This window comes from Nocardia sp. NPDC046473 (assembly GCF_040645995.1).
GTDB lineage: Bacteria > Actinomycetota > Actinomycetes > Mycobacteriales > Mycobacteriaceae > Nocardia.
On sequence record NZ_JBEYZJ010000009.1, the window covers coordinates 113,721 to 170,432 of the forward strand.

Genomic DNA, 56,712 nt, shown 5'->3' on the forward strand with positions numbered 1-56,712 from the left:
CGCGCCAGAGCTCGGCTTCGGTGCTGAGGCGGCGATGACGGATGAGCGTGACACGATCGGAATCGATCCAGTCGAACAATCGTGGCCATGCTGTCAGCAGCTTCTCGTGAGTGAGCTGCACACCGGCGTCCGACACGGTGAGAAGACGTTCGGCGGCGAATCGGTCGATGACGCTGTTGACTGTGGCCGGGCTGGTACCTGGCCATGCCAGCTCGTCGGCAGAAGCACGGCGGCGTGCGCTGGTTTCCTCGGTGACCACCACACACCGGGTGATCACTTTTCGTGCGATCTGTTTCTCCTCGTCGTCGAGGTCGTCGTAGACGCGGTCGGCGGTACGTTCGACGACCTTGGAGATGCCGCCGGTATTGCGGTAGTCCTCGTAGGTGAACCGCTGCCCGCTGAATGTCGAGCTGTCCCAGGCTTGTTGCAGGGCGTAGGACAGCAACGGCAACGCGCCGCCATCGGAACCGCGATCGTTGACCTTCAGCTCTTCGAGAAGCTTGTCGACCAACGCCGGCTCGACGGTGATCTCGCGCCGAGCCGCAGGTCCCTCGACGACCTCGAGCAGCTGGGCACGATTCATCGGTGTCACCGTGATTTGACGGCCATCGCGCAGTCCCTGTTGCAGGAAGGCGTCTGCGGCAACATATTTGAAGTGGTCGTCTCGTATTCCGACCACAACTACTGTTCCGCGCTGTCCGGCCCATCCGGCCAGCGCATCCAGAAATTCCGTGCGTTCACCGTCCCAGGCCAGCGACAGCTCATCCTCAACGCTGTCAGCGAGCACCGACAACGGCTGTAGTGTCCACAGCTCTTCGCACTGGTCGACGATGATCACCAGGTCTTCCCCTGGCGAGGAGGATGCGTCCTCCAGTGCGGCGTGCAATGCGCTGAGCGGTCGAGGCCCTGGTGTCAGCACGGCTACGTGAGCGAAATTCGGTTCCAGTCCCGCCAGCAGCAGCGACGACTTTCCCAAACCGGACTCGCCGATCACGATCACGAGGCCGGGGGAGGTCTCCTCGAGGCCTGCCCGGACCGCCTCGTACAGCCACTCAATGAGATCGCGGCGCCCGAAGTAGTCGTCCATCGAAGACGCGTTGTAGGGGGCCAGTCCCGGGTACGGTGCGGGCAGCGACCGGATGAGCTCGTCGGTCGCCGACCGACGAGCACGGTCAGCGGCATCCTTCCACGCCTGGATGTCTTCTGCCGCAACGCCACAAACACCCAGCACCGGCGCGAAGTACGGTGTATCGACCCCCGGAACGGCAAGACCGGAAAACCATCCGAGGATCGTGCTCTCGGGAGCCCCCGCCAGGCGTGCGATCTCCCGGCGGCTCCGCCCTCCCCTGATCGCCTCCAGGGCTTCGCTGAATTGCTGTCGTGTCTGGATTTCCGTCGGGTCCACATCCCCCTCGCCGCGTGGCATACGGCATTGTGGCACAACCGGATCGAGACCAACATAGGTCCGGAAAACCAGTCTGAACAGCATGTTCTTCCATAAAAAACTATCGGCGACACGCCGGACACGGCCCTCTGGTTGTGATCGTCGTGATCGGAGTGTTCGGTGTGTCCGCCCGTGCAGCGGTGTCGTTGGAGGGTGCACCCCGACCAGCGGCAGTGCTCTCACAGAAGGACCAGACACCATGCCCCGTATCCAATCCCGACTTGCCGGCTTCGGCACGGTCGCTGCCGCCGCCGCGGCGGCTCTCGCGTTCGCTGCCACGCCCGTCGCGCACGCCGATGCGCAATACCCGGTCGCCTGGACCAAGATTGGTATCTACCCGCAAAGCGCACCGTCGATGGGGGCGGGCCAAGTCGGCAAGGCGCTGTCCGACGGCACGATGGTGACTATCGTGTGTGAACAGCAAGGACAGCCAGTGTTCAACGGCGACAAGACCATCGACGTCTGGGAGCGCCTCGACTCCGGCGCATGGCTGCCCAACGCCTTCATCAAGACCAGCGCCGACGGATGGACTCCTGGTATCCCGAAGTGCTCGGACTACCTGGCCAAGGTCGCTCCGGGTGCTCAAGACCCGCACGCGGATCCAAAGAAGGTCGAGGAGAAGACCAAGCTCCCCTGCCCCAGCTTCATCGCCTCCGCCACCTGGATGGACCGCGGTGAGAACGAGCTGAAGTCGCTGCACATCGTGCCCACCGACTGCGGGCTGCAGAAGGCGACCGTCGACAAGCAAGCCGCCTTCGACGAGCTCTACCACAAGCTCAACGCGAACTGGGGTGGCGACCTGTACTGGAGCATGCACAACCAATTCGACTGCCATGCCGACTGGTGGGGTTGGGTCAACAAGCGCGAGTGGAACCTCGAACCCGCCCGGCCGAACATCGGCTACTGGCCAACGGTGATGGCGTTTTGCAATCCCAAGCCCCGGTGATCGGCGCACCGGGCGTGTCGTGATCGGCGTGATCGAAGTTCTCGAAGTGCCCCTGGGTTCAGCGTGACCGTGGTATCACCCGCTTCCACCGGGATGCGGGTGATACCGGAAGGTCAGAGACGAATGCTCGATCTACGCGCCATCGTGCTGATAGCGATTTCACTGCTGGTGAGCATTGCGGCTGGCTGGCTGACTGTCCAATCCGGACATCCGCTCGCCGCAGGAGTTCTCGCCGGGGGCGGTGCGTTCACCGCCACAATGCTGTTCCTCGACAAAATGGTGAGATAAACGGACAGAAGACCCCGTCTCCCGACGGGGTCTTCTGTGGCTCACCACCAGTGCAGAAGGAGCCAAACTGTTGGAGGCCCTCACGTGACTGACTCGAAGTCATCACCTGGCGACCATCGCGACAGCACCTGTAGAAGGCGCGCTGTTTCGTCGTCGATGACCGCGAGCATCCGTTCGACCTGGTTGTGCTGGCCGGTGTCGGGGTCGGTCACCCGATAGAAGTTCTCCTGGACGCAGGTGTCACGCAGCCCGCGAAGTTTGTCGATGCCGTTCCTGGTGTCCAACACCCGGACACGTTTTCGGTCGGGGCTCCAAGCTCTCATGTATGACTGCGGCACGTAATGGTGTCGGCGAGATACACAATCGCGTGTGGATGCCGCGTCGGCCACGCGCTGCATGTATGCCTCGACAGATGGCACGACGCTCTGGCCGCCAGCGGTCAACGGCACCCTGCCCCACGGATTCGGCACGCTGTCCGCAACGGTCCGCCTCTACAGCTTCGCCATGGCCCGCCACGCCGAGATGTAGGTGATGGCCACCGGAACCCGGTCACATATGTAGCCGTGCCAGGTGCGGTCATCGAACAAATATCTCTTTCCGGCATGTAGCTCATCAGCGTAGACCTACAGTGTTGACACGCCGCTGTGGGCGGCGTCTACTTACAGGTACCCGGACATTCCGGTTCACTCCGGCAATGGCGCCGAGACCGGCGCCGCCAGCAACGGCGCGAGACGGGAATCCGAAACCGGGCCATCATCGCCGACGCGATCTGAGTCAGCTATTCGGACGCACGCCGGCCGGGTGACAAACCGCTTGGCAACCGACTCCGGTAGCCGGCCGATCTTGCCAGAGACGAGAACATCACGATGGGCATCAAGCAAAAGCTCGCTCACAGAACCGAATCCGCCAAGGGCACGGTCAAGAAATTGTTCGGCCGCGCCACCGGAAGCCGACGCATGCACGGCGAAGGACGCCGCGATCAGGCCGCCGGAAACGTCAAACAGGCAGGCGACAACCTCGGCGACGCCTTCAAACACTGACCCCACGACACCTCACACACTTCTCCACCGAAAGCCGGTACCACCCATGATCATTCTCGGAGTCATCCTTCTCATCGCTGGATTCCTACTCAGCATCCCGCTGCTCATCACCGCCGGAGTCATCGTCCTGATCATCGGTGTCGTGCTGATGGTCGCAGGCATGGCAGGCCACGCAGTCGGCGGTCGACGCCACTACTACTGATCACCAAACATGCACCCGCAGTGGGAAATCCGATCGCACGGAGATAGGAAATGAGAACATACGAAAACGACAGCAGAAGGATGCGTGGGGGTCGCCGTTCGCGAATGACCAGCGTTGTCATGGGACTGGTGTTCGTGTGGCTGATCATCGGCGTCATCGCCGGTGCGCAACGCCACTACTACAACACCGCACCCACCAACTGCGCAGGCGGCGGAACGATCGCTGTCACGATTGTCGCCGGCCCGCTCAATTACCTGGGCATGAACCCGAAGGTCGATAACTGCCAGGTCGATGTGCCGCAACCCAGCCAGTGACCGCCGGGTGGCCACCGGATCGTCGACGAACAGTCGGTGAGCAGGACCGACTTTCGGTAGCGAACGCGGTAGCCGCGCTGCCAGATCCGCAGCGCCGCATCATCGTGATCGTCTACTACCGCCGTCTGTCCTGCCCGGAGGCGGCCAACGCCGCCCGAGTGCCGGAATCTGTTGTCAAACAGCTACTTCACGATGGTCTGCACGCGATCAGAGCGCACCTGGCACGTGCACTCTGAACCGCTGCAGGCTATGAGCTGCTGGCCAAGGGGATAAGGGCCGTCCGCCGGAGACGCGAGAACGCGCCGTCGCGATCCTCGCTCCGAGCGTGCTCTCCAGACGCCGGAACAGACGCCGGAAACGCGGCACCCGCGGAAGTGCTTGCACCACAGCAAGATCGGGCATCAAACCCACTGGAACAAGCTCCCGATCCAGATCGAGCACCGACGGATCCAAAAAAGCACCTGGCGCAGCCAGCACACTCCAACGCCCACGCCCATCCGGATCATCCAGCCGCGAACCCGCAATACCCGGCAGATACACCACCACTTGACGAACCTGGACCACGGCCCCTCCTTCCGGAACCCGCTCAGTGCGCCCCACTCGCACGGCGGCGTACAGAGTTCGAGGTGAAGATGCGAAACCCGCCGATCGGAGAGGGCGGCAGCTCCTGAGCTCCAGCGTAGAGACGACAAACACCCCGCACAGTCGTTCAAACGACCCACACCACCACAACCAACCTGCACGCCAACCGAACCCGCACTCGCCGAGCCTCGACACCGTTGACATCCGGTATTCGGCTAGTGCCTCGTCTAGATAGGTTGCTGCGGTAGTCGGGTGTCGGCTTGCTCTGGCTGGCGGGTCGGGTGGTGCTGCCGGTGGAGGTGGTGTCGTGGCTCGGAAGCCGGATGTGTTTGTGCGCCCGTTGTTCCCGGAAGAGGGGCGGCGGGTGGCGCGGATCGCGAAGACCAGTAAGGTGCCGGTGCGCGCGAGGCGGGCGATCGTGGTGATGGCCTCGGCGCAGCGGCAGCCGGTGGGGTTGATCGCGAAGTTGATGCAGGTATCGGAACCCTATGTGCGGCAAGTGATTCACGATTTCAACGAGCACGGGTTCGGTGCTTTGGACCGAAATGGAGCGGGGGCAGGCCGAGCAAGACTGGTCCGAAGATGCGTGAGCGGATCTGTCGGATCGCCCGGTGCTGCCCCCTGAATTTGGGTTGGCAGTTCTCGACCTGGAGTTGGTCGAAACTGCGGGATGTGTTGGCTATCAACAATATTGCTGATATCAGTCGTGAAACCCTGCGTCAGATCTTGAAGGCCGGCGTGGTGTCGTGGCAGGCCACGAAAACCTGGAAGACCAGCAACGACCCCGATTTCGCAGCGAAGATGGCGCGGGTGCTCGATCTCCGAAAAGTAGCGCCTGGCAGCTCTTTTCAGCTCGAGGCCCCGCACCGGAGAGATCCGGGGCGGGGCCTCTTTCATTGCTGGAGGACGTCAGCTGGTAGGGGCGTTCTTGCTGCCGGTTGTGGGATGTGGATTCGGCCTGGGTGCCGCGTCGGGGGCTGCCGGGGCGGCGGTCGGGAGGTGGTCTGCCATGGCCATGTTGATCACCATGTTGCCGAAGCCCCGGGACATGAACTCCATCACGGCGAAATCATTGTTGCTGAGGTTGTCGCACCAGCGGAACGGGTTGTCGACGCAGCCGCCGTCGGTACCGGGGACCTTGCCCTCGAAGTTGCCGGTTGTCCCGCCGAACAGGGCGACGTCGGAATCCAATTTGCAGCAGTCCTGCCCGGTGAGTACGCCGCTTGCCGGGATACCGGCCTGGTTGAAGGTGAAGGCGTCGGTACCGACGGGCGAGAACAGGATGTTCTTCTTACCGATCGAGTTGAAGTAGTTGATACCCAGATCCCGGGCAACCTGGGACGGCTTGTAAACATTCGGCGGGAACTGCGTGGAGACGGTGCGGCCGAACAGGTCCACCCCGGCCGGGTCGAGCACGCCGACGTCGTAGTTGGGCGTCGAGGTCACGTCCGCGTCCAGGTCGTACCCGATCTTGGCCCGGTCGGCTGCGCTCAGGTTGTTGACGTAGAACGACGAACCCAGCAGGCCCAGCTCCTCGCCACCGAACCAGATGAACCGCAGCTTGTTGTGCGGCTTGACCTTGTGCAGCAGCTGGGCGATGTTCAGGATCGTCGTGGAACCGGAAGCATTGTCGAGCATGCCGGCGCCGTATATCGCGTCCAAATGCGCGTCGACGACGACGGTTTGGTTCGGGTCGCCGTACTTGGAGTCGGCGATGAGGTTGTAGTCATCGGCGTTCGGGTTGATAGTCGCCTGTACGTCGACGGTCATCGTCGGTACTGCGGACCCGCCCGCGTTGACCTGGTTGAGCAGGTCGCTGCCCGTCGCGAACGACGTGAACGCGACCGGGATCTTCGGCACGATCCGGTTGCCGTCGGCATCCACCAGGCTGCCGTTGACGACGCCGGTACGCCCCGGATTCCCTTCGTTGAAGACGATCACTGCGGCCGCGCCGGCCGCCTGGGCATTGAGAACCTTGACGCCGTAGGAGCAGCCGCCGCGCTGGATCAGCGCGATATGGCCCGGCACGAATCCGGTGAAATCGGTTGCGGCGCAGCCACTGCTCGAACTGGGTGTCGGGGTCGGCGGGATGACGATCCCGCCCGCAGCCTGCAAGGGTGCGGTAGCGGAACCCGCGGCTTGGCCGGGATTTCAGTCGGAGACAACGGTGTAATCATGCGGCGTCGGTGATACTTCGCTGAACTTCGGCACGCCCTTGAAGGCGAAGTAGAAGAACTTGTAGTCCTGGATCGTGACGTCGTAACCGTTCTCGCGCATGATCTTGGCTACGTAGTCCACCGAAGCCTTGTAACCCGGCTCGCCGGAGTTGCGCGACGGGTGGCCGTCGGGACCCGGATGGGCATCGGCGATCGCCTGGAAGGCCTGCATGTGCCGCTTCAGGTCCGCCTTCCGGATACAGGGCAGCAGCTTTTCCGCCGTTTGGTTCACGCGGTGGAAGCAGCTGGACGTGCTTGCGTCCGAGTCGGTCGTAGGCTCGGCGCTGGCCGGTGCCGTGGCCATGCCGGCCAGCAAAGCGGCTGCCGCAGAGAAAATCATTAGTCGGCGGATCAGCCGTCGAGAAGGTCGTAACATCGGCCATGCTCCCATCAAAACCATTGGAGCCGAGTGGATTACGTATAAGCGTGACACGTGCGGGCCAATGCGGAACTGGGGACAATTGGGGAACTGGCACTGCCTGGTACAGAACGTATTTCGGGGCTGACCGAGATGTTGTTGGATTGCGGGTGGGTGGGTCAGGTGGTGAGCATCGGCCGGAGTGGTCCGGTAGCCAGTTTCTTCGTCAGCGGGGTCGCGTATTTGCGCATAGCCAGAGCGGTTGCCGACCCGACGAGGACGCCCATCACGACAGCGGCCGCCACGTCGTGCGGGTAGTGGGCACCGACGTAGACGCGGGACAAGCCCATGATCGCTGCGGCCACGGTTGCGAGGATCCCGAGTCGTCGATTGATCAGGAATAGGGCCGCGGCCATTGCGGCGGTGACGACAACGTGATTGCTGGGGAAGGAGTAATCCGATGCTGCCGGGCACTTTTCGAGTAGGAACGCATCCGGATAGGCGAAGCAGGGACGTCGTTCGGCGACAAGCGATTTCACGCCGTCGTTGATCAGATAAGCAGCAACCGAGGCGACTGGCACCGCGAGGGCGGCGGTCATGGTGGCGGGGTCTGCGCGGCGGGCGATCCACCATCCGGCGATGATGAGGACGGCGAAGGCTGCGATGCCGAAGTTGCTGTAGGCAAGCATCGGCTCGTTGAGCCAGGGTGTATCGCGAGCGAAAACGGTTGTGTCGAGGAACCAGGACCCGTCGATCCCCGATCCGCTCAGTGCGTCAGTGTGGGTCAAGTCCTTCAGCTCTCTGTCGTGATCGTGGTGCGGCGGGGTGCCAGTGCGGCCGGGGCCGCTGCGACGAGTACGGCCAGGGCGGCGTAGCCGACGGTGAGCGTGGCCGCCGCCGCGACCCCGGACACCAGCAGCGGGCCGCCCGCGTCGCCGAGTTCGCGGCCGAGCTCGGCGGCGCCCATTGTTTGGCCCATCCGTTCCGCAGGGGTGCTGGCGGCCAGGGCCGCGAAGCCCAGCGGGGTGATCAGCCCGGTGCCGATCCCGATCCCGATCGCGGCGAGCAAGACTCCGGCCAGGCCCGGCAACATCGCGCACCCGAGCCCGGCCGCGGTGATCACCAAGCCGGTCGCGATACCGAGGCGCGCGCGCAAACGTCCGGCATCCAACGCCCGTCCCGCACGCGGCTGAACCAGTGCCGCGGTGGCGGCCAGGACCGACACCGCGGCTCCGGTGACCACCGGTCCCAAACCAGCGGCGGCACCGGACACCGGCAGAAATCCGACCCCCACGGAGAGTGCCGCAGTCGCGGCGGCCAAAGCCACGGTTGGGCGCAGGAACGATCCTTCCGACAGGCGCCGCACCAGATCCACGAGGGTCTGCCTGGCGCGAGGCAACGCAGGGACCGACGGAACGACCAGCGCCGCCCACACCGCGACCACGACCGCGAGGACCATCATGACCGCGAACAGCAGCGACAACCCGCCGACCCAGACGACGGCGCCACCGAGCAGTGGCCCCAGGGTGTAGCCGATACTCTTGTAGAACCCATAGCTACCGAATGCTCTGCCCTGCTTGGCTTTCGGATGCATCCGCGCGATCAGCGCGCTCGCGGTCGGCGAGAATGCCGATGCGCCAGCGCCCTGGCCGAGGCGCGCCGCCCACAGCCAGCTCGGGTCGTCGACCACCACGAACACCGCCGATGCGGCAGCGAAGACCACCAGGCCACCGACCAATACGGGTCGCGCACCGATCCGGTCCGCGATCGAGCCGAACACCGGTTTCAGCACGACCTCGGCACCGTCGTACAAGGCCAGCAGCAACCCCAGATACAGCAGCGAACCGCGCAGGTCCGTGGTCTGCGAGCCGAGGTTCGCGGCGATGCCGTGCGCACCGAACGCGGTGGTGAAGCCTGCCGCGTACAGCGGCCACATTCGCCACCGGGGCGGGAGTGTGCCGAGCTCGGCAGGGGACATCCTCACCGCATGCCACCCGCCGATGGGTCGGGGGCGTGCAGCGCGGCGAAGACCCGCTCGGTGTAGTCCTCGAGGCGTAATGTGCAGTGCTGCAATCGTTGCGTGGCCGCGACGGCGGTCGGTGCACCGAACACGTCGCGGGCTTTGAGGTCGCGATGCCAGCGCCGGAGGCGCTCGAGGCTTTGTTCTTCTTCCTCGAGCTCGGCGAGGGTGAACTTGGTGTTGCGGATCTCCTTGTCGAGTTCTGCTTCGTATTTGCCGCAATCGGCCAGGTATTCGGCCCACTCGTCTTCGCGCGCCGCGGTGAACATCGCCTCGAACCTGGCGGCATCGGCAGTGCTGGCACCGGCGGCATGCAACGAAATCGCCTCGCCGCCAGCCTGTTCGGTCAGCTCTAACGCACGAGCGACACCGGCGGTGAACACCGGCAGATCGGGCACCGCCCAGATGCCCTGCCCCAGCGACAGCGCACCGACCTTGCGCAGTTCGCGCCAAACGGCCACCCGGTGCCGGGTCGGCTCGGAAGGCAGTTTCACCAGCAGCACGATCCATCGAGCCCGGTCTGAACCGTCAGTCACAACGGCGAATGTATCACCGGTTACATCTACGAATGAAACTGCTATTGGTGGTTGGCGCATCCTGTACGCAAGTACGCCGACTCCCGCGCGAGCGTGAACCCGAGCATCAACGTGATCGCGATCGACCAGAACAACCCGGCCGCCGCGCCTGACACCTCGCGAATTCGCCTCGGTTACCTCATAATTGAGCCGGAGGACGATATGGGCATCAACAGCGGGAACGATGGCGACGCAACGAACGGTCGGCGCCTCGCTCCGATCCCCCGACAGCGACTCCCATACCTGGCCGTGGCTGCGCTGGCGGTCGCAGTTTCGATAAGCGCTTGCACGCCAACGAATTCCACGCCGCCCCCCGTACCCGAGCCGGGTCCCGCAGCGGAGGCGCCTGCCGCGGCGGGTATTCCGGTCGGCCCAGGTCCGACGAACTACACGGTACAGCCGCAGCCTGCACCGGGGAGTTGCCATGCTCGGTCGACATCGGCCGGGCAACCGCTGCCGGACCCCGCGTGTACACCGGGGGCGTTGAATCCGAAGGTGACGCAGTCGAATCTCGCGAACACGATCTGTAAATCCGGGTACACCAAGTCGATTCGCCCGTCCGAGGGGATCACCGACGCGGAGAAGAAAGCCAACGCCCAGTCCTACGGCTATACCGGAGATCCCCGCCAAGCCGAGTACGACCACCTGATTTCGCTGGAACTCGGTGGCGATCCCAACGACGCGCGCAACCTCTGGGTCGAGCCGCCCTCGCCCGGTCATCAGACCAAAGACGGCGTGAACAATCCGAAGGACCAGGTGGAGAACAGTTTGCACGCCCTGGTCTGCAGCGGGAAAGTGCCGCTCGCCCAGGCGCAAAGCACGATTGCGGGCGACTGGACCACCGCACTGGCAACGGTTGGCCATCCCACAGGTAAGTGATCAATTGCCGCGGGTTCAGGCGGACGGCGAATCCCTCTGACCGCGAAGAACGCAGTCACTGCGGCATAGGCACCGGGTCGGTGTTGGCATTGGGTACTGATGTGTGGGGTGCGGTGGTGATCGGGTGCAGGGTGGTCGAGGCCGCTGTCTCGCGGGCGAAGAAGGTGCCGATCTCGTTGATGGCGCTCATCAGCGGGGCCGGGAAGACGACGGTGGTGTTCTTGTCGACGCCCAGTTCGATGAGGGTTTGCAGGTTGCGGAGCTGCAGGGCCAGCGGGTGGGCCATCATGATGTCGGAGGCATCGCCCAGAGCTGCCGCGGCCATCGATTCGCCCTCGGCGGCAATGATTTTCGCGCGCTTCTCGCGCTCTGCCTCGGCTTGGCGGGCCATCGCGCGCTTCATGCTGTCGGGCAGTTGAATGTCTTTGAGCTCGACCAGGGTGACTTCGACGCCCCAGTCCAAGGTGGTGGTGTCGAGGATCTTGCGGATGTCGGCGTTGATGGTGTCGGTTTCGGCGAGGGCCTGGTCGAGGGTGTGCTGGCCGACGACCTTGCGGAGCGTGGTCTGGGCGATCTGGTTGATCGCGGACTGGACGTTTTCGATCGCGACGACGGATTTCTCCGCGTCGACGACGCGGAAGTAGGCGACCGCGGAGATGTCGACGCTGACGTTGTCGCGGGTGATGATGCCCTGTGACTGGATGGGCATGGTGATGATGCGCATCGATACTTTGCGCAGTTGATCGATGATCGGGATGATGAGCCGCAGGCCGGGCTCGCGGACCGCGATCACTCGGCCGAGGCGGAACAATACGCCCCGCTGATATTGGGTGACCACTCGAATCGACAAGGCCACCAGGACAAGTAGCACCACGGCCACTGCGATGACGGTTCCCAACAGGTTCACGGTTTTTCCTCACGACGCGGGAAATGTTTGCGGACCGGGATCGGCGCGCTGCACTCAGCATGAGTTGCGGCCAGCAGGCGTGCCCAGGGCCGAAAGGCGTGGCCGAGGGGGGTACTTCGGCGGTCGAGAGGGCTGAAATACCTTCGACGAACGTCGCTTCGGCCCTGGGCAGCGCAGGAGGCCGCTCATAGCGTGTATCCGGGCAGCCAACAGCAGGCTCTGGCGCGCGTCGGTGTCGGGCAGTCGACCAACGGCGTTCTGCGCGGGTCTTTCGGCTCTGTGGTGATCGGCGGCCGACAGGGGACCGTGGATTTGCCACACTTCAGAGGAGGACTCGATGCCCGTGCCGCCGCCGATTCTTACGGTGACTTTGAATCCGACCGTGGATATCAGTCTCGAAGTGGATCGACTCAACGATGAAGGCAAGAACCGGGCCAGGGTGCGGTCGGTGCAGGGTGGCGGCGGTGGCATCAATGTCGCCCGGTGCATCGGCAGGCTCGGTGGTTCAGCGTTCGCGCTGCACACCTACGGCAGGGAGGTCGGGCAGCGGCTGAATCGGCTGCTCGATGAAGAGGGCCTCGCGCATCGAGGCATCGAGATAGGCTCCGACACAAGGGAAGCCGTGGTTGTCGCCGAGACGCTCGCTTGGCACAGTTACCACCTGGTGCCGCCGGGCGCCGAGCTCACCGCAATCGAGCGGGATCGCTGCGCGGAGGAGATTATCGCTGCCGCGCAACAGGGTTCGTATCTGGTTTTGACCGGCAGTGTGCCGCCCGGCCTGCCGGAAGACTTCTGCGCCCGCATAGTGCGCGGGATCGACCCGTCCTCGACCCGGGTCGTGCTCGACATCGCAGGCGCCCAATTGCGAGCGGCGTTGAGCGAGAACTCTTTTGCGATTCGACTCGATCGCCGCGAAGCCGCAGGCTTGATCGGTCGGCCGGTCGAGTGTTTCGAGGATGCCCAGGCGGCGAATGACTTCCTGCTGGATATCGGCGCGACCGGCAACGCCATATCGACAGTAGGCGCGTTGGGTGCGGTGTACTCGAATGCTGTTTTCCACCACAGGCTTTCCGCGCCGTCGCCGCGGTCTCCGGCGCGTAGCGATGCGTGCGCGGGGGACAGCTTGGTCGGCGCGTTCACCTTTCAGCTTGCCGCGGGCGCCGATTGCCTGCACGCCTGCGAGTACGGGGTCGCGGCGGCCGCGGCCACCGTCATGCGACCGGGCACCGAGGTATTCGCGCCCGCGACCGTCGACGCGTTGCTCCCGGCGGTGCGCACGCATCGCGTCGAGCGAGAGATTACCGAACACCGCGCCGTGCAGGGCCTGACGGCGGCCGAAGGTCCTTGATACCGAGGGGCCTTCGGCTCGAGCCGGAGCCGTCTTGCTCTTATCCGCGACTAGGCACCGATGAGACGGTGGATCCACACAACACGGAGGAAATGACATGGACCACGGACTGCCCGACGATGACACCGTCAAGACGGCACTGGCGCTCGCGGTGCGGGCACCGTCGGTGCACAATTCCCAGCCGTGGCGCTGGCGGATCGGGAGCCGCTCGGTGCACCTGTATCTCGATCCGGCGCGTGCGCTGCCGGCCACCGACCCCGATCAGCGGGACATGGTGGTGAGTTGTGGTGCGGCGCTGCACCATCTGCGGGTGGCGTTCGCGGCGCTCGGCTGGTCGGCTGTGGTGCATCGGCTGCCCAATCCGGCGGACCCGAATCATCTGGCGTCGGTCGAACTGCTGCGGCACCGGCCGACCCAGGCGGAAGTCGAACTGAGCGCGGCGATTCTGCACCGGCAGACCGACCGCAGGCACTACACCTCGTGGGAGATCCCGTCCGGCTATCTCGGGCTCGCCGCGGAACGCGCGGCCGCCCTCGGCGCGATCGTCCGCCGGGCCTCGGACCGTTCGCGCGAACATGTGATCGCGGCGGCCCGCGCTGCCGCCGTCCAGCACGCGATGAACCCTGAGTATCGATTCGAGCTGGCGAACTGGAGCGGCAGGCACAGCGCGGTCGACGGTGTGCCCGCGCGCAACACCCCGACCCCTCGGCCGGAAGACGAGTTGCCCGCACGGACTTTCGTCGCCCCGCAGCTCGGCGACGCAGCACAGGAACCGGACTTCGCGGAACTGCTGGTGATCGGCACGTCCGCCGACGACCGGCTGTCGCGGCTGCGGGCCGGTGAGGCGCTGAGTGCGGTGTTGCTGACCGCTACCAATGTCGGCCTGGCCACCTGCGTGCTCACCGAACCACTCGAGATCCCGGACCTGCGTCGCGATATCCGCATCGGCGTACTCGACGACAGCTCCTACCCCCAGGCGATCGTCCGCATCGGCTGGATTCCGACCAGCGCCGAACCGCTGCCGCCGACGCCACGGCGAGTAATCGCCGACGTGCTCGATCCCTTCGAGCCCTCGAACGGCCGCTGACCCCGAATCAGCGCCGCATGGCCGGCCGCCGGGTGCAACCGATGCACCCGGCGGCCGGCGTTATGTGGGTCGACCCGGCTGCTACTCGGGGCAATCTCGAATGCGTCTGTACCGGTGAGTGATCAGGAGAGAACGCAGAATAGCCCGGGACCTCATGTCCCGGGCTATTGCAGTGTCTATTGCGTGGCGACGGCACGTTGTGCGACGGCGGAGAGGGCGGCGGCCAGGCGGGATCGGGCGTCTTGCGCGATCGGGTGCAGGCCGGGCTGGGTATCGGTGCGCAGCAGCTGGTCGGGATCGGCGGCCTCGATGATGGTGTCGTCGGCCTCCGTGCGGATCACCACGTTGCAGGGCAGCAGCTGTCCGACTCGTCGATCGATATCGAGTGCTTGGCTTGCGAGGTTCGGGTTGCAGGCGCCGAGGATGAGGTAGTTCTCCATGTGCACGCCGAGTTTCGCGAGCAGTGTCGCGCGAACGTCGATTTCGGTCAGGACGCCGAATCCCTGCTCGGCCAACGCTTCTCGGACCATCGATACGGTCTCGGCGAACGGCGCCGAGGCGCGTACGGTGAGTTCGGCGAGGGCAATGGGAATGCGGATTTCGGTGAGCAGGTCGTTCGGATCGAACGCCTCGTCCGGCGCGACCAAATACACCTCGGTCGGCGGTCCGGCCTGCTGGTATCGCGAGCCGCGGATCCAGTCGTCCAAGGCCTGGTACGCGTCGGCGATTCGGAGGTAGTCGCCGCGGTGGGTGACGTGCGCGAACAATTCCGGTTCGCTGCGCCGCAGCGTGACCTCTTCGTTCCCGGCGATCGGTGCCGGGGCGACCGGAAGTCCGAAGTCGACCTCGGTCGAGGTACCGGGACGGAATTCGCCGAGGTAGGTCGTGGACGGCGGGCCGACCGGAGTGAAGCCGGTCGCCGCGACAAGTTCGTAGAGCGCGTCCATGCCCGCCGCGACATCGTCTCCGGCATGGTCGATGCGCACGCTACGGCGCAGCCCGAGGATAGTTTGCGGCGTCGAGTTGTCGACCGAGATCTGGTAAGTGGTCATGACCATGTCGGTTTGCGCGCGGTCGACGACTGCTGTGCACGCTGCGCGAGTCGGCGCAGCCGTTCGTGCTCGAGGAGGAACAGGGCGACGCTCACGATGAACAGCAGCGCGGTAGCGCTCGCACCGATGGCGACCCACCCGGCGAATCCATAGCCCGCGGCCGTGAGGGTGCAGGCCAGGCCGACCACTCCGCCGAGGAACAGCACGATGCCGGGGATGTTGTAGGTGTCGGCCAGGCTCTCGCCGGGCTTGCTGTGGTACGGCTCGCGCGACGTCATGTCGTGCACGACTCCGCCTCGCTGACGCTCGCTCACGATGGTTCCTCCAGTGCTGGTCGATGGTGGGCCGCAGCCAGGGGGAGTGCTGCGGCCCAAGGAGAACTGTGCCTGCTCAGTGGGGTCGGCAAGCAGGGTCTTTGGTCCCGTCGGGACCCGACCAAGGTCGTCGGAACGGCCTTCGCCGGGTGGCCGGACGAGTCGGCTCACGCCTGTCCGCGAACGTCCGTGGATCGGGTCGGAGCGTCGGCGAGTGCGCGGTCGAGAAGCAGCCGTCGTTCCGCGGCCGCGACTGCGCGTCGGGCCGCCGGAACAGCGTCCGGTGTGACAGAAATCGACGTAATGCCGAGGCGCACAAGGTGTTCAGCGAACTCCGGGTGATTCGACGGTGCTTGCCCGCACAGCGATGACGTGATGCCGAGACGACGAGCCGTCGTGACGATGCGGCCGATGGCGTCGAGGACGGCGGGATCGGATTCGTCGAAGAGTTCGGCGCACTGCTCGGAGTCGCGGTCGACGCCGAGCATCAACTGGGTGAGGTCGTTGCTGCCGATGGAGACGCCGTCGATACCCAGGCCAACGTATTCCGGCAACCAGTGCACGACCGACGGCACTTCGGCCATCACCCAGCGATGCAGGCCGCGCTGTTTGCCGAGTGGACTGGCGTCGACGAGTTCGAGGCAGGCTTCGAGTTCCCAGCGGGTGCGGACGAAGGGAATCATCAAGTGCAGGTTGGGGGTTTGTTCGCGGACCCTGGCGAGGGCGGCGAGTTCGAGGGCGAAGAGTTCGGGTTCGCGGATGTAGCGGTAGCAGCCGCGGTAGCCGATCATCGGATTGTGTTCGATCGGCTCGTACCGGCTACCGCCGGTGAGTGCGCGGAATTCGTTGCTGCGCAAGTCGGTTGCGCGATAGATGACCGGTCGCGGAGCGAAGGCGGAAGTGATGCGGTGCAGCGATTCCGCCATGTGGTCGACGAAGCGTTTCTCCTCACCGCGGGCGATCAGGTCGCGCGGATGGCGGCCGTCCAAGGCCTGGGTCAGTAGCGTTTCCGCGCGTAGCAGGCCGACGCCGTCGACCTCGCTCTTCGCCACCCGCTCGGCTGCTTCCGGCAATGCGAGATTGACGTAGATCCGGGTGGCCGTGGTCTCCACCGCGATGCTCGGCGGTGGTTCCATCGTGATCGCGCTGGTTTTCGATTCCGGCTGTCCGGCAACGACTTCGCCCGCGGCGCCGTCGACAGTGACCAGCAGGCCGTCGGTGAGTGCCGTTGTCGCGGTGCGCGCGCCGACGATGCACGGGATACCCAGTTCGCGCGCGACGATCGCCGCGTGACAGGTCATGCCGCCGCTGTCGGTGACGACCGCCACAGCGCGGGTGAGGGTGGGCAGCCAGTCGGGATTGGTCATCGGAGCCACCAGCACCTCGCCGTCGCGTAGCGACTGTCCCTGTGCGGGCGAGGTGAGAACGCGCACGGCGCCGGTCGCGTGTCCGGGCGCTGCGCCCAAGCCGCGCACCAGGATTCGGGAATCGGGGCCTGCGGTGCGCTGTTCGGCCGGGCTGTCGGGGAGCATGGTGATCGGACGGGCCTGCACCAGCCACAAGGTGGCGTCGTCGAAAGTCCACTCGACATCCTGTGGCTTGCCACCGTGATGCTGCTGCACCGCCAGGGCCAGGGTGGCGACCGCGGTGGCCTGCGCTTCATCCAACACCGGCGTATCGGTACCCGCCAGCTCGACCTGCCGGTCGCCGTCGGGTCCGGCGACGATCTCGAAACTCTGGTGGCCCCTTCGGCTTTCCAGCAGCGTCGGTCCCACCGCGTCGAACAGGTAGGTGTCGGGTTCGGTCGCGCCGGACACGACGACCTCGCCTTGGCCGCGGGCGGCATCGATGACGACGCGGTCGCGGCGGCCGGTGGCCGGGTCGGCGGTGAACGCGACGCCGGACTGCTCGGCCGCCACCATCTGTTGCACGACGACCGCCATCACCGGACGCTGATTCATCCCGCGCCTGGCCCGGTAGGTCACCACCCGCGGCGTGAACAACGAAGCCCAGCAATCGATGACGGTCGCGATCAGCTTGTCGTCGCCGTGCACATTGGTGCGCGAGATGTTCATGCCCGCGAACGAGGACGTGGCGCCGTCCTCGCCGATCGCGGAGGAACGCACCGCGACCGTGGCGTCTTCGCCGAGCGCGTGGTAGGCGGTGAGCACGGAATCGCGCACCGCGCCGTCGATCGTCGCCTTGTGCACGAGTTCGCGCATGCGACGGCACAATTCGGTCACCCTGGGTCCGTCGGCACTCGCCGCGAGCGCCTCGGTGTGCAGGCGATCCAGCTCGGCGCCGTGCGGTCCCTCGATGATCACCTCGTCGTAGCACGATCGCAGGATCACGAAACCCGGTGGCACCGGCAGCGCGGCCGCTACCAGCTCACCGAGGTTCGCCCCCTTGCCTCCGGCCTTGTCAGCGTCGGCGAGCCGCAGCTCGCCGAATCCGGCAACGTAGTCGCCCATTTCGGCTCCGATCTCTGTATTGGCTTGGTACTCAGCGTCTTCCGGTCCACTTGTTGGTCGCTACGGCCGAAAGTCCCGGCGAATCTCGGCGTTGGACCGCAGTCGCGGGGCAGCTACCGGATGCGGAGCTCGTCGTCGATCAGGGGTGGATGGTTGCGACGTTGGCCTGGGGGAGGCCGAGCGACTGGGCGACCATGGTCGACCAGGTGCGAATCACATGCCAGTTCCGCAGGTCGCCATAGCGGGCGCCACCTATCAGGCGGTACAGCACCCTGGCCTGCCAGGAAACACCGGCGCGGTCATAGTGTCCGGCAAAGGGGCGATAGTCCCAGGGGCTGACCGCATTACACAGGGCGGCAATCTTTTTCGGCACAACCTTGCCGACGCGTCGGCCGATCGGTCCGGTCAGCGCGGGCCCGAGGCCGACGCTGAACATCCACACATCGGATTTGCGCAATTCGTCGCGGTGCGTGTGGATGAAAGCCGAGGCCGCGGGCAGCAAGTCCCTGTTGTGTACCGCACTGCCCAGGATGATTCCGTCGAAGCGGGATAGCTCGGGCGCGTGCTCGAAGTCGCTCAGTTCCACGGCGGCACCACGCTCGGTGAGATCCGCGGCGATGAACTCGGCGATATCGCGAGTAGATCCCTGGGCGGTCGCGTAGATGATCGCGATCCGGGTGGGTTTCGTTTCCATACTCTCAGCGTGGCCGAGTGCGCACCCACCGGTCAGAGCCGTGATACCCGGGCTGTAGGGACCAACGACCTCAGTGCGGTCCCGGCGGTGTCGGGCGCGCACTGGGGCGTCGCCGGTTGCCGACGCCACCGTCGCACCCATAGTCCACCAAGCTGCTCGATGGTCGGGCATCCGCACCCCGGCAGCTACCGGTCCAGTCAGAGGAGGCGCTGGTGCTGCAGGGATTTGAAGGAGATGAACCCGGCGGCTGCCGGGATCCAGAATGTCGCAAGCCGATAGGCGAGTACTCCCGCCACCGCCGGGGCGCTCGCCACACCGCCGACCATCAGTCCGGTCACCAGGGCGGCCTCGATGACGCCCAGGCCCGACGGGGTCGGGCTGGCCGCGCCGAGGGCGGACCCGCCGAGGAAGACCGTGGCGACCAAGGCGGTTGAGGCGTGCCCGCCGAATGCGTGTACCGAAATCCCCAGGGTCGCAATGTAAGCGACATTGGTGCCGAGCTGACCGCCGATCAGCATGGCGGCCCGCCGCGGCCGGCGCAGGATGCCTGCCATCGCGCCGAGGGCGGTGCGTACCTCGGTGAGCCAGGCGGGGCGCCGCAGCATGATCACGATTCCGATGCCGAGCGCGGTCATCACGACGACGAATCCGGTCAGCAATATCCAGCCGGACGGCAGCGCGGCGGTCAGCATCAGCCGGGTTCGGCCCAGCCAGACTCCGGTGCCGGCCAGCTCGATGAGGTGCAGCGCGACAGCGGTCGTCACCGTCAGGGCGACGGTCGCGACGGCGGTGGTCCTGGCGAGCCCGCAGCGTTCCAGATACCGCTCGTTGATGGCGGTGCCGCCGAGCCCGTACGGCATCAGCAGGTTGGCGAACGACGTTGCCAGCTGCACGTTCATCGTGCGCCCGAAGGCGAGGGGCCGGGGACTGGCGCCCAGCACCGTGAGCGCCGCCGTGGCATAGGTCACGGCCGACATGGCCAGTGCGCCTGCGAACCACTGCCATTGCGCATCGTCGAGGGTGCGGATGGTCTGCCCGAGCTGTCCGATCTTGGGCAGCAGTACGTAAGTCGCGACGATTGTCGCGGCGATCCAGCCGAACGTGTGCCAACGGAATCGCAACAGTACTTCCGGGGCGCCGCGATCATGCCGCAGCGGTGCCGTCTCGGGTTGCGCGGGTCCGTGCAGGGCATCAGAGAACGTCTGGGGCACAGCGGGTTTCGCCCGAGTGCTACGCAGGCAGCTCTCCTGATCGGCTATCACGGACGGGTACTCGGGCGGCGGGCCGAGCGGACCGGCAAGTTGAGCGCGCTGCGATGGCATGCGAGGGTCAGATCCGATGCGGTGATGACGCCGATCAGCCGTCCGAGACTGTCCACGGCCGCGATGATGTCGAGGTCCGGGCGTAACACCGCGTGGGTGGCGGCGGTGCTGAGCAGCTCGTCTTCGTTGGCACGCGCACCTGCGGGCAAGGGGCGGGCCACCGCGCCGACCAGTGCGGTTTCCCTGGCAGGCAGGGCGATCGCCGCGATATCGGTCCACGACACCACGCCGACCGGACGGCCCGCGGTATCCACTACCGGGAACACCTGATGGTCGGTGTGGATCGCGGGCGAACCGAGCAGGTCGGCGACCGACCATGCCGCGGGCACGGCGACCGGGTGCTGGGTCATCACGTCACGGACGCGGATATCGCCGAGCTGATGCCGGAGTCCGGCGACCGCGAGTTCGGCATTGGCCGACGAGGAGACGAACCAGCCGAGCAGCACGAGCCAGATTCCGCCAGTATTGCCGATCAGGATCAGCTCCACGCCGCCGAGGATGAGCAGAGCGAATCCGAGGACCCGGCCGCTGCGCGCGGCCATGGCTGCCGCGTACAACTGGTCACCGGTCCGTCGCCAGATGAGTGCGCGCAGCACCCGGCCGCCGTCCAGCGGCGCTCCGGGCAGCAGATTGAACAATGCCAGAACAAGATTCATGGCGGCCAACCAGACGAGCATGTCCAGCACCGATTGACCTGCGGCGGTGCCGACCAGCACGGCAACACCGAAGATGCCGAAGGCCAGCGCGAGGCTGGTGAGCGGACCGGCCAGCGCGATACGGAGATCCGATCGCGCGTCCTTCGGTTCCGCATCGAGTTCGGACACCCCACCGAGCAGCCACAGCACGACGCGTTCCACCCGAACACCGTTGCGGCGTGCGACGATCGAGTGCGCCAGTTCGTGCGCGAGCAGTGTCGCGAGCAGCCCGACGGCCCCGACCGCGGCGACCAGCCAGACACCGGCCGAGTTGCCGTAGGACCCGGCCAGTGACCGCCCGAGCAACAAGGTGAACAGGCCGAGCGTGGCGATCGAGGTCCAGTGCGCGCCGACCTTGATGCCGGCGACCTGGCCGAGAGATATTGTTCCGCGCAGCATGTCAGCGCTCCTTCGCATAGGTATCTGCGCCCAGCCCGATTGCGCGGAGGATGCGCCGCACGCGCTGGACCGTGGAAGTCATTGAGGTGGTGCTGTGCTTTGCTCAGCCTGCTGCGTCGGCGTCGGCACGGCACAGGGCCGAAAGTTGCTGTCCGGCGGGGCGATGGTCCCGGACCGGGTGCTCGACCGATCCAGCGACCGTGGAATCAGGCAGGGGCTTCCGCCACCAGGGCCCGAAGACCTTTCGATGAAGGACTTTTCCCGGCCGAGTGCCGACGAGTGCGGGTCTGCCGACTCTGCCGCGCCGCGCCGCGGCTGGCGACCATGGCAGTATGACGGAAACGACCGCGACCGGCGCGCCGGCCACCGGATCTTTCAGCTGGGCACCGATCGAGAAGTCCGCAGCCGAGCAGGCCGGGGCCAACCTGGCCGACTACACGCAGACGAGTCGCGCGTTCTCGTGGGACGCCGCGCGAGCCGAGCTGTCCGGGTTGCCGGGCAAAGGGTTGAACATCGCCTACGAGGCGGTGGACCGGCACGCCGAAGGCCCTGCGGCGCAGACGATCGCGCTGCGCTGGTTGCGCGCATCGGGCGGCACGGTCGAGTACAGCTATGCCGATCTCGCCGCGGCGACGAGCAGGTTCGCCAACGTGCTGGGCGCGAACGGAATTCGGCGTGGTGAGCGGGTCTGTGTGCTGCTGGGCCGCACGCCGGAGCTGTATATCGCGATCCTCGGCGCGCTGAAGGCGGGATGCGTTGTCTCGCCGCTGTTCTCGGCATTCGGTCCAGAGCCGGTACGGCAGCGGCTCGCCATCGCCGAGGCCAACGTCGTCGTCACGTCGGCGGCGCTGTATCACCGCAAAGTCGCCCCGATCCGGGACCAGGTGCCCACGTTGCGCACGGTATTGCTCACCGATGGCGGGCAGCCCGACGGCGTCGACCTGTCGGTCGCGATGGCCGCCGCCGATCCGGTGTTCGAGATCGTGCACACCTACGCCGACGACGCCGCGCTGCTGCATTTCACCAGCGGCACCACCGGAAAACCGAAGGGCGCCATCCACGTACACGGCGCGGTGCTGGCACATCTGGTCACGGCCCGCTATGCGCTCGACTTGCGCGCGGGTGACATCTTCTGGTGCACCGCCGATCCGGGGTGGGTGACCGGGATGTCCTACGGGGTGATCGCGCCCCTGTGTCTCGGCGCGACCGTGATCAGCGACGAGTCCGAGTTCGATGCGCGTCGCTGGTACGACATCCTGACGACACAACGGGTTTCGGTGTGGTACACCGCGCCGACCGCATTGCGCATGCTGATGCGATTCGGTGATCAGCTGCCCGACGGCACCGATCTGTCCTGCCTGCGCTTCATCACCAGCGTGGGAGAGCCGCTGAACCCCGAGGTCGTGCTCTGGGGTGAGCGGGTGCTCGGCAGAGCGGTGCACGACAACTGGTGGCAGACCGAGACCGGCGCCATCATGATCGCGAACTTCGCTGCGGCACAGGTCCGTCCGGGCTCGATGGGCCGCCCGCTCCCCGGCATCGAGGCGACGATACTGCGGCGCGGCCCGGACGGGCGCGCGCTGGTGGCCGACGGCACGGTCACGGCCGCCGACTCCGGCGAGGTCGGCGAACTCGCGTTGCGTTCGGGCTGGCCGTCGATGTTCCGCGGCTACTGGGGTGAGCCCGAGCGGTATGAGCGGTGCTTCGCGAACGGCTGGTATCTCAGCGGCGATCTCGCCCGCCGCGACGCCGACGGCTACTACTGGTTTGTCGGCCGCGCGGACGACGTCATCAAATCCGCGGGCCATCTGATCGGACCGTTCGAGGTGGAGAGTGCCCTGATGGAACATCCCGCCGTCGCCGAGGCCGGCGTCATCGGCACGCCGGATCCGGTCGCCGGCGAGCGGGTCAAGGCATTCGTGCTGTTACGGCCGGAATATCAGCCCTCCGAACAACTGCGCGATGAGCTGACGGCGTTCGGCAGGCGCGCGCTCGGGGCGGTGGCGCCCAAGGAGATCGAGTTCGCCGAGAGCCTGCCGCACACGCGCAGCGGCAAAGTGATGCGCCGTCTGCTGAAGGCCCGTGAGCTGGGCCTGCCCGAGGGCGATACGTCGACCTTGGAAGGCGTCTGATGACCGGCTCCACTCTGGACAAAGACCAGCGCATCGAGCTGCTGCGGCAGATGGTGCGGATCCGCCGCTTCGAGGAACGGTGCGTGCAGCTCTACAGCGCCGGATCTATCCGTGGCTTCCTGCACCTCTACATCGGCGAGGAGGCGGTGGCTGCCGGTGTGCTCGGCTCGATCGGCCCCGACGACGCGGTCGTCTCGACGTACCGCGAGCACGGGCACGCGCTGGCCCGAGGGCTGTCTATGGAGTCGCTACTCGCCGAGATGTACGGCCGCGCAACGGGATGCAGCCACGGGCACGGTGGCTCGATGCATCTGTTCGACGCCGGGCGGCACTTCTACGGCGGCAACGCGATCGTCGGCGGTGGCCTGCCGATCGCGGTGGGTCTGGCGCTGGCAGACGCGTTGCGGGAGCGTCCGATGGTCACCGTGTGCCTGTTCGGTGATGGCGCGGTGGCCGAGGGCGAGTTCCACGAATGCCTGAATCTTGCCGCGCTGTGGCGACTTCCGGTCCTGTTCGCCTGCGAGAACAACCAGTATGCGATGGGAACCTCGTTGGCACGCGAACACGCGGCCACCGATCTCGCGTTGCGTGCCTCGTCGTACGGAATGCCCGCATGGCCGGTCGACGGCATGGACGCGCTGGCCGTCGCCGAAGCGACGCAACGGGCGGTGGAGTCGATCCGCGGTGGTGGCGGGCCGTGCTTCCTCGAACTCCGGACCTATCGGTTCCGCGCGCATTCGCTGTACGACGCGGACCGCTACCGCGACAAGGCCGAGATCGGCCAGTGGGTCGAACTGGATCCGATCCCTCGGCTGTGCGCCGACCTGGTTGCCACCGGAGAACTGCGCGAGGACGACCTCGGCACCATGCAAACCGAGGCCGACGGCGAACTGGACGCCGCGATCGCCGCCGCCGAGGCGGCGCCGTTCGAGCCGGTCGGCGACCTCACCCGATACGTGTACACAGAGCAGTCCGGGACCGAGCCTAGCGAGGCGCACGCATGATCACCTATCGAGACGCGATGCGAGAAGCGTTGCGTGAGGCGCTGATTCGAGACAATCGAGTGTTTCTGATGGGCGAGGACATCGGCGCGTACGGCGGCTGTTTCGGCGTGAGCCGTGGCCTGCTCGAGGAATTCGGTCCGGACCGGATCCGGGACACGCCGTTGAGCGAATCGGCGTTCGTCGGTGCGGGTATCGGCGCCGCGCTGGGCGGACTGCGGCCGATCGTCGAGATCATGACCGTCAATTTCAGCCTGCTCGCATTGGACCAGATCCTCAACAACGCGGCGACATTGCGGAACATGTCCGGCGGACAGGTATCGGTGCCGCTGGTGATCAGGATGGCCACCGGCGCGGGAAGGCAAGTCGGGGCGCAACATTCGCACAGCCTCGAGGCGTTCTACGCGCACATTCCCGGCCTGCGGGTGGTCTCGGCGGCCACCGTCGCCGACGCGCGCGGCATGCTCTGGTCCGCGCTGCAGAACCTGGACCCGGTGCTGATCTTCGAGCCGTCGGCGCTGTACAACACCGAAGCCGACCTGCCTGACGACGCCGCGGCGACCGATATCGACCGGGCCGCCATCCGGCGCGCCGGTACCGACGTCACGGTGGTCGCCTATGGCGGCACGCTGCGGGTGGCCGAAGCGGCCGCCGACGCGCTGGCAGCCGAGGGCATCGACGCCGAGATCATCGATCTGCGGACGTTACGCCCGCTGGACGAGACCACCGTGCTGGCCTCGGTCGCGCGCACCCACCGGCTGGTCGTCGTCGACGAGGGCTGGCGCAGCGTGAGCATCGCGGCCGAAATCGCCGCGCGCGCAGCCGAAAACGGATACTACGAACTCGATGCCCCGGTGCAGCGCGTGTGTACGGCCGAGGTCCCGATTCCCTACGCGAAGCAGCTGGAAGAGGCTGCGCTGCCGCAGGCCGCCGACGTCGTCGCGGCCGTGCACCGGGTGGTGCGCTGATGGCCGAATTCCGGATGCCGTCGCTCGGCGCGGACATGGAGCACGGGACGTTGCTGCAGTGGCATGTGAAACCCGGTGACACCGTGCACAAGGGCGATATCGTCGCCGAGGTCGACACGGCGAAGGCGGCGATCGAGGTCGAATGCTTCGACGACGGCACCATCGGCGAAATCCTGGTGCCGGAAGGAGCTACCGTGCCGGTGGGCACGGTTCTGGCCACCATCGAACCGGTCGGCGCGAAGCCCGCGGTGGTCGATGCCCCGCCCGCCCGCCCGAAGCATGGTCGACCGAAGACGAGCCGGTCCCTGCGGCGGGACGGCGCGGGGAAGACGGCGGCGGTGTCGCCGGTCGTCCCGCATATCCTCGCGACACCGCTGATTCGGCGGTTGGCCGAGGAAGCAGGTATCGAACTGTCGTCCATCCACGGATCCGGACACGATGGGCGCATTCTGCGGGCCGATGTGGCACGGGTGGTCGCGGCGCAGGCACCGCCGCCACCGTTGCCCACGGCACAGGTGGCGACCGATACGGTCCGGCCCGCGCATGTGCGTGCCTCCGGGTACGCGCGACGACTGGCCGACGAACGCGAGATCGACCTGTCATCGGTACCCGGGACCGGGCCGGACGGGGCGATTCAGGCTGACGACGTGCGCGCCGCGCGAACGCCTACCGTTGCGCTCGATGCCGACGTGAGAATGCCTGTCGCAGAAGAAGAGTCGGCAGGTCACGAAACCGCGCAACCGGCGCGAACCCGGCAGCCCGCGGCGCCGCAGCACGGCCAGGCGGATATGCGCAGGGCGATCGCCGCGGCGATGACCCACTCGAAACAGACCATCCCGCACTACTACCTGTCGAGCACCATCGACCTCGCCGCCGCCACCGCCTGGTTACGTGAGGTGAACCAGGCGGCACCGGTACCGGATCGGATCATCATGGCGGCCTTGCAATTACGGGCGGTCGCGCTCGCGGCGCGAAAAGTCCCCGCCGTGAACGGGTATTGGGCCGACGACGAGTTCCAGCCGGCGGACACCGTCGATATCGGCGTCATCGTCTCGCTGCGCGGTGGCGGCATCATCGCGCCGACGATCGCAGGCGCGGACACGCTCGCCGTGCGCGAGGTGATGGTGCAGCTGCGTGGCGCGGTCAGCCGGGCTCGATCCGGGCGATTGCTGTCCTCGGACACCGCGGCGGCCACCATCACGGTCACCAATCTCGGTGAGATGGGCGTTGATTCGGTGATCGGTGTCATCGCGCCGCCGCAGGTGGCGATCGTCGGATTCGGCACCGTGGGCGAGCGCCCGTGCGCGATAGACGGATTGCTCGGCGTGCGCCCCCAGGTGACCGTCACGCTCGCCGCCGATCATCGGGCCAGTGACGGTGCGGTCGGCGCGCGCTTCCTGAATACCGTCGCCGAACTACTCCAGCATCCTGACCAGTTGTAACTACGAGAGGTTGTGAAAGACCATGCCCGGCACCCTGTCTCGTTCGGACGCGGAATTCGCGGTGCGGACCGCATTACGCGGGTTCGCCTCCGACGCCGATCTGGCGGACCTGCCCGACAATGAGCCGCTACGATCGGCGCTCGACCTGGACTCCCTCGATTTCCTCACCTTCATCGAACGACTCACCCGCGCAACCGAAATGCGGATCGATGAGGTCGACTACCCGAAGCTGGCCACGATCGGCGCGTGCGTTGATTTCGTGACCGCCACCTCGTAACTTCGGCACCCCCGGCGGGGTCGGCCGTCGGGGTGCACGATAGATGCCGCACCGGGTTTCGGTACCCGGTGCGGCGTCGGGCAGCGCCCGGCGTCAGCTTTCGGTCGTGCTGGGCAGGTGCAGAGCGCAGACGGCTTCGACGAATCCGCCGACCGTCCGATCGGGCAGGTGACGGGCCAGATCGGCCTCGGTGATGATGCCGACGAGCATGCCGTGCTCGGTGACCGGAAGTCGCCTGATCTGGTATTGCTGCATGAGCGTGAGCGCCTCGTCGATATCGGCATCCGCCTCGACGGTGTGCAATTTGTCGGCGCCTTGCGCCATTTCGCCCGCGGTGGTCGTTTTCGGGTTGGCGCCGACGCCGACCACCTTGATGATAATGTCGCGATCGGTCACGATGCCGACCGGACATCCGTCGCTGTCGCAGATCGGCAGCGCACCGATATCCAACTGGCGCATACGCTGTGCCGCGATTTCCATGGTGTCACGCACGCTGATGTGTGCCACATCTGATCGCATGACGGTTTGTGCAGTGGTCATGATGATTCTCCTTGGCGTAGTGAGCAATAGCCCTGACTATCATTCGACGGTGTTATCGGCCGGGGAAGGGGAGAAGGTCACTGCGAGCAGGGATTCTTGGGTCGCGAACACCGCGCCGGGGCCCCGTGGAAATCCGCAACCGGATCGATTGCCTTCTCCGCAAGGGGCTTTCGGGCACTATCGGGACGCGTCGAGGTAACGACAGCGGTGACGTGCGCCCCTACTCGGTGGTACTGCCGACGCGGTGTTCTGAATAAGGACGAACTACCGCTCTCCTGAGCTCCGTGAGATCCGATGACGGCTCGCGCGGACCGCGAATTCCGGTGCCGCAATTCCCGAAATCAGTCGGCGGGTCAACCATTTGCGGCTCGTCGTGCGCGGGCCGGTCACGAAGGAGATGTCATGCGGATCGGTCTGATCGCACCCCCGTGGGTTCCGATTCCACCACCTGCCTACGGCGGCACCGAAGCCATCGTGGACAACCTCGCTCGCGGTTTGACCGCGCTCGGGCACGACGTCCGGTTGTTCACCGTCGGCGAGTCGACCTGCCCGGTGCGGCGGTCCTACCTTTTCGAGGACGCCTTCACCCCGATCGGTGTCGCGGTACCCGAGGCCGCACACGTACTCGCTGCCTATGCGGAACTCGACGACGTCGACATCATTCATGACCACACTGCGCTGGGGCCGCTGATCGGGCCGCGCCCTGACGGTCCGCCGGTGGTGAGCACCTGCCACGGTCCGTTCGACCCGATGAACTCCCGCAACATCGCCCATTTCGCCGACCGGGTCGCGGTGGTCGCGGTGTCGCGTGATCAACAGCGTTCCGCCGCACCAATTCCCATCGCCGCGGTGATCCACCACGGCATCGATCTGGACGCGTATCGCTACGGACCGGGAGGTGGCGGATTCCTGCTGTTCGTCGGACGGATGTGCTCGGCGAAAGGGGTGCACCGTGCGGTGGAGTTCGCGCAGAAGGCGGAGCGAAAGCTGGTGATAGTCACCAAGATTCGTGAAGCCGAGGAACGGCAGTACTACGAGGAGCAGGTACGGCCGCTGCTCGGCCCGGACGATCCGGAACCGCGCGAACTCGGACTGCGCGATCGGGTCGAACTGATGCGGGCCGCCGACGCGCTGATCAACCCGATCGATTGGCCCGAGCCGTTCGGGCTGGTGATGGCCGAAGCCCTGGCCTGCGGCACCCCGGTACTCGCGTTCCCGAGTGGCGCCGCACCGGAGATCGTCGAGCACGGCCGGACCGGATTTCTGTGCTCGGACACCGACAGCATGATCGAGGCGATCGAGCAGGCGCCGACCATCGATCGCCGCGCCTGCCGCGCCGCGGCCGAACAGCGCTTCGATATGCATCGCATGGCTCGTGACTACGCGGACCTCTACCGCAGGATCCTTACCGAATCCGCGGCGCGCGAAACACTTACGACGCTACCCACTTCAGTGCTGACCGGACCGGGACTCGTGTCCCTGCGACGAGAGAAGGCACTGCTCGGTGGCGCGTCGGCACGGAATAGTTCAGTGCTCTAGTGGCTTTGGTCACCGGCTGGGTGGTCGGCGGTCCGTCCCATCGGCTACCCGATGCTCTACCAGCAGCGGTCGCGAATGAGTGAAATCGATAGTGTCCGACAAACTTTCACCAGGAGGAATCATGAGTCTGCTTCCCGCCCATCGTGAGTCACGGCTGCCCGATATCAATGAGCTGTGGAACGCCTTCATGCCCACCGGCATGGCGCCCGTCTTCGGCGGACATCTGCTGCGGGTCGAAGATGTCGTCGAGGACGGCCACTATATCGTGCGCGCGGAGATCCCCGGGATCGATCCGGAGAAGGACGTCGAGGTTTCGGTCCAGGGGCGCCAGCTGACGATCAAAGCCGAACGCACCGAAAAGCACGAGGAGAAGGGGCGTTCGGAGTTCAGCTACGGCTCCTTCTACCGCTCGGTGACGCTGCCGCAGAACGCCGAGAGCGACGGCATCGCCGCCAACTACGCCAAGGGCATCCTCACCGTCAGCGTTCCGCTCGGCGAGCCCAAGGAACTCGTCAAGAAGGTTGAGGTCAAGGCCGCCGAGTAACGGTCACGAGGGTGCACCGTCCACTGTCCGACACCGACGACAAGGCACTGCTTTGCACCTCGCGGATCGTCTGATCGAGTTGATCGACCGCCGCTTCGAGGCGGGTGCGCGCGACAGGATGCCGAATGAGGTTCTGGGTGCCCGCGAGGTGCAACGCGACCGTGGACAGTCGATTCATCAGATAGCCCGCGAATGTCGGGGTGATCGGTGATAACGGTGCTGCGGGCCGGTTTATCGCGTCCGATAGGTCATGGATCGGAACGTCGGCCGGCCCGCTGCGGCCGGGATCGAGCAGCGCGGAGACGACCGCCCTGCCGATCGGGTCCGTGTCGTCGTGTCCGCCGAGTGCCGACGCAATCGCGTCGCCGGCGAAATCGGCGTAGAGCCGGATTATCCGCAGATCCGAACTCAGCGGCGCGTGCGGGCGGCGGAAATGGGTCGACACCACCCCGATCATCCGTCCCAGGAAGTCGGTCATCGGGGTGGATTGGACCGCGCGGAAATCCGCCGCCGCGGCGATCCCCCGATGTGCGGCGAACAAGGGATCTTCGTTGACGTCGTGGAGCACCGTCTGACCGCCTTTCGCCGCTCGGCCGCAGGCGGAGCTGTCGTCGTCGACAATCGCGAAATGATCCAGGAACTCGCCGTCGAAGCCGAACTGGGTGACGATCCGCAACGCGCCCGTCTCCGGGTCGAGCAGCTGTACGTTCCCGTAGTCCGCGTTGGTCAGCGTCAGCGCGCCGGCGAGCACGGCGGGCAACAGGACCTGCGCCGACGTCGCATTCGGCAATCCGGCTGTCGCGCAATGCAATCGATGCATCGAGCGTGGATGGTCGAGGCTGAAGCGTGCGGCATCGGCGAAGTACGCCGCGCGTTTTTCCAGCGTCGAGTAATCGATGGCCGCGAGGTGTGGCATCGACCTGCGGTACGCCGATTCGATCTGCTCCAGGGTCTGTTTCAGATCTGGCCTGCTCGAGCTCACAGTCATGATGACCGTCCCTACGGGGTGCGGTTAGGGATGGATGCAGTGAGAGCATCACCGAATTGGTCGGCGCGACAACCGTGTCGGCCCCATGTTCCGCACCGTCGGCACGGTCATGTCGCTGAACAGGAGTTTACTCCGCTGTTCAGTGGTTTCGGGGCGCAACTGCGACTACTTGCGGACCGTCCGTGCGGCCCAGATGTCGCGCATTGGACGACATCTGGACAGTCCCATGTGCGCCCGCTAGCGTGGGTAGCGACGCCGCGCGCGCGAGGGGCGCGAATATGTTGTGCGGCAATATGATCGGTGGACCTATCCGGTGCTTGTCGGTGTCAGTGGCCGGGTGCGTGGAAGATTCCGACGTTCTCCGGTGGTGCGGCCGGAATGTGGGTGTCGTCGACGTCGGCGACGATGTCGTTGCACACGTCGACGACGCCGTCGACGGCCGAGGCGAGGGCGGTGATGATGTCGATCATGCTCTGCCGCTCAACTTTTCCGCACAGCGTGACGATTCCGTCGACGACCTCGACCGAGACCTCCTTCGGCGCCAGGTACATCGCGTGCAGCAGCACTTCGGCGCGGATCTCGGCGGCCACGTCGGCGTCGTCGCGGAGGTAGACCGAGAGCAGGTCCTTGCGGCTGACGAAACCGATGAGCGCGCCTTCGGCATCCACCACCGGTGCGTGTTTCAGGCCGCGCTTGGCCAGCGTGGCGGCGGCGCCGGTAAGGGGGCTGTCCGCGGACACGGTGACTACCGGCGTCGTCATCAAGTCGGCGACGGTGCGGGCCGCGCCTTTACGGGCGAATGCCTTGTGCCGCAACAACTGCCAGATCGAGTTGGCTGCCGCGCCACCGGCCCTTGCCTGCCTGCCGAGCAGGTCGGCCTCGCTGACGATGCCGACCACTCGCGCCCTCGGGCCGAGCACCGGGGCGGCGCTGATGTCTTGTTCGGCGAAGGTGCGGACAACCTGCTGGAACGACGCGGTGGTCCGCACGGACACCACGTCGTGGGTCATCACATCGGCAACGGTCTTGTGTTTCATCGCTTTTACTCCCGCGTTCGGGTGACCATGCGGATTCCCGCTTGGTGAGTCTGCGCCCCGCGCGACGGGTTCCGGCAGGGCCGAAGTCGGGCGATTCCCGGGCCGTAGGTATGCACGGAAAGTGCCCGTCGACCCTGCCGCACGCCCGCCGCGCTCAGTCGGCGTCTGCGCCGAAAGCGACGCGCAGTAGGGGAATTGGGTCCCGGAATGGAGCCCTTCGGCCTCTGCTGTGCGGGATGGATCGGTGGCACAGTCGGAGCATCATCGATCGTCGAGGAGCGCTGACCATGAATTCCGCGGACGCATCTGCCCCCTACCCGGTCCATCTGCGTGGAGACTTGGACGAGCCGCTGTCGCGTTGGTTGTGGTTGGTCAAATGGCTGCTCGCCATTCCGCACTACATCATTCTGTTTTTCCTGTGGATCGCCTTTGTGGTGCTCACCGTGGTTTCCGGGTTCGCGATTCTGTTCACCGGCCGGTACCCGCGGGCGATTTTCGACTTCAACGTCGGCGTGCTGCGGTGGTCGTGGCGGGTGCAGTTCTATTCGTATGCCGCCCTCGGTACCGACCGGTACCCACCGTTCACGTTGCGCCACACCGACTATCCCGCCGATTTCGAGGTCGACTATCCGGAGCGGCTTTCCCGAGGCCTCGTTCTGGTGAAGTGGTGGCTGCTCGCGATTCCGCATTACCTGATCGCGCTCGCGCTCACCGGCGGTGCGCTGAGCTTCGGTGACGGCGATGAGAAAGGCGGCGGCACGGTTTCGCTGCTGGGTGTGCTCGTCGTGATCGCCGCCGTCATCTTGCTGTTCACGGCGAAGTATCCGCCGCGATTGTTCGATTTCGTCATGGGCATCAACCGCTGGCTGTACCGGGTGTTGGCCTACGCCGCGCTGATGCGGGACGAGTACCCGCCGTTCCGGCTCGACCAGGGGCCGCGGGATATCGAAGAGGCGACGCCATGACTCCGGAAACACCACCGCCGCAACGCCGTTGGCTGATCGTCGGGGTGTTGGCCGTGGCGGCGTTGCTCATCGCCGCGATCGCGCTGATCGTGGTTGTCACCCGGGACACAGGTGGGAACGGACAGGTCGCTACGACGTCGGCGGGGACGCCGTCCGACTCGGTCCCGTCAGGCACGGCCCCGCCTGGCACGGGGACCACCCGGCCGTCCGGTTCGCCTGGGCCCGCGCAGTTCCCGTACCAGCCGTTGTTTCCCTTCTCCGGTACCGCCGACGCGGACGCCTGGGTACGTGACGCGCGTCCTGGCGGCCATCAGCCGTGGCACGACGATGCGGGCACAATCGCGTTGATGTTCACCCAGAAGTACCTCGGATACCAACACATCGACAAAGTCGTCAACACGGCCGTACAGGGTGATCAGGCCCAGGTCGCCGTCGGTTTCGACAACCCGAACGGCGCCGCTGTGACAGCGTCCGTGCTGCACCTGGTCCGCATCGGCAGTGCGCCCAACGGTCCGTGGGAGGTGGTCGGCACCGGTGACACGACGCTGGCACTGACCACGCCGGTTTACGGTGCGACAGTGTCGTCCCCGATATCGGTCGGCGGCTGGATCACCGGTGTCGACGAGAGCCTGCGAGTGCGGGTCATCGGCGGGACCGGGGCGCAACCGGCGGGCACGGCCGGGCCCATTCCGGCCGGTGGAACCAATACGCCTTGGGCCGCGACCGTGTCGTTCACGGCGACCTGCCCGGCCACCCTGACCGTCGCGGTCGGCACCGGCGGGCACGTCGCGGATGTCGAACGCTTCGCCGTGACCGGCGTCAGGTGCTGAACGGTGCTGCGGGAGGCGCTGCTCGGCGCGCAAGCGGACTTCGACACATCCTGGGTGATCCGGGAGAAATCTGGAAACACGCTGCGGCGCAGGATATCCGAGGCCTTGTTCACGGTCGGTGACGGCGGTATCGGGACCAGGGGATCGGTGGAGGAGGCAGACGAGGACGCGGCTCCCGCTGTGCTGGTGGCCGGGGTGTATACCGGCGTCGGGCCCGAACAGCACTTGCTCGATTGTCCCCGCTGGACCGGGCTGGCCATCGATCCAACGGTGGCCGCCGACGAGCGGGTCCTCGATCTGCGCGCCGGTGTGTTGTATCGCCGCGAATCGACCGGAGACTTCCAGAGCCTGCGATTCGCCTGCGCTGACCGGTCCGGGGTGTTCGTGCTGCGTGCCACGGCGGCGTCTGGTCGAGTGGAGCCGGGCGAACCGCTGCGGACCGGAGCGGACGCGACCCGTCCGTCGGGCGGCCCGCACGCCGAGAGACAAAGTCTACGAACAGCATTCGCCGACGGTGGTGCGGTGGTCGCCACGGCGGCGCAGTGGACTGTGGACGGCGAGGCGCAGCGCCAGCTGGACCGGATCGCCGTCTATACCGTCGAGCGGCCCGGTGACCACGCGGATCAGCGAGCGGCGCGGATACTGGCCGACGCGAGTGCACAGGGTGTCGATCGGCTGCTGGACGCGCACAAAGCGGCCTGGTCGGATCGTTGGTCCGCGGTGGGCATCGACCTGCCCGACGACCCGGAGGTCGAACTCGCGGTGCGATTCGCGCTGTTCCAGTTGTGGTGCAACGCGAACACGCACGGCGAATCGGCGGTGGGCGCTCGCGGCGTCTCCGGACCGGGCTATCGCGGCCATGTCTTCTGGGACTCCGATGTTTTCGTCCTGCCTGCGATGGTGAGTATCGATCCCGACGCCGCCGCGGCGATGGTGGCCTACCGGATGAACCGGCTGCCCGCCGCCCGGAATCGCGCCCGCGCGGGCAATGCGCGCGGCGCGCGGTTCCCGTGGGAATCCGCGGCCGACGGTACCGACGTCACCCCGACGAGCGGCTATCTCGGCGGTGTGCCGGTACCCATCCTGACCGGACCGCTGGAGGAACACATCACCGCCGATGTCGCCTGGGCGGCAGACTATTACGCGGAATGGACCGGACAGCCGGAGTTCGTCGCGACCACCGCGCGGGACCTACTGACCGACACCGCCGCCTACTGGGCGTACAGATGCAGGCTCGATCCCGCGGGCCGCGCCCATCTCGATCGAGTGATCGGGCCCGACGAGTATCACGAGGTCGTCGACGACAACGCGTTCACCAACGTGATGGCCCGCTGGAACCTGCGCCGCGCCGCGCTGCTCGAACCACGTGATGCCACCGAGGCGAGTGCGTTCTCGGCCTGGCAACGGCTGGCCGATCGGATCGTGGACCAGCGGCAGCCGGACGGCCGCTACGAACAGTTCACCGGGTACTTCGACCTGGAGTCGCTGGTGGCCGCCGACGTCGCGACCCCGCCGGTCGCCGCGGACGTGCTACTCGGCCAGGCGCGGGTCGCCGGCTCGCAACTGATCAAGCAGCCGGATGTGCTGATGCTGCACCACCTGGTCCCCGACGAGGTCGCGCCCGGTTCGTTGATCCCGAACCTCGACTACTACGCCCCGCGCACCACGCACGGATCCTCGCTGTCGCCCGCGATCATGGCGACCTTACTGGCCAGGGCTGGTCGTCCGGACGACGCGCTGGAAATGTTGCGTACGGCTCTACGATTGGACCTCGACGACCGGACCGGTACCACCGCGTCCGGTCTTCACATGGCGACGCTCGGTGGCGTCTGGCAGGCGATGCTCGCGGGCTTCGCCGGCGTCCGGGTGCGGGCCGGAGTACTACGTGTGCGGCCGGTGCTGCCCGCCGGATGGCATCGGCTCGGGCTCGCGTTCCGCTGCCTCGGCAGCCGGGTGCGGCTCGACATCAGCGTCGACGGCGTCCAGATCCGTTCGGACGGCACGATCGTCGTCGCCGTCGAAGACATGGCGCCGGTCGAGCTGGTCGGCGCGGCCTGGTTTGCCACCGGAAAACAGGAGGCACCATGAATCGTGAAGCACTCTCACCGAATCCGGCTCTGCTGCCGACGGACGACCGCGCTGGGACACGGTACGTGCTGTGCAGGCGCGGTGCGGCGGTCGAGGGGTTCGCTGGTGCGTTGGCCGCAACGGCCGGGGCCGAGGTGCGTAGCCGCGCACTCGATTCGACCGGAGACTGGCTGCGGGCGCTCGTAGCGCCTGGTGTGGTGTTCGGCGTGCTCGAACGCGGCGCACAGGCGTGGCAGATCGCCGGGGACTCGCCGACACCGATCGTCGCCGTGCCTGCCGGGTTCCGGCGCACAGCGATCGATCGGGTGCTGGTGCCGCTGGACGGCACCGTGGAAGTGGCCGCGGCCGTGGCGCGGACAGTGCGGATGTTCCGTTCGGCCGGGGTCGAGGTGCAGGTGCTGCACGTCTTCGACCGGCGAACCGTGCCGGCGTACTGGGATCAGGCGGCGCACGAGCGGTCCGCGTGGCAGGACGAATTCCTGTCCCGTTATTGCACACCGTATTTCGACGGAGGTGGCCCGCCATTGATGTTGCGCAGCGGCGTGCCCGCCGAAAGCGTCCTCGAGATCGCGGGCCGGGAGGCGGATCTGGTCATTCTCGGCTGGTCGCAACAGCTGTTGCACGGGCACGCGAAGATCATCCGGCGCGCGATGACGGACCTCGCGGTGCCCGTCATGTTGATACCGTCGGCCCTTACCTGAAGGGCTTCCGGCCCTGGGGCGCAACACCATCCACACGGTGTCATCAAGGTATGACTTACTCCGCAACACTCGATTTCGATTCCATCTTCGGTTCGGCGCACACCTGCCCAGGCTGCGGTTCGGCCGATGTCGACATGGTGGCCGGCCAGCGGGACGTCGAACTCCGCTGTGGCAGCTGTGGTTCCGTGTGGCATATCGCCCGTGCCGCCACCGAACCCGAGGTCGCCGCAGTGCCGTGACAGCGCGCCGGTCGACACAGGCCGAAGGTCACCGTCACCGGGTGGCTTTCGAATCTTCTCGACCACCGGTCGACAGCGGGACGATAGAGCCGTGGTTGCGACCGTCGCCATCCCACGGCTCGGCGCCCACCCTGTCGGAATGGAACATCTACGATGTCCGAACTCGGCCCATTGGACTCCGGATTCATGGAGTTGGAAGACACCGATCGGCACGTGAGTGTCGGGATCGGGGCGGTCGCGATCGTCGCCGGATCGCCGCCGTCACGCGAGGAGTTCGCGGCGGAGTTGGTGAAACGATTGGACGTGGACCACCGACTGCACCAGAAAGTGCGCAGAGCCCCATGGGATCTCGCCGCACCGGAATGGGTGCTCGACCCGAATTTCGATCTGGCGCATCATCTTCGGTGGTTGGCGTTGCCCGCGCCGGCGGATGAGGGCACGCTGTTCGAGCTGATCGCCGAGGTGATGGAGGAACGGCTGGACCGTGATCATCCGCTGTGGCAATGCGTCGTCATCGAGCACCTCGCCGACGACCGCTGGGCGATGATCGTCAAGGTCCATCACAGCATGGTGGACGGCATATCCGGAATAACCCTGTTCGAGCGATTCTGCGATGATCCGGCCGAGGGCCGGATCAGCGATGCGCCGAGCACGCACGAGGCGTCGACCGATTGGGTCGGCCTGCTGACGAAGTCGCTGCGACTACCGGTCGACGGGCCACGGTTGGCGGTCAAGACGCTGCGTGCGGGAGTGCCGCTGTTGTGGTCCGCACTGCTGCCCGCTGCGGGATCCTCGCTGAACGGCTCCATCGGGCGGCAACGCCGGTACCTCGTGGCGCGGACGTCGCTGCCCGATGTCCGGGAGATCGGTGCGGCCTTCGGGGCCACCGTCAACGATGTGGTGCTCGCCGCCGTCGCCGCGGCGTTCCGTACCGTACTGCTGACTCGCGGTGAGGAGCCGACGGCAGACAAGCTGCGAATTCTGGCGCCGGTGTCGGTGCGCCCCGCCGGCGCGAAAAACATACTCGACAACCGAGTTTCGGCGATGCTACCGCTACTCCCGATCGAAATCGCGGACCCGGTCGAGCAATTGATGACGGTGCACCGAAGGTTGGCCGAGCACAAGGCGAGCGGTGAAGCGGCGGCCGCGAACTCGGTGCTCTCGTTGGCGCGGTGGCTGCCGTTCGCCCCGATCGCGTGGACCGTGCGTCTGGCGTCCCGCTATCCGCAGCGCGGGATCTCGGGTCTGGCGACGAATGTGCCAGGCCCGCGACGCATACTGCACCTGCATGGTCGGGAAGTGCTGGAAATCCTGGCCTACGCGCCGATCGCGATGCGGGTGCGCATCGGCATCGCCATTCTCAGCTACGGCGACCAACTGCGGTTCGGTATCACCGGCGATTTCGACAGCACGCCGGACCTGCACCTGCTGGCCGAGCGCATCGAGGAGACCATCGAGCATCTGCTGAAATGCGCTCGGGCGGAGACCACGAGCTGATCAGCTCTGCGGCCGGGCGATGATGAGCGGGCAGTCGGTCGCGTGCAGGACCGCTTGGCTGACCGAACCGAGGGTCATTCCGGCGAAGCCGCCGCGGCCGTGGCTGCCGACCACGAGCAGTTGGGCACGTTCACCTTCCGCGAGCAGTCGTTTGGCCGGTCGATCCTCGACGACTACGCGTTGCACCGCGAGGTCGGGATACTTGTCGGCGTAGCCGGCCAGCGCCTCGGACAGCAGTGTCTCGGCCTCGGTCTGCATCTCTGCGCGCGGAATGTACCGATCGAACGTGGACCAGGTGAGCACGGCACGCACCGGCACGTTGCGCCGCGAGGCTTCGTCGAAAGCGATGCCGACGGCACTTGCGCTGCACGATGATCCATCGACGCCGACCACCACCGGGCCGAGGACTCGTCGCGGGGAGTACTGCTCGGGCTCCGGGATGACGGCGACCGGGCAGGCCCCGTGCCGGGCCATCGCGGTACTCACCGATCCGAGTAGTCCGCGGCGGAAGGCTCCCATGCCTCGGTTGCCGATGACAAGCAGCCGCGCATCTTTGGACCGGTCCCGCAACACCGGGATCGGTGGACCTTCGACAAGGAAGGTCTCGATATCGAGGTCATCGACGGGTGCGGCTGCCGCCGTGGCGAATTCGCGCGCCGCCGCGAGCGTCGCGGCGCAGGCCTTCGTGTATTCGTCGCGGTCGATGCGGTGGAAGTCGATACCTGGCCCGAAGTCGGCCGGTGCGCCGATCGCATAGACGATGTGCAACGGCGCGTCGTGATGGACGGCGTCGACGGCGGCCCAGCGCAAGGCTTCGTCGGCGGCGATGGAGCCGTCGATACCGACCACGACGGGTGGGTTGATGCTGTTGGTAGACATATGATTTCGTACCTTTCGGTGATGAACGGCGGGCGTGTCCTCAGGCGGGGTGGACGACCATGACCGGGCAGTGCGCACGCTGGACCAGCGAATTGCTGGTGGAGCCGAGCAACAGGCCGCGGAATCCGCCACGACCACGGCTACCGACAACGACGAGTTGAGCGGACCCCGACCATTCGATCAGTGCCCGTTGCGGACCGAACTGATACACCTTGCGGATGACCTGCACGTCCGGGTACTTCTCCTGCCAGCCCGCGAGCTGCTCGGCGATGATGGCCTGCCCGGCGATCTGGGCGTCGTTGTCGGGGATGGTGTAGGAATCTCCGGCGAATCGGTCGAAGAACAGGTCACCCCACGCGTGCACGGCGACGAGTTGGGTGCGACGCTCGCTTGCTTCGGCGAATGCCGCCGCGGCCGCCGGCTCACTGTGCTGGCTGCCGTCGAGGCCGACAACCACTGGACCGACCCGTCTGGTCCGCTGCTCGGTGCCGGTGTCACGGACGACCACGATGCTGCCCCGGCCGTGACTGGTGACGGCGAGGAGGGTGGACCCGAGATAGCCGCTGGGCGCCCCGTGCCCCGCGGTGCCCAGCGCGACGAGATACGCCGTTTTCGACCGACAGATCAACAGCCGAGCCGGATTGGCTTCGGAGACTTCGGTTTCCACTACCAGACTGGGATCGACCTGGTGGGCCAGCCTACGGGCCGTGGTCACCAGGTCGACACCGCGTTGGCGCAGGGTGTCGGTCACCGCCGGCGCCATTATCTCGTAGATCCCGAGCAACTCCGCCGACGCCGCCAGATCGAGGCCGTGCACGATGTGCAGTCGCCGGTTGTGCTGGGAAGCGGTCTCGGCGGCCCAGCGGACGGCGAGGTCGGCGGCTTCGGAGCCGTCGACGCCGACGACCACCGCGGCTGTGGCCAGCCGGTGTGGATCGTTGGTGGGAAAGGTGGGCATGGGCGTCCCTTCGGGTCCAAACAATCTGGTACCCAAAGGTTAGGAATTCGGCGTGCCCCGGCACGTCTGTCGTTGGTCCCGAATGCGCGGGTCCAAAGGCTGTTTATATCGAGGTCGTCAGGTTTTGCGTGGCGGTTGGTCGGGCAATGGCGCGGACCAGCGCAATACCGTGCCGTGATCGGCGCCGCGTTCGATCTCGAAGCTGCCGCCGGATTGTTCGGCGCGCGCGGCCAGGTTATCCAGTCCGCTCATCCGGGAGAGGTTCTCGGGGATGCCGGTGCCGTCGTCGGAGATCTCGATGGTGACATCGTCGCGGACCGCGAGATTGATCGAGACCGTGGTCGCCGAGGCGTGCCGGACGACATTGCTGACCGCCTCGCGCAGGACCGCCTCGACATCTTCGGACAGGGGCGGTGCCAGTACCGAGACCGGTCCGGCCAGCCGGATCGTGGTGCGTAGCCCGGTGTCCTCGGTCATCTCGGCGATCACCGCATGCAGCTGTTTGCGCAGTGTGGGAGCATCGGCGGCGGTACTGCTGTGCAGATCGAAGATCGAGTGCCGGATTTCCTGCACGATGGACTGGATGTCCTGGATGGTCTCGGTGAGGCGGGTCTTGATCTCGGGGGTGCGGGCTCGCTGCGTCGTGCTCTGCAGCGACAGGCCGACCGCGAACAGTCGCTGGATGACGTGATCGTGCAGGTCACGGGCGATGCGGTCGCGATCGGCGAGCACGTCGAGCTCGCGCATGCGCCGCTGGGTGGCCGCCAATTGCAGGGCCAGTGCGGCCTGATCGGAGAAGGCGGTGATCATCGCCTGCCCGGCTGCGTCGAGCGGTTGCGCGTCGGCCGGGCGCAAGGTGACCAGCACGCCGATCACCGTGTGGTCGGCGCGTAGCGGAAGAACCAGGGCCGGTCCGAATTCGGCGGGATCGTCGAATTGCGGGCGGAACATCAGTTGATCGCTGGCCACCACCTGGCCCGTCAGATATGCCGTGCCGGAATGTGATTCGGCAACCGGAATACGTTGTCCGTGCAGTTTTTCCGATCCGGTGCCGGCGGCCGCGACGACGGTCAGTTCGGTGACCTCGTCGTGCGGGATGTCGGGATCGTCGGGTAGTGCCAGGAATGTCGTAGCGGACTGGGTGAGTTTCAGCGCCCGGTCGGCGACCAGCTCGAGCACCTCGTCCACTTCGCTGCCGCCGAGCAGTTCGGTGGTCACGTCCTGGGTCGCTTCGAGCCACTGCTGACGGACGCGGGACTGTTCGTAGAGGCGCGCGTTGGCGATGGCGGTACCCGCGGCCGCCGCGAGCGCCAGCACGATGACCTCGTCGTCCTCGGTGAATTCCTGGCCGCCGGCCTTCTCGGTGAGGTACAGGTTGCCGAACACCTCGTCGCGCACCTTCACCGGAACACCGAGGAACGTATTCATCGGTGGATGGTGCTCAGGGAACCCGACGGAGGCGGGATGGGTCGAAAGATCGGTCAGCCGAATGGGTTTCGGTTCCTCGATGAGCACGCCGAGCACGCCGTGCCCGCGCGGCAGATCGCCGATCATGACCCGGGTCCGGTCATCGATGCCCTCGTAGACGAATTCGGCCAGCTGCAAACTGTTCTTGTCGGTCTCGCGGACGCCGAGCGCCCCGTAGCCTGCGTCGACCAGCTCGATCGCGGTGTGCACGATCGTGCGCAACGTGTTGTCCAGGTCGAGGCCCGCCGTCACCACCAGCATCGCCTCGATCAGCCGATCCATCTGATCGCGCACGTCGACGATCTGGGCGATCCGATCCTGTACCTCGGCGAGCAGCTCACGCAGTCGCAACTGCGACAACGTTTCGATCACCGGGCTCTGACCAGGTCCAGCCGGTGCGGACCGTTTGCCATCCATATCGGTCATCTTCGCACGCGCAGCCGACCGCGACGAGCGGCCGCCAATCCGACTGCGACCCCGCCCGGCGACTCATTCCCGCGGCTGCGGTGCGTTGAGCTTGGACGCGATGACGGCGGCCTGCGTGCGCCGCTCGACCCCGAGCTTGGCCAGGAGCCGGGAGACATAGTTCTTGACGGTCTTCTCGGCCAGAAACATTCGCGTGGCGATCTGCCGGTTCGTCAATCCCTCGCCGAGCAGCTCGAGCAGGACGCGTTCTTGATCGGTCAGACTGGCCAGGGGACCGGTCTTCGCCTCGGTCTCCTCCCGGAGTTTGGCCATGAGTGCGGCGGCGGCGCGATTGTCGAGCAGCGATCGTCCGGCGCCCACCTCGCGGATGGCATCGATCAGTTCCAACGTGCCGATGTCTTTGACCACGTAACCGCTGGCTCCGGCCAAGATCGCGTCGAGCATCGCTTGCTCGTCGGTGAACGAGGTCAGGATCAGGCAGCGCAGTTGCGGGTTGTGGTCGAGCAGTTCGCGGCACAGTTCGATGCCGTTGCCATCAGGTAGTCGCACATCGAGGACGACGACATCCGGACGCAGTGCGGGGATGCGTGCCAGCGCCTGGGACACGTTGCCCGCCTCGCCGATTACTTCGAGATCCGTTTCGGCGTCGATCAGATCGGCGACCCCGCGTCGCACGATGTGATGGTCGTCCACCAAGAACACTGTGACCATTCGGATGCACCTCCCTGAGCAGTTGATTCAGCCTACGAAGATTTTCTGGTCCGCGTCACGGAGTTGGACTCTGGATTGGGGACCAAAGTCCCTTGACGTGTCCGGGTTGGTGGCTGTTTGCCAGGCGCGGAACGCGCTGCTCACGGTGTCACGCAGCGATAACCCGGTGTCGAGCGACGTCGCGCCCGGCCATGCCGCCGCGGACCCCGACATGGCGGCGGCAATCTGCGCGGTTGCCTCGGAGTCACCCGCACCGCGCTCGCTGATCCGGCGATTCGCCACCGCGGGCGGGCACACACACTGCAGTTGCACGAAATCGGCGTGGGTGTCGGCAGCAAGGACCTGGGCGCGTTGTCGCTCGTCCGCGTCGATCCAACTGGCATCGAGAATCACCGAGACGCCGAGCGAGAGCAACAGGTGTGCGCGCGTCAGCAGCTCGGTATAGACCTGGGTCTTGTTCGCCGCGGAATACGCTCCCGCGCCGAATGTTCCGCTGTCGCCCTGCAGCTGCCCCGTCGCGCGCAGCTGTGCGCGGACCTGATCGCTGGCGCACACCGACGCCCCGGTCAACGCCGAAAGTGCCTTGGCGACAGTGGATTTACCGGTTCCTGGCAGCCCGCCGACGAGCACCAGGCGGACCGCCGCCGTATCGAGATGACGCGCGGCGATCAGCAGATGCCGCTGGACGCGGTCGCGGGCGGCGGTGTCGCCCTGGCCGAAGCGGATGGCATCCACCTTGGCGCGGACCAGCGCGCGGTAGGCGATGTAGTGATCGCGCAGTGACCGCGGCGCGGGATCGGCGGTGGTCAGCAGATAATCCGAGACCAGCTGATCGCCCAGCCCTGAATGGCCGAGGAATTCCAAATCCATTGCCAGGAAAGCGATGTCGTCCAGGCAGTCGACATAGCGCAGTCGATCGTCGAAGTCCAAGCAATCCAGTACCCGGAAACCGTCGGCCAGGTCGAAGATGTCCTCGGCCTGCAGGTCGCCGTGGCCGTCGACGATGCGATCGTCGGCAATCCTGGTCATCAGCAACGATTCTCGGCCATCGATGAAGCGCATCGCCAGCCAATCGATCCGATCGACCAGGTACGGATCGGCTACTTCGGGCAAGTCGGCAAGGCTGCGCAACAGCGCTCGCCAGCGGCCGCGCAGCGCGTCCGGGGTGCCCTCGGCGTTGATCTCGGGACCACGGCGTGCCGAATGATGAAACTGAGCGATCACTTGAACCAGCGCTGCCAGTCGCGATCTGGACAGCTCCGGATCGGCGAGGGTGTTCGACAGCCTGCGATCCTCCGGCATCCGCCGCATGAGCACCACTGGCTCGGCCGGTCCGCCGACCGGATCGGTGAGGTGGGCCACGCCGAGATACACGTCCGGGGCAAGGCGACTGTTCAGTTCGACCTCCCGCGCACAGGCGAGCTCACGCAGCTGCGGCGTGCTGAAGTCGAGGAAGTCCGTGCGAATGGGCTTTTTCGTTTTGTATGCCCGGTCGCCGACCAGCACGACCAATCCGGTGTGCGTTTCTCGCAGTTCGGCAGGCGATCCGTATTCGGGCATGGGGCACAGCCTTTCGGAGAATCCGATTCGTGTACTCAGGATCACGCACCGGACGGCGTCAAGGGGACGGCCGAAGGTCATTGATGTCGAGGGACTTCCGGACCATTTCCCCGAAGTCCCTCGACATAAGGACGTCCTGCTCTAACCCGAATCACCGAGTCGGTGGCAGCGTGGAAACCGACGACGAAAAGGACGGTGGATGACAATGAACTACGGATGGCCCGATGATCATTGCTTGCGGGCGGCGTTGACGCTCGCGGTACGGGCACCGTCGGTTCACAACACTCAGCCGTGGCGATTCCGCATCAGCGAGCGCGCCGTGCAGCTGTATCTCGATCCGACATGGGCACATCAACCATCGGACTTCGATCAGCGTGACGTGGTATTGAGCTGTGGCGCGGTCCTGCATCACCTGCGGGTCGCGCTCGCGGCCTCGGGGTGGTCGGCCGTGGTGCGGCGGTTGCCGAATGCGGCGAATCCGAACTGTTTGGCGTCGATCGAACTGGTGCCGCATCGTCCGACCATGCTCGACAGCGCACTGGGGAATGCGATTCCGCACCGGCAGACCGATCGCCGGAACTTCAGCTCCGCGCCGATCCCGCCCGGCTACCTCGGGCTGGTCAACGAACGTGCCACGACACTGGGTGCGAGCGTCCGGCAGGCCGTTGACACCGCGCGTGAGCGTTTGGTCGAGGCGTTGCGGGCCGCAACGGTACTCGACTCAGCTGAGCCGCAGTATCGACTGGAGCTGGCGAACTGGAGTGGTCGGCCCACGACACCGGGCGGCTTACCCGCCCGAAGTATCCCACTGCGCTCGGACCCCGACGGCAGCCTCAGGCCCGTCGCGGCGGCACCGCATGCCGGTTCTGGCCACGAACCCGACTTCGCCGAATTGCTGGTTCTGGCCACCTCGGGCGATGACCGGTTGGCGCAGCTGTGCGCGGGAGAGGCGCTCAGCGCGGTACTGCTGACCGCGACCAATGTGGGCCTGGCGACCTGTGTCCTGACCGACCCGCTCCAAGTGCCCGAGCTGCGCCAGCGCATCCGAGTGGGCGTGCTGGACGGCCGGGGCTATCCGCAGGCCGTCATCAGAATCGGCTGGACGGCGGACGCCGCCGCCCTGCCATTCACGCCGCGGCACGCGCTCGGCGACGTCCTGGAACGATACGAAGCAACTGCCTGCTGAAAGCGGCGCGGCGGTGTCGGGCTATCGGCCGGTGGCGAAGTGCGCCGCTCGCCGGTGGACACGGTGGCCGGGGATTCGGACACGCTGAGCGGCAACGGGTTTCGGCGTCTGGAAGAAGAAGTGTTTGCCTACCTCGGCCAGTACCAGATAGATGGCGACCATCAGGACGAGCGCTACGAAGAAGCCGCCGGGAAGTGGGGCGAAGCCCAGGCTCCGAGCCAATGGGGTGGCGGGCAGTATGGCGCCGGTTGTCACGGCCGCCAGGGCGGCGACCAGTAGCGGGACGCTCGGGTGGCTGCGGAAGAACGGGATGCGCCGGGTGCGAATGACGAAGAGCACCAACGTTTGTGTGGCCAGCGATTCGACGAACCAACCCGAATGGAACAGGGCTTCGCCGGCGTGGAACACCCACAGCATGATCCCGAAGGTCGCGAAATCGAACACTGAGCTGATGGGGCCGAAGACCAGCATGAAGCGCCGGATCAGGGTGATATCCCAGCGGGCCGGACGCGCCAGTTGTTCGGGGTCGACGGAGTCGGTCGGGATCGCCAGCTGGCTGGTGTCGTAGAGCAGATTGTTCAACAGAATTTGCGACGGCAGCATCGGCAGAAAGGGCAGGAACACCGAGGCGCCTGCCGCACTGAACATATTGCCGAAGTTGCTCGACGTGCCCATCAGCACGTATTTCATGGTGTTGGCGAAGATGCGTCGGCCTTCCATCACGCCGTCGGCCAGGACTTGCAGGTCCTTTTCGAGCAGTACGACATCGGCGGCGTCCTTGGCGACGTCGGTGGCGGAGTCGACCGAGATCCCGACATCGGCGGCGTGCAGGGCGAGCGCGTCGTTCACGCCGTCGCCGAGGAAGGCGACATCGACGCCGTGACTTCGTTGCGCCCGGACGATCCTGGCCTTCTGTTCCGGGTCGATCCGCGCGAATATCGTAGTGGTCGAAAGACATTCGCTCAGCTGGCGGTCGTCGAGGCGGTCGATGTCAGGCCCGGTGAGCGCATTGCCGGGCGGCAGCCCGAGCTCGGCACACACGTGCGCGGCGACCTCCGGGTTGTCTCCGGTGATGACCTTGACGGCGACGCCGAGCCCGGCCAGCCGCGCAAGCGCCGCTCGCGCGCTGCTTTTCGGTGGGTCGAGAAAGACCAGGAATCCCTGCAGGCGCAGGCTGTGTTCGCCGTCCTGACTGAGGGTGTCCTGCTCGTCCGCAGGACGGGTGGCGACCGCGACGACGCGGTGGCCGGCGCGGAACTCGTTGTCCAGTACTGCCTTTGCCGTATCGGATGCGTCGGCGCAGTGGGCGAGCACCATCTCCGGCGCGCCCTTGGTGATGATGAGGCGGTGGCCGTGATCGTCCTCGGCAAGGACCGTGACGAGGCGGCGCCTGTGGTCGAACGGCAGGACCGCCAGCGTCGAATATCGGCCCGCGGCCGTCCGCGGCGCGGTAGGAGCGTGCCAGAGCGCGGTATCGAGCGGATTGCCGTCCACGACAACCCCATTGCGCACGGTGGCGTCGATGCAGACCATGCCGAGCAGCATGCTCTCGTCCGAGGCCGCGCCCTGCGGGTCGAGGGCCCGCATCAATTCGATTCGCCCCTCGGTCAGCGTCCCGGTCTTGTCGGTGAACAACACCTCGATATCGCCCAGGTCCTCGATACAGACCAGCCGTTTCACCAGCACCTTGCGGCGAGCGAGCTGTCGGGATCCGGCGGCGAGGCTGGTGGATACCACGGCGGGCAGCAACTGCGGGGAAATACCGACCGCGATCGCCAAGGAGAACAGCAGCGCGGTCAATATCGGCCGGTGTAGCCCGATATTGACCGCGAAGATCCCGATCGTCAGTACCGCCGCGACACTCACCAGCAGCAACGAGAACTGGCGCAGTCCGATCTGGAATGCGGTGTCGGGCTGGCGTTTTCCGAGACCGAGCGCAACACGGCCGAATACGGTCGAGCCGCCGGTCGATATCACCACGCCGCGGCCTTGTCCGGCGCTGACCACGGTGCCCATCAACGCGCAGCCGGTGAGCTCGGCCAGCGTGGTCCCGACAGGCACGGGCTCCACCGATTTTTCGACCGGCAGCGACTCGCCGGTGAGTACCGATTCGTCGCACTGCAGGGCTGTCGTGGTGAGCAATCGAAGGTCTGCGGGCACCAGTTGCCCGAGACGCACTTCGACCACATCGCCGGGCACCACGTCGGCCACCGGGACAGACCGTGCGGTGCCGTCGCGGATCACGGTGGCATGGTGCTGGATTCGATCGTGCATGGCTTCGGCGGCCCGCTCGGCGCGGTACTCGTTGAACAAGCCCAAGCCGACCGATGTGGTCAGAATGAGACCGATGATTATGGCGTCGGTTCGTTGGCCGAGAAAGAACGATGCGGTAGCCGTCACCGCCAGGAGCAGGAGCAGCGGAGAACGCAACTGGCGCAACAGCACCGGAAGAATTCGGGCTTGATGTGAGCGGATCGCGTTCGCGCCGGCGGTGCGTAGTCTGGCGTGGCTCTCCTGCGTAGACAACCCCGTTTCTGCGACCGCCAACGCCGACAGCACAGCCTCGATCGGCATCGCCCCGGCGGCCAGCACATCGAGTTGTTCGGAGGGTGCCGTCGTGCCGACGCCGGGTGGAGTCGCGGCTATTGCGGGTCGGCGCGGACGAACTGGTGCGTGCATGCTGTTACCTCACGAATTCGTTTCTCGAATGGGCTCGGGTGCGAGGCAGGCGCATGACCGAGGCGGAGGTCTGTTCGTCCCGCGACGGGTTTTCGGTGCTGCGTCACGACGTCCGGTGCGCGCGGTGAGCCGGTCGGAAGTCGAACACCTCGGACAGCGGCCGCCGCGGGGTCGGGGCGAGATCGGTGTCCTCGTCGGGCGCCACGCCGATGCGGAGCACGATCTGCGGCACACCGGGCTGGGTGATCAGTTCGGCCAGGACCGACCTGGTGGTGGCGAGCTCGGTGACCTGGGTGAGTTCACCCGTGGTGAGCCCGCGGGCGGTGCATTCCAAGAGCACGTTGGACAGTGCTTCACCGGTGTGCAGCCATTGGCCGGGGGAGTCGCCCACGGTGCTGAGGACGATCAGCCGCGACTGGTCTGCGAGGTCGGCCCGGCGGTTCGAATACGGAGCGAACGGAAATGCCCGCCCGACATCGGTTCGGGCGGCCTCGGTCGCGGACACCAGCGCTGCCGCCGGGATGCCTTGATGGGACTCCGAAGACGCAGTCCACCACTGCAATTCGTCCTGGTATGCGCGGTCGTGGCTACGGAGTGAGGTGACGTGGCGGGCGGCTTCGGCCAGCCGGACACGATCACTGTCCGCGATCTCGTCGACCGTCACGTGGTGCGGTCGCGCCAGTTCGCGCGCGGTGTCGAGTACCGCGGGCCAGTCGTCCGGCGCTGACATCGGCAGCCGATCGGAGTGCCGCCGTGGGATAGCGCGGACCCGGGCGGCCGTCCTGTTGAGCGGTCCGTCCCAGGGCCGGAACTCGAACACGGCCAGCAGTTGCGGCCGGTGCGGATCGGGCATCCGGGTGACGTAAGGGAACCAACCCATCGAAACGAACGCTTGGCGCGCGTGGTCGAGTGCCGCGCCGCAGCTGATCGTCAGCTGGCGGCTCTGCGGATCTGCGGCGGGGAGGTGCAGCTCGGTATCGAGGTAGAGGAACAACCACCCGCCGTCGAAGACCCAGCGCCAGGGTTGCGTGTTGTGCACCGACGGCGCGCGACAGGCGACGGTCAGCGCCGCGCGCACAGTCGAGAGGTCGGGTACAGATGAATCGCCTTCTGCATGCATATACCGAGTCTCGACCGCTGACATCGGTTGCCGGGATGGCCTTTTCGCACCGAAACCGGGGCCTATCGTCACCGATTCCGGCGCGTGCGGTCCGCTTCCTCCGCAAAAGGACTTTGTCGGGTAGGCGGTCCCTGCCGCCGAGGACCTTCGGCCCTGCCTGCGTGGTGCGCCCGCTGGTGACATAGGGACCGCTGAAAACGCCGGACCAATGGAAAGCGGGCCTACCTATGACAGTTTCCGAACTGAGGTCGACTACGGCGCGAGCGATACCGATATCCGTTTCGACCCGCGGAGCGGTGACCGGCGCACACCTTGCGCAGGCAAGGCGCACCATCGAACGGATCATGCGGCGGCATCGGGTCGAGGGCAATGCGCGGGTGCGTCTCAGCGCCGCGCCATGCGCCGATGGTCCGATGCTGGTACAGGTCAATCTCGACTTCGGGGATGTGCCGGTCCGGGCGCAAGCTGTTGGCCCCGGTGGGTTCGCGACGACGTTCGCCGCCGAGCGGCTGGATCGGATACTGGCCGGCGTCACCGCAGGCGTGCTGCGGCCGCGCTGGCCTGATCCGCGGCGGCCGCAATTGGCGCTGTCCACCGAGCCTCGGCCGATCGTGCGCCGCAAGCGTTGCGCACTGCTGAACGCGACGGTGGCCGAGGCCACCGTGGTGCTGGAGGCGATGGACTACGACGCGCATCTGTTCACCGACACCGAGACCGGAATGGACGCCGTGGTCTATCGGGCAGGCCCGCGGGGCGCGCGCCTCGCCCGGCAACACCGGCTGGGTCTGCCCACCGCCGCAGCATCGTTGGCACTCACCGTCAATCCCTTCCAGACACCGTATCTGAGCGAGCACGAAGCGGCGGATCGGTTGTGCCGCTACGGCTTGCCATTCCTGTTCTGCACCGATCCGCGAGACGGTCGCGGACGGCTGTTCTATCGCCGCTACGACGGCGACCTCGCCGTGATCGCACCCACCGAATCCACCGCAACCGAAAGGTAGGCAGCCAGATTGCCGCGTGACCTGTCCCAACGTGAAATCCTGACCGAGCTGGAGCCGATCGCCGAAGACTGTGTGCACCGGCACCTTTCGATGACGAAGGACTGGCATCCGCACGACTACATTCCGTGGGAGCAGGGCCGCAACTTCGCCATGCTCGGCGGAACCGACTGGGACGCTGAGCAATCGAAGCTCAGCGCGGTGGCCAAGGCAGCCATGATCACGAATCTGCTCACCGAGGACAACCTGCCCTCCTACCATCGCGAGATCGCCGAGAACTTCACCCGCGACGGTGCGTGGGGCACCTGGGTCGGCCGCTGGACCGCTGAGGAAATGCGGCACAGCACCGTCATCCGCGACTATCTCGTGGTGACCCGCGGCGTGGACCCGATCGCACTCGAGGAAGCGCGAATGATCCACATGACCAACGGATTCGCTTCCGGCGCCACCACCGCCGAAGTGGACAGCGGCGCGGGCTTCCTGCATTCGGTGGCGTACGTGAGCTTTCAAGAGCTGGCCACCCGGGTCACCCATCGCAACACCAGCCGGGTGTGCGAGGACCCGATCGCGGACAAGATGTTGCAGCGCATCGCCGCCGACGAGAACCTGCACATGATCTTCTATCGGACGGTCTGCGGCGCGGCGCTCGATCTCGTGCCGGATCAGGCCATCGAGGCGATCGATGCGATCGTGCAGAACTTCCGGATGCCGGGCGCGGGCATGCCGAACTTTCGCCGCCACGGTGTGCTGATGGCCAAGCACGGCGTCTACGACCTCCGTCAACATCTGGAGGAGGTGTTGACGCCGGTGCTGCGGCAATGGAACATCTTCGGGCGCAACGATTTCACCGCGCGTGGTGAACAGGTGCGCGAGCGGCTCGCGGCCTACCTCGATGACCTCGAACGGGTCAGGATTCCGAAATTCGAAGAGCAGCGGGACCGTTCGCTGGCCCGGGAGCGAGCGCGCGCCTGATCCGGCGGCCGGGTGGCTCGATCCGGTTCGGAACCCTGGTACGACGACTAACGGGCGACGTCGTGCCAGGGTTCCTTCCCACCGCTATCCCTCATCGAAAGTGAGGATCTCGGTGACCGGGCGACGCGGCGACGTCGGAGGTACTTCTCCATCCGGCGCCGTGCCGACTCGGATCACGACCTGCGGCACCACATGGTGCGGCAGCAGGGTCGTGATGGTCTTACGGGCGGTGGGCAGCTCGGTGATGTGGGTCAGCGCGCAGCTGGCCTGACCGGTCACGGTGCATTCCAGCAGCACCGCCGACAGCGCCTCGCCGGCATGCAGCCACGACAGCATCGAATCGTCTTCGGTACTGAGCACCATCAGTTGCGCCTGGTCCTCGATCTCACTGCGGCGCGCGGAATGCGGCGCGGACGGGAAGGTACGGCCGACCGGAACCCGAGAGAACTCCGCATCCGAGACGAGTGCGCCGCGCGGCACACCCTCGGTCACGTGGGAATGCCCAGTCCACCAATGCAACTCGGTCTGATACTCCATGTCGTAGCGGCGCAGCGCGGTCGCGTGCTGCGAAGCGACAGCCAACCGCGCTCCCGCCTCGGCGTCGAGAACATCGAGCTCGACATCGTGCGGGTTCGCCAGCATCCGCGCCAGATGCACGAGCTCGGCCCAATTACGCGGCGGGAGCATCGGCAGCCGGTCGGTGTGCCGCAGTTCGATCGCGCGGGCGCGCGAGTGCACCCCGGTCGGCGCCTCCGGCCACGGGCGGAATTCGATGGACGCCAGCAGATCGAGCCGCTCGGGATCGGGCAACCGCACGGTGTCGGTATGCCAGCCCCGCGCGGCAAACGCGGTGCGCAGGTGATGCAGCGCCGCGCCGCAACTCATCACGAGCTGTCTGCCATGCGGGTCGGTCGAGGTCAGCAATCGTTCGCCGTCGCGATAGAGGTGCAGCCGGGTGCCGTCGAACACCCAGCGCCACGGCTGCGTGTTGTGCACCGAGGGCGCCCGCCCCGCCAGCCGCACAGCCGCCGTAATCGTCGGTCGATCCGGTACGAACGTTTCGGGAAGAACATCGCTGTCGGTCATACATCGAGTCTGCGACGCCCCCAAGTACCACAACTACGGGCCTTGAGCCCAACCTGAAAGGCCCAAAGTCACTGCGTCGACGGCCGTTGCCGGAGGATTAAAGGCCGAAGGCGCCGAATTGTCGGGACCTACAACCCTGGACGGTCGGCCTAGCCGGACGAATCATTGTGGGGCGTGATCGCTTTTGTCGGGGGAGTTGAGCCATCCAGGCTGCCACTCCGATCGCGTATCACATTCAGAGACAAGGCAGATCATGGCAACAGCACCGCGATACCGCGCGGCCGTCGTAACGCTGATCGCGGCGGTTTCGCTCGCGTCGGCCGCGTGCGGCCCCGATAGCACGCCCACCCCCACAGTGCGTTACCAGCCGACGACCACGGCACCGACCATCACCGTCACCTCGACGACGTCCGCGACGACCCTGATGCCGGTGCCACCACCGGTTATCGCACCGCTGACCTCGGCGGTGGCGCCTCAACCGTTGGTGCCGCAGCCACCTGCCGTCCCCGCCGTGGCACCGACGACCATCCCGCCACAGCCGACCACGACCGTACTGCCTGCCCCGAGCGTCTACTACCCGAATTGCGCCGCCGCTCGGGCGGCCGGTGCTGCGCCAATGCATCGCGGTGAGCCCGGCTACCGTCCGCCGCTCGACCGCGACAACGACGGAATCGCTTGTGAATAAACGGGACTGATGGTCGGGCTCTGGTGCGGCGGTGCGTACCGCCAGACCAGGGAGGAGCCGAGATGAGGACTTCTGGCATTGCCTTTGGACTCTTCGCCGCCCGACGAGCGGGCAACACACTGGATTTGTGAAAACTGATCAGATACAAGTTCCGTTGGGGATCGGGTCGGCGTGCCGTGCGCTGGCACTGTGCGCGGTGCGGGTCGTTGTACTGCTGCTTACCCGGCGGATTCATTTGCCGGTGGAAAATCGCGCCCGCCGTTTGAGTTTCGCCGACCGGACCACCGCCGACGTCTTCCGGGAGACGCGCATCGACCGCGCCGCGGCCACGGATCCTTGTGTGCTGGTGGTGAAGTTCCGGTTGCGTGCGGTCCGCGGGCGCGGGCATGCGTTGTTCCGGTGGGAGAGCGTGCTCAACACCGTGCTGTTCGCCGGTTTTCCCGGCCTGATTTCGAAACTGTGGCTTGCCCACGACCGGAACGGCGTCTACCGCGGCCTCTACGAATGGGATGGTCCGGCCGCCGCGGAGTCCTACGCCCGCGCGCTGTGGCGAGTGCTGGCTGTGGTCAGCGTGCCCGGGTCGATCGGCTACCACATCCAGCCCGGCCTGCGCCGTGCCGATCTGTTCGATTCGGTCGATGCGGGGCGGAGCGATGCGACCGAGTGGTGGCGGCTGACCGGTATTTCGTAGTGGTGGCAGGCTGGGCGGCATGGCGATTTCAGGTATCGCGCCGCGAGTGCTGCTGGTCGAAGACGACCGCACGCTCGCGGACATGGTGGCGGTCCTGCTGACCGAGGAGGGGTATCGAGTTCAGGTCGCGGAGAACGGCCAGGTAGGCCTGCATCACGGCCTGACCGGTCAATTCGACGTGTTGATCATCGACCGCGGCTTGCCGATTCTGGACGGACTCGACCTGCTCCGGACGCTGCGCGATCATGCGATCGTCACCCCGGCGCTGCTGCTGACCGCTCGCGGGACGGTGGCCGATCGGGTCGAGGGACTCGACGGTGGCGCGGAGGATTACCTGGTCAAGCCGTTCGAGGTGCCCGAATTCCTGGCCAGGGTGCGGGCACTGCATCGCCGCCATCTCAGCACCGCGACCTCGCTACCGATCGGGCAGCGCAGGCTGGTGCCTGCCACCCGCACGGTCGTCGACCCCGCCGGGACAGCACCGGATGTGGTGCTGTCGGAACGGGAATGCGCGTTGCTGGCCACCCTGGCGCGGTCGCCGGCGCAGGTGTTCACCAGGGCCCAATTGCTCGAACTCGTCTTCGATCGCGCCGACACCGACGGCACGGTCGACACCTACGTGTACTACCTGCGGCGCAAGCTGGGGCGAGAGTCCGTCGTCACCGTGCGGGGCGTCGGCTACCGGTTCGGCGTGCGATGATTGGCCGCCGACGACCCAGAGCGGTTTTGGCCGAGCCTGCGCAGCTGCGGCGAGTCGCTCGGAGTGCGGCGTTGCAGTCCGCGTTCGTCTTGGCGGTGGTGTTGCTGCTGGTCGGAATCGTGCTCGTGCTCGTGGACGGCCGCATCCGCGATCATCAGCTCGACGCCCAGCTGGCCGAGGTCGCGGCCGAGGTCGACGACATCGATGACCCGCCCCCGGGAATGGCGCTTGGCATCGTGGACCAGACAGGCAACGTGAGTATCAGTGCGCACGCCCCTGAGTCGACGGCCGGGTTGGCGACCGGCCCCGCCGGCTACTCGACGGTGCGCTCGGCCGGCGTCGAGTACCGCGCGCTGGTGGTCGAGAGTTCCGGCCGCAGGCTTGCTGTGCTGGCCGACAAGCGTCCGTGGGACGAGAGCCGGGATCGGGTACTGGAAGCGTTGCTGATCGCCGAACTCGCGGGTCTGGCCACCGCGGCCGGAGCCGCAGTCCTGTTGTCGCGGCGCGCGATCGGGCCGATGGCCGCCGCGCTGACGGTTCAGCGCGATTTCGTCGCCGACGCATCACACGAGCTGCGGGCGCCACTGACGGTGTTGCACACTCGTGCCCAGTTGCTGGCCCGTCGAGCCGCCCGTGAGCAGCTCGCCCCGGAATGGCGCAGCCAGCTCGACGGGCTGGTCGCCGACACCAGGGCGCTCGCCGGAATCGTCGACGATCTGCTGCTCGCCGCCGCGGCCGAGGACGAATCCGACCGGTTCGAGCCGGTGGACGTGGCGGCGCTGTGCCGTGAGGTGGGTGACAGCGTTGCCGCCTACGCCACGACCCGCGGCATCGACATCGCAGTCGAGGTCGGAGATTCGGCCTCGGCACCACTCGTCGAGGGTCTCCGGCCGGCCCTGCGCCGGGCGGTTTTCGCGCTTGTCGACAATGCCATGCAGCACGAAAAGGACGGCGGCACAGTCACGATCCGGGTCTCCCGCACCGCCGATGAGGTCGCGGTAACCGTGTCGGATACCGGCGCCGGTCTCGATCCGCGCGATGCCGAACGCTTCTTCCGCCGGTTCGCCCACGGCGACGGTCACCGCGCCGGAACCCGTTCGCACGGTATCGGTTTGGCCCTGGTGCGGGCCGTTGTCGACGCACACCGAGGCCGGATCATGGTGGACGGCGCGCCCGGCCGAGGCGCCGCCTTCACCATCGAATTGCCTGCGGCGCAGGGCGAATGATCGGCACTGAGAATTCTCCGAGAATCAATCCATACGCTCCGAGACGTAGCAACTCGAACCAGCCCTACCAGGAGCGCCGAACGGCATGGGACCCACCACAGTCAACGATCTCCCCGCGCACGTCCTGTTCGTCCACTGCGTAGTCGTACTGGTGCCGTTGGCGGCGGTGCTGCTCATCCTCGCGGTGTGCTGGCCGGCCGCGCGAATCCGGCTGGGCTTGATCACGCCGCTGATCGCTTTCGTCGCGCTGGTCCTGGTCCCGTTGACCACCAACTCCGGAGAATGGCTCGAACGCCACATTCCACGGGATCCGCTGGTGCGCCAGCATACTCAGCTCGGCGACCAGCTGTTGATCTGGTCCGCGGCCGTGTTCTTGCTGTCCGTCGCATGGTGGGTGATGCACAGCGAACGCGCCACCGGATGGCTGCGTCGGCGATTTCACCGGCCGCCCACGGTGACCGTGCATCGCGCCGTGGCAATCTTCGTCGCCGCGCTGGCGGTCGTCGTGGCGGTCGGCTCGGTGGTTCAGGTCTACCGCATCGGTGACAGCGGCTCCCGAGCCGTATGGCACGACCGAGCCACCGAACAGCCCCGGTCCACACCGCAGCGGTGAGCGCGGGGCTGATCGAGGCGTCGCGATCTATTGAGCGCGCAGGATACGCAGCAGGAAGGCGCCGGTGATGGCGGCCATCGTAGCGGCCATCAGGAGCCCGCCGCCGATGCCTATCGCCGTGACGAGCAGCGTCGATTGTCCGGGCTGCCACAAGGGGGTGGTGAAGGCGGTGAAGGCGAGCAGTCCGGCCGACCAGGCCAGGGCGGTCGCCCAAATCCATTGGCCCGCATGGTTCAACCGGTGGCGCAGCACCGACCATTGGGTGACGCCGATGGACAGCAGGATCACGGTGCCGCCCACCACTGCGGCGGGGATGAGGACGGCGGGTGGCCAATTACCGAGGCTGTCGCCGGCCAGCACCGGGATCACGCCGATCGACCAGGCCAGCACGGCGCCGATCGCCGTTGCGAGAATCCAAGCACCGGAACGTAATCCGGGCACGACCGAACGCAGCACCCGCGCTTGGAACCAGCCCAATACCGTGCCCTCCACGGCACCCGCGGCCAGCAGCGCGACGGCGGCGGTGGCGGGTGCGGCGTCGCGCACCAGCGCTCCGACCACGGCCGGTGCGGCGAATCCCAGCAATTCACCGAGGGTGACACTGGTGCACCAGCGTCGCCACAAGCCGTGATACGGCGGTGCGCCGGGCGGGCCGCTCGGCAGGTTGTGCGCGGCCGGTAGCTCGATCACGACGAAAGGATCCGTCACGGGGATTTCCATGCGCGGATATTCCGCCTGGTAGATCGCGCCCACCTCTTCGTGCTCCAGCGATCCCGGTTGTGCCACATGACCCGTCCCGTTGCGCCACCGGCCG

At 66.4% G+C, this 56,712-nt stretch carries 58 protein-coding genes (2 of these 58 running past the window's edge); 32 read left to right on the forward strand and 26 right to left on the reverse strand.

Annotated elements, in window-relative coordinates:
• Positions 1-1,426, reverse strand: the 5' end (the start) of a protein-coding gene (locus tag ABZ942_RS30905; RefSeq protein ID WP_357388155.1) for a WD40 repeat domain-containing protein. It extends 2,438 nt beyond the left edge of the window; the window shows 1,426 of its 3,864 coding nt (coding positions 1-1,426); it begins with the start codon at positions 1,424-1,426; the stop codon falls past the left edge of the window.
• Between the two features lie 217 nt (positions 1,427-1,643).
• Here ABZ942_RS30905 and ABZ942_RS30910 point away from each other — a divergent pair, with 217 nt between their 5' ends.
• Complete coding sequence (locus tag ABZ942_RS30910) at positions 1,644-2,390, forward strand: DUF2599 domain-containing protein (protein ID WP_357388157.1); 747 nt, start codon at positions 1,644-1,646, stop codon at positions 2,388-2,390.
• Positions 2,391-2,513: 123 nt separating this feature from the next.
• Positions 2,514-2,678 carry a hypothetical protein gene (locus ABZ942_RS30915; RefSeq protein WP_357388159.1) on the forward strand — a complete coding sequence of 55 codons (165 nt, stop codon included), beginning with the start codon at positions 2,514-2,516 and terminating at the stop codon, positions 2,676-2,678.
• Positions 2,679-2,758: 80 nt separating this feature from the next.
• On the opposite strand, the gene ABZ942_RS30920 is transcribed toward ABZ942_RS30915, so the two are convergent.
• Positions 2,759-3,076, reverse strand: a complete 318-nt coding sequence (locus tag ABZ942_RS30920) for a DUF4238 domain-containing protein (RefSeq protein WP_357388991.1) — start codon at positions 3,074-3,076, stop codon at positions 2,759-2,761.
• Here ABZ942_RS30920 and ABZ942_RS30925 point away from each other — a divergent pair.
• The 6 genes from ABZ942_RS30925 (at position 3,048) to ABZ942_RS30950 (ending at position 5,441) form a co-directional block, all read left to right on the forward strand.
• Positions 3,048-3,206 (forward strand): hypothetical protein, encoded by a 159-nt coding sequence (locus ABZ942_RS30925; RefSeq protein WP_357389042.1) that lies wholly within the window; start codon positions 3,048-3,050, stop codon positions 3,204-3,206. The two genes, ABZ942_RS30920 and ABZ942_RS30925, sit on opposite strands and share 29 nt — an antisense overlap.
• Before the next feature lie 344 nt (positions 3,207-3,550).
• Positions 3,551-3,718, forward strand: coding sequence for a CsbD family protein (locus ABZ942_RS30930; RefSeq protein WP_357388993.1), 168 nt, complete (start codon positions 3,551-3,553; stop codon positions 3,716-3,718).
• 46 nt (positions 3,719-3,764) lie between these two features.
• A complete protein-coding gene (locus tag ABZ942_RS30935; protein ID WP_357388161.1) occupies positions 3,765-3,920 on the forward strand; it encodes a DUF6131 family protein in 156 nt (51 codons plus the stop codon).
• Between the two features lie 104 nt (positions 3,921-4,024).
• Positions 4,025-4,234, forward strand: a complete 210-nt coding sequence (locus tag ABZ942_RS30940) for a hypothetical protein (protein ID WP_357388163.1) — start codon at positions 4,025-4,027, stop codon at positions 4,232-4,234.
• A complete protein-coding gene (locus ABZ942_RS30945) occupies positions 4,231-4,470 on the forward strand; it encodes a sigma factor-like helix-turn-helix DNA-binding protein (RefSeq protein WP_357388165.1) in 240 nt (79 codons plus the stop codon). The genes ABZ942_RS30940 and ABZ942_RS30945 overlap by 4 nt, the downstream gene beginning before the upstream one ends.
• Positions 4,471-5,240: 770 nt before the next feature.
• Positions 5,241-5,441 (forward strand): helix-turn-helix domain-containing protein, encoded by a 201-nt coding sequence (locus ABZ942_RS30950; protein ID WP_357388995.1) that lies wholly within the window; start codon positions 5,241-5,243, stop codon positions 5,439-5,441.
• A 284-nt stretch (positions 5,442-5,725) separates the two neighbouring features.
• On the opposite strand, the gene ABZ942_RS30955 is transcribed toward ABZ942_RS30950, so the two are convergent.
• From ABZ942_RS30955 to ABZ942_RS30975, 5 genes are all read right to left on the reverse strand, one after another.
• Positions 5,726-6,931 carry a M28 family peptidase gene (locus ABZ942_RS30955; RefSeq protein ID WP_357388167.1) on the reverse strand — a complete coding sequence of 402 codons (1,206 nt, stop codon included), beginning with the start codon at positions 6,929-6,931 and terminating at the stop codon, positions 5,726-5,728.
• A 36-nt stretch (positions 6,932-6,967) separates the two neighbouring features.
• Positions 6,968-7,432, reverse strand: a complete 465-nt coding sequence (locus ABZ942_RS30960; RefSeq protein WP_357388169.1) for a hypothetical protein — start codon at positions 7,430-7,432, stop codon at positions 6,968-6,970.
• A 137-nt stretch (positions 7,433-7,569) separates the two neighbouring features.
• The gene (locus ABZ942_RS30965) at positions 7,570-8,178 is read right to left on the reverse strand and encodes a phosphatase PAP2 family protein (RefSeq protein WP_357388171.1); all 609 of its coding nucleotides are present in this window, start codon (positions 8,176-8,178) and stop codon (positions 7,570-7,572) included.
• Positions 8,179-8,183: 5 nt separating this feature from the next.
• Positions 8,184-9,368 carry an MFS transporter gene (locus tag ABZ942_RS30970; RefSeq protein WP_357388997.1) on the reverse strand — a complete coding sequence of 395 codons (1,185 nt, stop codon included), beginning with the start codon at positions 9,366-9,368 and terminating at the stop codon, positions 8,184-8,186.
• Between the two features lie 2 nt (positions 9,369-9,370).
• Positions 9,371-9,946: a Chromate resistance protein ChrB gene (locus ABZ942_RS30975; RefSeq protein WP_357388173.1), complete on the reverse strand. Its 576-nt coding sequence runs from the start codon at positions 9,944-9,946 to the stop codon at positions 9,371-9,373.
• 534 nt (positions 9,947-10,480) lie between these two features.
• Here ABZ942_RS30975 and ABZ942_RS30980 point away from each other — a divergent pair.
• The gene (locus tag ABZ942_RS30980) at positions 10,481-10,864 is read left to right on the forward strand and encodes a hypothetical protein (protein WP_357388175.1); all 384 of its coding nucleotides are present in this window, start codon (positions 10,481-10,483) and stop codon (positions 10,862-10,864) included.
• A 55-nt stretch (positions 10,865-10,919) separates the two neighbouring features.
• Here the strand turns inward: ABZ942_RS30980 and ABZ942_RS30985 are convergent, their stop codons facing one another.
• Positions 10,920-11,765, reverse strand: coding sequence for a slipin family protein (locus ABZ942_RS30985; protein WP_357388999.1), 846 nt, complete (start codon positions 11,763-11,765; stop codon positions 10,920-10,922).
• Positions 11,766-12,108: 343 nt separating this feature from the next.
• Here ABZ942_RS30985 and ABZ942_RS30990 point away from each other — a divergent pair, with 343 nt between their 5' ends.
• The gene (locus ABZ942_RS30990) at positions 12,109-13,119 is read left to right on the forward strand and encodes a PfkB family carbohydrate kinase (protein WP_357388177.1); all 1,011 of its coding nucleotides are present in this window, start codon (positions 12,109-12,111) and stop codon (positions 13,117-13,119) included.
• A gap of 97 nt (positions 13,120-13,216) precedes the next feature.
• Entirely contained in the window at positions 13,217-14,206 is a 990-nt protein-coding gene (locus ABZ942_RS30995; protein WP_357388179.1) for an NAD(P)H nitroreductase, read from the forward strand.
• 176 nt (positions 14,207-14,382) lie between these two features.
• On the opposite strand, the gene ABZ942_RS31000 is transcribed toward ABZ942_RS30995, so the two are convergent.
• The 6 genes from ABZ942_RS31000 to ABZ942_RS31025 form a co-directional block, all read right to left on the reverse strand.
• On the reverse strand, positions 14,383-15,258 hold the full coding sequence (locus ABZ942_RS31000) for a DUF302 domain-containing protein (RefSeq protein WP_357388181.1): 876 nt from the start codon (positions 15,256-15,258) through the stop codon (positions 14,383-14,385).
• Positions 15,255-15,572, reverse strand: coding sequence for a hypothetical protein (locus ABZ942_RS31005; RefSeq protein ID WP_357388183.1), 318 nt, complete (start codon positions 15,570-15,572; stop codon positions 15,255-15,257). The genes ABZ942_RS31000 and ABZ942_RS31005 overlap by 4 nt, the downstream gene beginning before the upstream one ends.
• A gap of 167 nt (positions 15,573-15,739) precedes the next feature.
• Positions 15,740-18,043, reverse strand: a complete 2,304-nt coding sequence (ppsA, locus tag ABZ942_RS31010) for a phosphoenolpyruvate synthase (protein ID WP_357388185.1) — start codon at positions 18,041-18,043, stop codon at positions 15,740-15,742.
• Between the two features lie 139 nt (positions 18,044-18,182).
• Complete coding sequence (locus ABZ942_RS31015; RefSeq protein ID WP_357388187.1) at positions 18,183-18,737, reverse strand: flavodoxin domain-containing protein; 555 nt, start codon at positions 18,735-18,737, stop codon at positions 18,183-18,185.
• 197 nt (positions 18,738-18,934) lie between these two features.
• Positions 18,935-19,948: a lysylphosphatidylglycerol synthase transmembrane domain-containing protein gene (locus ABZ942_RS31020; RefSeq protein WP_357388189.1), complete on the reverse strand. Its 1,014-nt coding sequence runs from the start codon at positions 19,946-19,948 to the stop codon at positions 18,935-18,937.
• A gap of 47 nt (positions 19,949-19,995) precedes the next feature.
• Entirely contained in the window at positions 19,996-21,153 is a 1,158-nt protein-coding gene (locus ABZ942_RS31025) for a site-2 protease family protein (protein WP_357388191.1), read from the reverse strand.
• Positions 21,154-21,485: 332 nt separating this feature from the next.
• On the opposite strand from ABZ942_RS31025, the gene acsA reads away from it, so the two are divergent.
• Genes acsA through ABZ942_RS31050 form a run of 5 tightly spaced genes read left to right on the forward strand, consistent with a single transcriptional unit; the run spans position 21,486 to position 26,973 of the window.
• Positions 21,486-23,285: an acetate--CoA ligase gene (acsA, locus tag ABZ942_RS31030; protein WP_357388193.1), complete on the forward strand. Its 1,800-nt coding sequence runs from the start codon at positions 21,486-21,488 to the stop codon at positions 23,283-23,285.
• Positions 23,285-24,289 carry a pyruvate dehydrogenase (acetyl-transferring) E1 component subunit alpha gene (pdhA, locus tag ABZ942_RS31035; protein ID WP_357388195.1) on the forward strand — a complete coding sequence of 335 codons (1,005 nt, stop codon included), beginning with the start codon at positions 23,285-23,287 and terminating at the stop codon, positions 24,287-24,289. Before acsA ends, pdhA begins: the two co-directional genes overlap by 1 nt.
• Positions 24,286-25,254, forward strand: coding sequence for a pyruvate dehydrogenase complex E1 component subunit beta (locus ABZ942_RS31040; protein WP_357388197.1), 969 nt, complete (start codon positions 24,286-24,288; stop codon positions 25,252-25,254). Before pdhA ends, ABZ942_RS31040 begins: the two co-directional genes overlap by 4 nt.
• Positions 25,254-26,696, forward strand: a complete 1,443-nt coding sequence (locus tag ABZ942_RS31045) for a 2-oxo acid dehydrogenase subunit E2 (protein WP_357388199.1) — start codon at positions 25,254-25,256, stop codon at positions 26,694-26,696. The genes ABZ942_RS31040 and ABZ942_RS31045 overlap by 1 nt, the downstream gene beginning before the upstream one ends.
• Before the next feature lie 22 nt (positions 26,697-26,718).
• A complete protein-coding gene (locus tag ABZ942_RS31050; protein WP_357388201.1) occupies positions 26,719-26,973 on the forward strand; it encodes a phosphopantetheine-binding protein in 255 nt (84 codons plus the stop codon).
• A gap of 93 nt (positions 26,974-27,066) precedes the next feature.
• Here the strand turns inward: ABZ942_RS31050 and ABZ942_RS31055 are convergent, their stop codons facing one another.
• A complete protein-coding gene (locus tag ABZ942_RS31055; RefSeq protein WP_357388204.1) occupies positions 27,067-27,513 on the reverse strand; it encodes a CBS domain-containing protein in 447 nt (148 codons plus the stop codon).
• Between the two features lie 402 nt (positions 27,514-27,915).
• Here ABZ942_RS31055 and ABZ942_RS31060 point away from each other — a divergent pair, with 402 nt between their 5' ends.
• Positions 27,916-29,052 (forward strand): glycosyltransferase family 4 protein, encoded by a 1,137-nt coding sequence (locus ABZ942_RS31060; protein WP_357388206.1) that lies wholly within the window; start codon positions 27,916-27,918, stop codon positions 29,050-29,052.
• A gap of 121 nt (positions 29,053-29,173) precedes the next feature.
• The gene (locus ABZ942_RS31065; RefSeq protein WP_357388208.1) at positions 29,174-29,596 is read left to right on the forward strand and encodes an Hsp20/alpha crystallin family protein; all 423 of its coding nucleotides are present in this window, start codon (positions 29,174-29,176) and stop codon (positions 29,594-29,596) included.
• Here ABZ942_RS31065 and ABZ942_RS31070 read toward each other — a convergent pair.
• Positions 29,580-30,584, reverse strand: coding sequence for a GAF domain-containing protein (locus ABZ942_RS31070; RefSeq protein ID WP_357388210.1), 1,005 nt, complete (start codon positions 30,582-30,584; stop codon positions 29,580-29,582). The two genes, ABZ942_RS31065 and ABZ942_RS31070, sit on opposite strands and share 17 nt — an antisense overlap.
• Before the next feature lie 326 nt (positions 30,585-30,910).
• Entirely contained in the window at positions 30,911-31,621 is a 711-nt protein-coding gene (locus ABZ942_RS31075; RefSeq protein ID WP_357388212.1) for a CBS domain-containing protein, read from the reverse strand.
• A 326-nt stretch (positions 31,622-31,947) separates the two neighbouring features.
• On the opposite strand from ABZ942_RS31075, the gene ABZ942_RS31080 reads away from it, so the two are divergent.
• From ABZ942_RS31080 to ABZ942_RS31105, 6 genes are all read left to right on the forward strand, one after another.
• Positions 31,948-32,586: a DUF4389 domain-containing protein gene (locus ABZ942_RS31080; RefSeq protein ID WP_357389001.1), complete on the forward strand. Its 639-nt coding sequence runs from the start codon at positions 31,948-31,950 to the stop codon at positions 32,584-32,586.
• Complete coding sequence (locus ABZ942_RS31085) at positions 32,583-33,416, forward strand: hypothetical protein (protein WP_357388214.1); 834 nt, start codon at positions 32,583-32,585, stop codon at positions 33,414-33,416. Before ABZ942_RS31080 ends, ABZ942_RS31085 begins: the two co-directional genes overlap by 4 nt.
• A gap of 3 nt (positions 33,417-33,419) precedes the next feature.
• Complete coding sequence (locus ABZ942_RS31090; RefSeq protein ID WP_357388216.1) at positions 33,420-35,504, forward strand: glycosyl hydrolase family 65 protein; 2,085 nt, start codon at positions 33,420-33,422, stop codon at positions 35,502-35,504.
• Positions 35,501-36,205, forward strand: coding sequence for a universal stress protein (locus ABZ942_RS31095; protein WP_357388218.1), 705 nt, complete (start codon positions 35,501-35,503; stop codon positions 36,203-36,205). Before ABZ942_RS31090 ends, ABZ942_RS31095 begins: the two co-directional genes overlap by 4 nt.
• A 50-nt stretch (positions 36,206-36,255) precedes the next feature.
• Positions 36,256-36,444 (forward strand): hypothetical protein, encoded by a 189-nt coding sequence (locus ABZ942_RS31100; RefSeq protein ID WP_357388220.1) that lies wholly within the window; start codon positions 36,256-36,258, stop codon positions 36,442-36,444.
• Positions 36,445-36,597: 153 nt separating this feature from the next.
• Complete coding sequence (locus tag ABZ942_RS31105) at positions 36,598-37,941, forward strand: wax ester/triacylglycerol synthase family O-acyltransferase (RefSeq protein WP_357388222.1); 1,344 nt, start codon at positions 36,598-36,600, stop codon at positions 37,939-37,941.
• Here ABZ942_RS31105 and ABZ942_RS31110 read toward each other — a convergent pair whose 3' ends face one another.
• The 5 genes from ABZ942_RS31110 to ABZ942_RS31130 form a co-directional block, all read right to left on the reverse strand.
• Positions 37,942-38,820 carry a universal stress protein gene (locus ABZ942_RS31110; protein ID WP_357388224.1) on the reverse strand — a complete coding sequence of 293 codons (879 nt, stop codon included), beginning with the start codon at positions 38,818-38,820 and terminating at the stop codon, positions 37,942-37,944.
• A gap of 40 nt (positions 38,821-38,860) precedes the next feature.
• On the reverse strand, positions 38,861-39,778 hold the full coding sequence (locus ABZ942_RS31115) for a universal stress protein (protein ID WP_357388226.1): 918 nt from the start codon (positions 39,776-39,778) through the stop codon (positions 38,861-38,863).
• Between the two features lie 117 nt (positions 39,779-39,895).
• Positions 39,896-41,662 (reverse strand): GAF domain-containing sensor histidine kinase, encoded by a 1,767-nt coding sequence (locus ABZ942_RS31120; protein WP_357389003.1) that lies wholly within the window; start codon positions 41,660-41,662, stop codon positions 39,896-39,898.
• Positions 41,663-41,734: 72 nt separating this feature from the next.
• Positions 41,735-42,382 (reverse strand): response regulator transcription factor, encoded by a 648-nt coding sequence (locus ABZ942_RS31125; RefSeq protein ID WP_357388228.1) that lies wholly within the window; start codon positions 42,380-42,382, stop codon positions 41,735-41,737.
• Between the two features lie 27 nt (positions 42,383-42,409).
• Positions 42,410-43,942 carry an AAA family ATPase gene (locus ABZ942_RS31130; protein WP_357388230.1) on the reverse strand — a complete coding sequence of 511 codons (1,533 nt, stop codon included), beginning with the start codon at positions 43,940-43,942 and terminating at the stop codon, positions 42,410-42,412.
• Positions 43,943-44,141: 199 nt separating this feature from the next.
• Here ABZ942_RS31130 and ABZ942_RS31135 point away from each other — a divergent pair, with 199 nt between their 5' ends.
• Positions 44,142-45,128, forward strand: a complete 987-nt coding sequence (locus ABZ942_RS31135) for an NAD(P)H nitroreductase (RefSeq protein ID WP_357388232.1) — start codon at positions 44,142-44,144, stop codon at positions 45,126-45,128.
• Positions 45,129-45,149: 21 nt separating this feature from the next.
• On the opposite strand, the gene mgtA is transcribed toward ABZ942_RS31135, so the two are convergent.
• Together mgtA and ABZ942_RS31145 are read right to left on the reverse strand one after the other, a co-directional pair.
• The gene (gene mgtA, locus ABZ942_RS31140; protein WP_357388234.1) at positions 45,150-47,807 is read right to left on the reverse strand and encodes a magnesium-translocating P-type ATPase; all 2,658 of its coding nucleotides are present in this window, start codon (positions 47,805-47,807) and stop codon (positions 45,150-45,152) included.
• A 103-nt stretch (positions 47,808-47,910) separates the two neighbouring features.
• A complete protein-coding gene (locus ABZ942_RS31145) occupies positions 47,911-48,927 on the reverse strand; it encodes a hypothetical protein (RefSeq protein ID WP_357388236.1) in 1,017 nt (338 codons plus the stop codon).
• Positions 48,928-49,223: 296 nt separating this feature from the next.
• Here ABZ942_RS31145 and ABZ942_RS31150 point away from each other — a divergent pair, with 296 nt between their 5' ends.
• Both ABZ942_RS31150 and ABZ942_RS31155 read left to right on the forward strand, forming a co-directional pair.
• Positions 49,224-49,928, forward strand: coding sequence for a sigma 54 modulation/S30EA ribosomal C-terminal domain-containing protein (locus tag ABZ942_RS31150; RefSeq protein WP_357388238.1), 705 nt, complete (start codon positions 49,224-49,226; stop codon positions 49,926-49,928).
• A 9-nt stretch (positions 49,929-49,937) separates the two neighbouring features.
• On the forward strand, positions 49,938-50,897 hold the full coding sequence (locus tag ABZ942_RS31155) for an acyl-ACP desaturase (RefSeq protein ID WP_357388240.1): 960 nt from the start codon (positions 49,938-49,940) through the stop codon (positions 50,895-50,897).
• An 84-nt stretch (positions 50,898-50,981) separates the two neighbouring features.
• Here ABZ942_RS31155 and ABZ942_RS31160 read toward each other — a convergent pair whose 3' ends face one another.
• Entirely contained in the window at positions 50,982-51,983 is a 1,002-nt protein-coding gene (locus ABZ942_RS31160; protein ID WP_357388242.1) for a hypothetical protein, read from the reverse strand.
• A gap of 253 nt (positions 51,984-52,236) precedes the next feature.
• Between ABZ942_RS31160 and ABZ942_RS31165 the strand changes: the two genes are divergently transcribed.
• From ABZ942_RS31165 to ABZ942_RS31185, 5 genes are all read left to right on the forward strand, one after another.
• The gene (locus ABZ942_RS31165) at positions 52,237-52,668 is read left to right on the forward strand and encodes an excalibur calcium-binding domain-containing protein (RefSeq protein WP_357388244.1); all 432 of its coding nucleotides are present in this window, start codon (positions 52,237-52,239) and stop codon (positions 52,666-52,668) included.
• Between the two features lie 127 nt (positions 52,669-52,795).
• Positions 52,796-53,359 (forward strand): hypothetical protein, encoded by a 564-nt coding sequence (locus tag ABZ942_RS31170; RefSeq protein WP_357388246.1) that lies wholly within the window; start codon positions 52,796-52,798, stop codon positions 53,357-53,359.
• A gap of 19 nt (positions 53,360-53,378) precedes the next feature.
• A complete protein-coding gene (locus ABZ942_RS31175) occupies positions 53,379-54,059 on the forward strand; it encodes a response regulator transcription factor (protein WP_357388248.1) in 681 nt (226 codons plus the stop codon).
• A gap of 71 nt (positions 54,060-54,130) precedes the next feature.
• Positions 54,131-55,285: a HAMP domain-containing sensor histidine kinase gene (locus tag ABZ942_RS31180; RefSeq protein WP_357388250.1), complete on the forward strand. Its 1,155-nt coding sequence runs from the start codon at positions 54,131-54,133 to the stop codon at positions 55,283-55,285.
• 85 nt (positions 55,286-55,370) lie between these two features.
• Positions 55,371-55,898, forward strand: a complete 528-nt coding sequence (locus ABZ942_RS31185; RefSeq protein ID WP_357388252.1) for a DUF2231 domain-containing protein — start codon at positions 55,371-55,373, stop codon at positions 55,896-55,898.
• A gap of 27 nt (positions 55,899-55,925) precedes the next feature.
• Here ABZ942_RS31185 and ABZ942_RS31190 read toward each other — a convergent pair whose 3' ends face one another.
• Positions 55,926-56,712: the 3' portion of a hypothetical protein gene (locus ABZ942_RS31190; protein WP_357388254.1), read on the reverse strand. The gene runs 260 nt beyond the window's last position; only the last 787 of its 1,047 coding nucleotides appear in the window; its start codon lies off the right edge, out of view — the gene reads right to left on this strand; it ends in the stop codon at positions 55,926-55,928.

Coding starts and splice junctions, on each gene's coding strand:
- ABZ942_RS30910 (WP_357388157.1), top strand. CDS start 1,644: ATGCCCCGTATCCAATCCCGACTTGCCGGCTTCGGCACGGTCGCTGCC.
- ABZ942_RS30915 (WP_357388159.1), top strand. CDS start 2,514: ATGCTCGATCTACGCGCCATCGTGCTGATAGCGATTTCACTGCTGGTG.
- ABZ942_RS30920 (WP_357388991.1), bottom strand. CDS start 3,076: ATGCAGCGCGTGGCCGACGCGGCATCCACACGCGATTGTGTATCTCGC.
- ABZ942_RS30935 (WP_357388161.1), top strand. CDS start 3,765: ATGATCATTCTCGGAGTCATCCTTCTCATCGCTGGATTCCTACTCAGC.
- ABZ942_RS30940 (WP_357388163.1), top strand. CDS start 4,025: ATGACCAGCGTTGTCATGGGACTGGTGTTCGTGTGGCTGATCATCGGC.
- ABZ942_RS30950 (WP_357388995.1), top strand. CDS start 5,241: ATGGCCTCGGCGCAGCGGCAGCCGGTGGGGTTGATCGCGAAGTTGATG.
- ABZ942_RS30960 (WP_357388169.1), bottom strand. CDS start 7,432: ATGGTTTTGATGGGAGCATGGCCGATGTTACGACCTTCTCGACGGCTG.
- ABZ942_RS30970 (WP_357388997.1), bottom strand. CDS start 9,368: ATGTCCCCTGCCGAGCTCGGCACACTCCCGCCCCGGTGGCGAATGTGG.
- ABZ942_RS30990 (WP_357388177.1), top strand. CDS start 12,109: ATGCCCGTGCCGCCGCCGATTCTTACGGTGACTTTGAATCCGACCGTG.
- ABZ942_RS30995 (WP_357388179.1), top strand. CDS start 13,217: ATGGACCACGGACTGCCCGACGATGACACCGTCAAGACGGCACTGGCG.
- ABZ942_RS31000 (WP_357388181.1), bottom strand. CDS start 15,258: ATGACCACTTACCAGATCTCGGTCGACAACTCGACGCCGCAAACTATC.
- ppsA (WP_357388185.1), bottom strand. CDS start 18,043: ATGGGCGACTACGTTGCCGGATTCGGCGAGCTGCGGCTCGCCGACGCT.
- ABZ942_RS31015 (WP_357388187.1), bottom strand. CDS start 18,737: ATGGAAACGAAACCCACCCGGATCGCGATCATCTACGCGACCGCCCAG.
- ABZ942_RS31025 (WP_357388191.1), bottom strand. CDS start 21,153: ATGCTGCGCGGAACAATATCTCTCGGCCAGGTCGCCGGCATCAAGGTC.
- acsA (WP_357388193.1), top strand. CDS start 21,486: ATGACGGAAACGACCGCGACCGGCGCGCCGGCCACCGGATCTTTCAGC.
- pdhA (WP_357388195.1), top strand. CDS start 23,285: ATGACCGGCTCCACTCTGGACAAAGACCAGCGCATCGAGCTGCTGCGG.
- ABZ942_RS31040 (WP_357388197.1), top strand. CDS start 24,286: ATGATCACCTATCGAGACGCGATGCGAGAAGCGTTGCGTGAGGCGCTG.
- ABZ942_RS31045 (WP_357388199.1), top strand. CDS start 25,254: ATGGCCGAATTCCGGATGCCGTCGCTCGGCGCGGACATGGAGCACGGG.
- ABZ942_RS31050 (WP_357388201.1), top strand. CDS start 26,719: ATGCCCGGCACCCTGTCTCGTTCGGACGCGGAATTCGCGGTGCGGACC.
- ABZ942_RS31055 (WP_357388204.1), bottom strand. CDS start 27,513: ATGACCACTGCACAAACCGTCATGCGATCAGATGTGGCACACATCAGC.
- ABZ942_RS31060 (WP_357388206.1), top strand. CDS start 27,916: ATGCGGATCGGTCTGATCGCACCCCCGTGGGTTCCGATTCCACCACCT.
- ABZ942_RS31065 (WP_357388208.1), top strand. CDS start 29,174: ATGAGTCTGCTTCCCGCCCATCGTGAGTCACGGCTGCCCGATATCAAT.
- ABZ942_RS31070 (WP_357388210.1), bottom strand. CDS start 30,584: ATGACTGTGAGCTCGAGCAGGCCAGATCTGAAACAGACCCTGGAGCAG.
- ABZ942_RS31075 (WP_357388212.1), bottom strand. CDS start 31,621: ATGAAACACAAGACCGTTGCCGATGTGATGACCCACGACGTGGTGTCC.
- ABZ942_RS31085 (WP_357388214.1), top strand. CDS start 32,583: ATGACTCCGGAAACACCACCGCCGCAACGCCGTTGGCTGATCGTCGGG.
- ABZ942_RS31095 (WP_357388218.1), top strand. CDS start 35,501: ATGAATCGTGAAGCACTCTCACCGAATCCGGCTCTGCTGCCGACGGAC.
- ABZ942_RS31100 (WP_357388220.1), top strand. CDS start 36,256: ATGACTTACTCCGCAACACTCGATTTCGATTCCATCTTCGGTTCGGCG.
- ABZ942_RS31105 (WP_357388222.1), top strand. CDS start 36,598: ATGTCCGAACTCGGCCCATTGGACTCCGGATTCATGGAGTTGGAAGAC.
- ABZ942_RS31110 (WP_357388224.1), bottom strand. CDS start 38,820: ATGTCTACCAACAGCATCAACCCACCCGTCGTGGTCGGTATCGACGGC.
- ABZ942_RS31115 (WP_357388226.1), bottom strand. CDS start 39,778: ATGCCCACCTTTCCCACCAACGATCCACACCGGCTGGCCACAGCCGCG.
- ABZ942_RS31120 (WP_357389003.1), bottom strand. CDS start 41,662: ATGGATGGCAAACGGTCCGCACCGGCTGGACCTGGTCAGAGCCCGGTG.
- ABZ942_RS31125 (WP_357388228.1), bottom strand. CDS start 42,382: ATGGTCACAGTGTTCTTGGTGGACGACCATCACATCGTGCGACGCGGG.
- ABZ942_RS31130 (WP_357388230.1), bottom strand. CDS start 43,942: ATGCCCGAATACGGATCGCCTGCCGAACTGCGAGAAACGCACACCGGA.
- ABZ942_RS31135 (WP_357388232.1), top strand. CDS start 44,142: ATGACAATGAACTACGGATGGCCCGATGATCATTGCTTGCGGGCGGCG.
- mgtA (WP_357388234.1), bottom strand. CDS start 47,807: ATGCACGCACCAGTTCGTCCGCGCCGACCCGCAATAGCCGCGACTCCA.
- ABZ942_RS31145 (WP_357388236.1), bottom strand. CDS start 48,927: ATGCATGCAGAAGGCGATTCATCTGTACCCGACCTCTCGACTGTGCGC.
- ABZ942_RS31160 (WP_357388242.1), bottom strand. CDS start 51,983: ATGACCGACAGCGATGTTCTTCCCGAAACGTTCGTACCGGATCGACCG.
- ABZ942_RS31165 (WP_357388244.1), top strand. CDS start 52,237: ATGGCAACAGCACCGCGATACCGCGCGGCCGTCGTAACGCTGATCGCG.
- ABZ942_RS31175 (WP_357388248.1), top strand. CDS start 53,379: ATGGCGATTTCAGGTATCGCGCCGCGAGTGCTGCTGGTCGAAGACGAC.
- ABZ942_RS31185 (WP_357388252.1), top strand. CDS start 55,371: ATGGGACCCACCACAGTCAACGATCTCCCCGCGCACGTCCTGTTCGTC.